Raw genomic sequence first — 56,134 nt, 5'->3', positions numbered from 1 at the left:
TGCTTTCCACGCTCTGACGAGCAGTACTTGCAGCCTCCGACCCGGAAACCAGGCCGAGTAGTCAACGTTCCACCCATGAGCAACCAGCATCAGACGTTCGCTGATGAACTGGCCCCTGGACTGCCGAAGCAGCCTAGAAGTGCTCCTTAGAAAGGAGGTGATCCAGCCGCACCTTCCGGTACGGCTACCTTGTTACGACTTCGTCCCAATCGCCAGTCCCACCTTCGACAGCTCCCTCCCACAAGGGGTTGGGCCACCGGCTTCGGGTGTTACCGACTTTCGTGACGTGACGGGCGGTGTGTACAAGGCCCGGGAACGTATTCACCGCAGCAATGCTGATCTGCGATTACTAGCGACTCCGACTTCATGGGGTCGAGTTGCAGACCCCAATCCGAACTGAGACCGGCTTTTTGAGATTCGCTCCACCTCGCGGTATCGCAGCTCATTGTACCGGCCATTGTAGCACGTGTGCAGCCCAAGACATAAGGGGCATGATGACTTGACGTCGTCCCCACCTTCCTCCGAGTTGACCCCGGCGGTCTCCCGTGAGTCCCCAACACCCCCGAAGGGGCTTGCTGGCAACACGGGACAAGGGTTGCGCTCGTTGCGGGACTTAACCCAACATCTCACGACACGAGCTGACGACAGCCATGCACCACCTGTACACCGACCACAAGGGGGGCACCATCTCTGATGCTTTCCGGTGTATGTCAAGCCTTGGTAAGGTTCTTCGCGTTGCGTCGAATTAAGCCACATGCTCCGCCGCTTGTGCGGGCCCCCGTCAATTCCTTTGAGTTTTAGCCTTGCGGCCGTACTCCCCAGGCGGGGAACTTAATGCGTTAGCTGCGGCACGGACGACGTGGAATGTCGCCCACACCTAGTTCCCACCGTTTACGGCGTGGACTACCAGGGTATCTAATCCTGTTCGCTCCCCACGCTTTCGCTCCTCAGCGTCAGTATCGGCCCAGAGATCCGCCTTCGCCACCGGTGTTCCTCCTGATATCTGCGCATTTCACCGCTACACCAGGAATTCCGATCTCCCCTACCGAACTCTAGCCTGCCCGTATCGACTGCAGACCCGGGGTTAAGCCCCGGGCTTTCACAACCGACGTGACAAGCCGCCTACGAGCTCTTTACGCCCAATAATTCCGGACAACGCTTGCGCCCTACGTATTACCGCGGCTGCTGGCACGTAGTTAGCCGGCGCTTCTTCTGCAGGTACCGTCACTTTCGCTTCTTCCCTGCTGAAAGAGGTTTACAACCCGAAGGCCGTCATCCCTCACGCGGCGTCGCTGCATCAGGCTTTCGCCCATTGTGCAATATTCCCCACTGCTGCCTCCCGTAGGAGTCTGGGCCGTGTCTCAGTCCCAGTGTGGCCGGTCGCCCTCTCAGGCCGGCTACCCGTCGTCGCCTTGGTGAGCTTCTACCTCACCAACTAGCTGATAGGCCGCGGGCTCATCCTTCACCGCCGGAGCTTTCAACCCTCTCCCATGCGAGAGAGAGTGTTATCCGGTATTAGACCCCGTTTCCAGGGCTTGTCCCAGAGTGAAGGGCAGATTGCCCACGTGTTACTCACCCGTTCGCCACTAATCCACCCCGAAGGGCTTCATCGTTCGACTTGCATGTGTTAAGCACGCCGCCAGCGTTCGTCCTGAGCCAGGATCAAACTCTCCGTGAATGTTTTCCCGTTACCGGGATGAACACCACGAGAGCGGAACCAGGGAGAGGAATAATCCCCCCGGTTCACAGCGTCCTCGCTGTGCTGCCTGCACGGTCATGCCGTACAGGACTTTTTCAAAGGAACCTCAACTCACCGAAGTGAGTCGGGGTATCAACATATCTGGCGTTGACTTTTGGCACGCTGTTGAGTTCTCAAGGAACGGACGCTTCCTTTGTACTCACCCTTGCGGGCTTTCCTCCGGGCGCTTCCCTTCGGTATTTCGTGTTTCCAACCCTACCAGATCCGTTTTCCGTTCCGTTCCCGGTTCGGATTTCATTTCCGGTGGCCGTTGGAGGGCCTTTGCCTTTCGGCTGCCTTTCGGCGTGTCCACTACGTTAGCGGATTCCCTCCGTGACTCATAATCGAGGCCGATCGAGTCCGTGAGTTCCACATTCGGCATGCGGAAACGCCGAATAGGCCCTCACTGAGGGAAGTCATAAATAGTGGTTGGCCGCTTCCGGCTGTCGGCAGACTGCCGTCACCGGGTCAAGCGGCTCGGACTACATTACGGAGGCCCCAAGGGTGCGTCAAGTTCGGCGGCGGCGCGGCACATGGGCTCGGTACGGGCTGACCGTCGGGTCGTCGGTCGTCCAGAAGCGGTAGGGATGCACGGCCCCCTCCCCTCCTACTCCGGTCCGCGGGCCCTCGCTGACCTGGGCGGCTTCGACCGGCGTTCCGGTGAGGATCGAGAAGGGGCTGCTCGGGTCGCCGCAGAGGTCGGCGCCGTCGAGGCTCCGGTCCACGTCGAGTGCCGTGGCGAGGCGGGCCGGGCCTTTGGCCAGTTCCTTGTCGTTTCGGGCCGAGAGTCGACGTTTGCGGGCCAGCTCCACGCCTTCGGTGATCTCGCCGGCGCGCAGGAGCACCGCGCTCGCCATGCCCTCCGGGCCGCACACCAGGTTCATGCAGTGCCACATGCCGTACGTGAAGTAGACGTACACATGGCCCGGCGGGCCGAACATCACGCCGTTGCGGGCGGTCTTGCCGCGATACGCGTGGGAGCCGGGGTCCGCCTCTCCCGCGTACGCCTCCACCTCCGTCAGGCGGAGTTCGATCGGCCCGTGCTCCGAGTCGCGCACGAGGACGCGTCCCAGCAGATCGGGGGCGACCTCCAGCACAGGGCGGTCGAAGAAGTCTCGGGTCAAGGGCGTACGGTCAGGCTCCGCGAACATGCCATCCGAGCGTAATGCACTCGGCGCCGTACGCGGATGGCCTTCGGGCCGCCCGGTCGCCGGGGTGAGTGCGCGGAACCACGCGTGGGCTCCCGGCGTATGTACCGATCAAGGAATCAAGTCGAGACGAACCACAGGCGGCGGCCTGGGGGAGGAGAGTCATGGGGTTCAAGAAGCTGCTCGCGAGTCTGGGAGCCGGCGGCGCCTCCGTGGAGACCGTGCTGACCGAGGCCAACGTGGTCCCGGGCGGCGTGGTCCAGGGTGAGGTGCGGATCCAGGGCGGATCCGTCGACCAGCAGATCGAGGGGCTTTCCGTGGGGCTCCAGGCGCGGGTCGAGGTCGAGGGCCAGGACCAGGAGACGAAGCAGGACATCGAGTTCACCAAGCTGCGGCTCGGCGGGGCCTTCACGCTGCAGGCCGGCCAGGTGCACGCCGTGCCGTTCGGCCTGGAGATCCCCTGGGAGACGCCCGTCACCTGCATCGACGGGCAGGAACTGCGCGGCATGAACATCGGTGTGACCACGGAGCTGGAGATCGCGCGGGCCGTGGACTCCTCGGACCTGGACCCGATCAGCGTGCATCCGCTGCCGGCGCAGCAGGCCATCCTCGACGCCTTCATCCAGCTCGGCTTCCGCTTCAAGAGCGCCGACATGGAGCGCGGCCACATCCGCGGCACGCGGCAGAAGCTGCCGTTCTACCAGGAGATCGAGTTCTTCCCGCCGCAGCAGTACCGCGGGCTGAACCAGGTGGAGCTGAGCTTCGTCGCCGACGACCGCGAGATGGACGTCGTCCTGGAGATGGACAAGAAGCCGGGACTGTTCAGCGAGAGCAGTGACTCCTTCCGTTCGTTCAAGGTGGGTCTGAACGACTTCCAGGGCACGGACTGGCCCGCCTACCTGAACGAGTGGCTGTCGCAGGTCGGCTCCAAGCGCAACTGGTTCTAGGCTCGGGGGCACAGCAATCGACCAGGAGGTGCTCACGTGACCGAGCCGAAGAGGCCGCCGCTTCCCCATGACTTCCACCCGCCCGTGCCGTCGTTCACGGTCGTGAGTGAGGACGTCGCACCGGGGGCGGTCCTTAAGGACGCTCAGGTCCACGCGGCGGGCAACACCTCGCCGCACCTGCGGTGGGAGGGCTTCCCGCCCGAGACCAAGAGCTTCGCCGTGACGTGCTTCGACCCGGACGCCCCCACGGGCAGCGGATTCTGGCACTGGACCGTCTTCGACATCCCGGCCTCGGTCACCGAGCTGCCGGCCGGTGCGGGCAGCGGCACGTTCGAAGGGCTGCCCGCTGGTGCGGTGCAGGCGCGCAACGACTACGGGTCGAAGGAGTTCGGGGGCGCGGCGCCGCCTCCCGGCGACCCGGCGCACCGTTACGTGTTCACCGTGTACGCGGTGGACGAGGAGAAGCTGGGTCCCGACGCGGACACCCCGCCCGCGGCGGTCGGCTTCAACCTGCGGTTCCACACGCTCGCGCGTGCGCAGCTCGTCGCCGAGTACGCCGCGCCCGCCGAGGGCTGAGCCACCCGAAGTGAACTGAGCGTTCATCGCCTGTTCGCCCGTCTCCGGTCATGGAAGTGATCGGGGACGGGCATTTTTTATTGCGTTGTCCATCTCGGCGTGCCCGGCCAGAGTTGATCCAAGCCCGCCACGGGGTGGGCCGGTGCATACGGGAGGTGGGCAGGTTGATGCGGGACACGCTGGTGCTGAACGCGAGCTTCGAGCCGCTCTCGACGGTGACGCTCAACCGGGCCGTCGTTCTGGTGCTCCAGGACAAGGCCGTGGTCGAACACGCCCACCCCGGACTGCGCGTGCGCGCGGCGGCGGTCGACATACCGGTGCCGCGGGTGATCAGGCTGTGCAGGTACGTGCGGGTGCCGTTCCGAAGACAGGCTCCGTGGTCGAGGCGGGGCGTCCTGGTCAGGGACCAGCACCGGTGCGCGTACTGCGGCAGGCGCGCGACGACGGTGGACCATGTGCTGCCGCGGTCGCAGGGCGGCGCCGACTCCTGGCTGAACACGGTGGCCTCGTGTGCCATGGACAATCACCGCAAGGCCAACCGGACGCCCGAGGAGGCCGGAATGCCGCTGCTGCGGCAGCCGTTCGAGCCGACTCCCGCGGACGCGATGCTCCTGGCGCTCGGCAGGGACGAGCTGGCTTCGCTGCCGCACTGGCTGGCACAGCCGGCGGCGCAGCCCGTCCCCGCGGCGTAGACCCCTGTCGCCGGGCCCCTTACGGGGCCGTCAGTCGATCGGCGGCTGCTCGCGGCGCTCCTTGCCGGACGGGGCGGACGGGCCGCCGCCCATCGGGCCGAAGTTGCCGAGCGCGCCGCCCAGTCCCTTGAGGGCGTCGCCGATCTCGCTGGGCACGATCCAGAGCTTGTTGGCGTCGCCCTCGGCGATCTTCGGCAGCATCTGGAGGTACTGGTAGGAGAGCAGCTTCTGGTCCGGGTCTCCGGCGTGGATGGACTCGAAGACCGTACGGATCGCCTGGGCCTCGCCCTCGGCGCGCAGGGCGGCGGCCTTGGCCTCACCTTCGGCGCGCAGGATCGCGGACTGCTTCTCGCCCTCGGCGCGCAGGATCTCCGACTGCCGGACACCTTCGGCCTGGAGGATCGCGGCGCGCTTGTCGCGGTCGGCGCGCATCTGCTTCTCCATCGAGTCCTGGATGGAGGTCGGCGGCTCGATCGCCTTGAGCTCGACGCGGTTGACGCGGATGCCCCACTTGCCGGTGGCCTCGTCGAGGACTCCGCGCAGGGCCGCGTTGATCTCCTCGCGGGAGGTGAGGGTCCGCTCCAGGTCCATGCCACCGATGATGTTGCGCAGGGTGGTGACGGTGAGCTGCTCGATCGCCTGGATGTAGCTGGCGACCTCGTAGGTCGCGGCCCGCGCGTCGGTCACCTGGTAGTAGATGACCGTGTCGATGTTGACCACCAGGTTGTCCTGGGTGATCACCGGCTGGGGCGGGAAGGGGACGACCTGTTCACGCAGGTCGATGCGGTTGCGGATCGAGTCGATGAACGGGACGACGATGTTGAGTCCCGCGTTCAGCGTGCGCGTGTAGCGGCCGAAGCGCTCGACGATGGCGGCGCTCGCCTGCGGGATGACCTGGATGGTCTTGATCAGGGCGATGAAGACCAGCACCACCAGAATGATCAGGACGATGATGATGGGTTGCATCGTGGCTCCCCGTACCCTTCATGCCTCGGCGTTCCCGATAAAGATCTTGCGGGTCGAGTCTGTCAGACCTCCGCGCGGCCCGTGCGGGATTCACATGACGACGGCCGTCGCCCCGTCGATCTCGACGACGTCCACCTCCTGGCCCGCCTCGAAGGCGAGGCCGGCGTCGAGCGAGCGGGCCGACCAGATCTCGCCCGCGAGCTTGATGCGGCCGCCGCCGGCGTCGACCCGTTCCAGCACGACGGCCGATCTGCCCTTCAACGCCTCGACCCCGGTGGCCAGTTCGGGCCGCTGGGCCCGGTGCCTGGCCGCGACGGGGCGTACGACGGCGATGAGTGCGACCGAGACCGCGGCGAAGACCAGGACCTGGAGGACCGTGTCGCCGCCGAGGCCCGCGGTCACGGCGGCCGCGACGGCGCCCACGGCGAGCATGCCGAGCTCCGGCATCGCGGTCAGTACGAGCGGGATTCCGAGTGCGGCGGCTCCGATGAGCCACCACACCCATGCGTCGATGTCCACGTGGTCATCGTAGGACCGCTGGTCCCGTTCGGGACAGGGCGCCGATCAGCCGGGTCCCGGCCGTGCGTCAGCCGAGCGGCAGGCCGGTGGCGGTCCAGCGGTCGTCGCGCTGCTCGACGACGAGCGGGAGGCCGAAGCAGAGCGAGAGGTTGCGGGAGGTGAGCTCCAGCTCCAGCGGTCCCGCGGCGAGCACCTTGCCCTGACGGATCATCAGGACGTGGGTGAAGCCGGGGGCGATCTCCTCGACGTGGTGCGTGACCATGATCATCGAGGGGGCGATCGGGTCGCGCGCGAGGCGGCCGAGGCGGCGTACGAGGTCTTCGCGGCCGCCGAGGTCGAGGCCGGCGGCGGGCTCGTCGAGGAGCAGCAGCTCGGGGTCGGTCATCAGGGCGCGGGCGATCAGGGTGCGCTTGCGCTCGCCCTCGGAGAGGGTGCCGAACCTGCGGTCGAGGTAGTCGCTCATGCCGAGGCGGTCGAGGAAGGCGCGGGCGCGCAGCTCGTCCATCTCCTCGTAGTCCTCGTGCCAGCCGGCGGTCATGCCGTAGGCCGCCGTGAGCACCGTCTGGAGGACGGTCTGGCCCTTGGGCAGCTTCTCGGCCATCGCGATGCCGGCGACGCCGATGCGCGGGCGCAGCTCGAAGACGTCGGTGCCCGGCCTGCCGAGGGTCTCGCCGAGGACGGTGGCGCTGCCGGTGCTCGGGAAGAGGTAGCTCGACGCGACGTTCAGCAGGGTGGTCTTGCCCGCGCCGTTCGGGCCGAGGATGACCCAGCGCTCCCCCTCCTTGACCGACCAGGAGACCTGGTCCACCAGAGCCCGGCCCTCGCGGACCACAGATACGTCCTCAAGCTCCAGTACATCGCTCATGAGCGCGCTGTCTCCCATTGCAGTCTCGGTCGTCGCTCGCGCCATTCAACGCGGCCCCCGGATAAAACCTACGCCACCGGCCGGGCGTTCCTGTCGTGAGGCCGGTCCTTAGGCTGTGTGCATGCTCTCGGAACCACGCTCAGGACGCCTGGCCGCATGGGGAAACGCCCTTTTGGCCGGACTTGTTTCCCCGGATGACGCAGTGCTCGCCATGGTCGGCGAGGACGCGGTGCACCGGGTCGAGGGGCTGCCCGGCGAGGCGGCCCCGGTCGGTCTGACGCTCGCCATGGGCCGTCTGCGCGCGCTCGGCGTGACGGGCCTGCGGGTGGCGCTGCCGACGGCCGGCCATCCGCTGGGGCTCAGCGGGCCGCCCGCGTTCAACGCCCGGGCGCTGGAGGCGGAGGAGGCCGTGGTCGGGTTCGGCGCTCCGTACGGCCTCGTGCCCGAGGTGTACGAGGCGGGGCCCGAGGGCGATGTCCACGTGGAGGTCGTCTGGCACTGCCTGCCCGTGCGCGAGGCTCCGCCGGCCGACGTGCCGTCGCTCGGCGAGGCGGAGCGCGAGCTGGCCGAGGCGCTGCGGGAGGCGACGGAGGTGCTCTCGCGGCTCGACGTGGCGGGTTCGGGCCCGGTGGCCGAGGCGGCGCTCGACGCGTACCGGGCGCGGGCGGAGCGGGGCCGCGAGGTGCTGGCTCCCGGGTACCCGCCGCGCGCGGTGCGGGTCCTCGAGCTGGCGCAGCGGGTCGGGCTCCTGGTGTCCCTGGCGTACGAGAACGGGCACGGCGGCGCCGTGAGCGCCTCGGAGATGGCCGCCCGGGGGCAGGCGCTGCGTCCGGTGGAGCGGACGGCCCGGCGGGCCCAGGTGGCCGCGTACAACGCGTACGTCGAGGAACGGGAGCGGGGCGGGGCCTGAAGCCCGGCCCACGGCAGGGGCCGTCGCGCCGCGGGCCCCGCGGACCGGTGTGGTCCGCGGGGCCCGCTTCGGGTGCCGCCTCAGCGGTTCACGGTGGCGTTGCCGAAGGCCGGGTTGAGGACGCCGATGACGTTGACGCTGTTGCCGGTGATGTTGACCGGCACGTGGACCGGGGCCTGGACCAGGTTGCCCGAGCCGACGCCCGGGGAGTTCGTGGCCGCGCCGTCGGCCTCGGCGCCCGAGGCCGCGAAGGCGGATCCGGCCGAGGCGCCCGCGGCGATTCCGGCGGCGGCGACGGCCAGGGCGGCCTTCTTGGCGATGCTGTTCATGGGTGGTGCTCCTCCTGCTGGCATGGGTCGACGCCCGGCTGCGGGGGTCGAAGAGGTGACGGCGCGGGTCCGGGTCAGACGTTGACGCAGGCGTTCCCGAACGCGGGGTTCAGGGCGCCGATGACCGTGACGGTGTTGCCGCAGAGGTTCACCGGGATGTGGACCGGCACCTGGAGCACGTTGCCGCTGCCGACACCCGGGCTGTTCGTGGCGACGCCGTCGGCCTCGGCGCCGCCGGGGGTCGCGGAGGCCATGCCGGCGCCGGCCGCGATCAGGCCGCCCGCCATCATCGTGACGACAGCGGCCTTCTTCAGGTTCTTCACTTCGGGCTCCTCCTGGACGAGGGCTGCGGCCGGCCGCCGCAGCACGCACTGGAGAACGCCCGGCCGGCGTTCGAGTTGCGCCATTTGGGGGACAGCCACACGACGGTATGAATCTCATCCCGCGGTGCAACCACCGACGCCGCCCCGAGTCACCGGCTGCGACCTGCGGACTCAGCCGGCCACACCGTGCCGCACGGCCCACAGGGCGGCCTGGGTGCGGTCGGCGAGGTCCAGCTTCATCAGGATGTTCGACACATGTGTCTTGACGGTCTTCTCGGAGAGGACCAGGGCGCGTGCGATCTCGCGGTTGGAGCGGCCGTCGGCGATCAGGCCGAGGACCTCCCGCTCGCGCTCGGTCAGTGAGCCGCCTCTGCCCTGGCCGCCGTTCGCCTCCTCCTGGGAGAGCAGGGCGCCCGCCACCTCGGGCTGCAGCAGGACGTGTCCGGCGTGCACCGAGCGGATGGCTCCCGCGAGGGCGTCGGGGTCCACGTCCTTGTAGACGTACCCCGCGGCGCCCGCGCGCAGCGCGGGGACCACCGTGCGCTGCTCGGTGAAGCTGGTGACGATGAGCACGCGCGCGGGGTTGGCCAGCTCGCGGAGCCTGCGCAGCGCCTCGACGCCGTCCATGCCGGGCATCTTCACGTCCATCAGGACGACGTCCGGCTTCAGCTCCTCGGCCAGCGCCACGCCCTCGGCGCCGTCCGAGGCCTCCCCCACGACCTCGATGTCGTCCTGGACCTCCAGGAACGTCCGCAGCCCCCGGCGGACCACCTGGTGGTCGTCGACCAGCAGCACCCGGATACCCGTCCTCGCCTCGTCCGCCGCGTCAGCCACCGGGGACCTCCATCTCGATCGTCGTGCCCTTGCCGGGCGCCGAATCCACGGTCAGCCGTCCGCCGACCCCGCTCGCGCGGTCACGCATGGAGACCAGGCCCAGGTGCCGTCCCGCGCGCCGTATGACCTGTGGGTCGAAGCCCTTGCCGTCGTCGGTGACGCGCAGGACGGCTCCCGCGCCCCGCTTGTCCAGGGTCACCGCGACGGACGCGGCCCCCGAGTGGCGCAGGGCGTTGTGCAGGGCCTCCTGGGCGACCCGCAGCATGGCTTCCTCCTGGGCGGCCGGCAGGGCCCGTACGCCGTTGCTGTCGAAGGTGACCCGCGCGGAGTGCGCGCGGTGCAGCACCTGGCTGTGCGTGCGCAGGGTGGCCACCAGGCCGTCCTCGTCGAGGGCGGCGGGGCGCAGCTCCACGACGGCGGCCCGCAGCTCGTCGGCGGCCTCGGCGGCGAGCGCCGCGACCTGCTGGAGCTCGCCCTTGGCGCGGGACGGGTCGCGGTCCACCAGGGCGGCGGCGGCCTGGGCGGTCAGGCGCAGCGAGAAGAGCTTCTGGCTGACGGCGTCGTGCAGCTCGTGCGCCAGGCGCGAGCGCTCCTCGGCGATGGTCAGCTCGCGGCTGCGTTCGTACAGGCGGGCGTTGGTCAGGGCGATCGCGGCGTGCTGCGCGAGGATGCCGAGGAGTTCCTCGTCGTCCGCGGTGAAGCCGCACCGGCCCTCGATCCTGGGGCAGCGCTTGTTGGCGAGGAAGAGCGCGCCGAGCGTCTCGTCGCCGTACCGGATCGGGAGGCCGAGGAAGTCGGACATGTCCGGGTGGGCGTCGGGCCAGCCCTCGAAGCGCGGGTCCTCGCGCACGTCGGCGAGGCGCTCGGGCTCGGCCTTCTGGAGCATGGCGGCGAGGATGCCGTGCTGCCGGGGCAGCGGGCCGATGGCCTTCCACTGCTCGTCGCTGACGCCGTCCACGACGAACTGGGCGAAGCCGCCGTGGTCGTCGGGGACCCCGAGCGCGGCGTACTCGGCGTCGAGCAGCTCGCGGGCGGAGGCGACGATGGTCTTGAGGACGTCGCGCACCTCCAGATGCCTGCTCATGGCGAGCAGCGCGGAGCTCACCGCGTTCAGCCCCGACCTGGGTCCTTGACTCATGGCCACACCGTACCGGCGGGGTGTGACAGCGCGTATCGGCCCTGTGGGGGCCCTCGGCTAGGGCGGACGGCCTAGGTCGCGGGGCCGGGACCAGGACGAATGGCCCTGCTCTGTTGCGTCCCGCGCACGAGGTGCGGGCGTGGTCGGCGTTCCTACGGTGAGGGCATCTGCTGGGCGTCCGGGTTGCCGGGCGCGGACTGTGAGGGGACGGGTGTCATGCCGGTAGCGATCATCACGGGGGCCTCCAAGGGGCTGGGGCGCGCGCTGGGCGCGGGGCTCGCGGGGAACGGCTGGGATCTCGTGCTCGACGCGAGGACCGCCTCGGTGCTCGACGAGGCGGCCGATGAGCTGCGCTCGTACGGCACGCGCGTGGAGGCGCTGCCGGGGGACGTCACCGACGCGGGGCACCGGGCGGAGCTGGTGGCCGCGGCGCGGCGGCTCGGTGGTCTCGGTCTCCTGGTGAACAACGCCAGCGCGCTGGGCGCGGAGCCGCTCGTACGGCTGGACGGGCTGGCGCTCGACGGGCTGCGGGCGGCTCTGGAGACGAACGTGGTGGCGCCCCTGGGGCTGGTCCAGGAGGCCCTGCCGCTGCTGCGGGAGTCGGCGGGAGCGGTGCTGAACGTCAGCTCCGACGCGGCCGTCGAGGCGTACGGGACGTGGGGCGGGTACGGGGCCTCCAAGGCCGCTCTCGACCAGCTCTCCGCAGTCCTCGCGGTGGAGGAGCCCGGCGTCAGGGTGTGGGCGGTGGACCCGGGTGACCTGCGGACGGATCTGTACCGGGCGGCGGCGCCGCTGGACGACGTCTCGGGCAGGCCGCTGCCGCGGAGCGTGGTGCCCGCGTTCCTGCGGCTGATCGCGGAGCGCCCCGCCAGTGGTCGCCTCGTCGCGTCCGAGCTTCTGGCGGGTGTCCGATGAGCGTCGTCGGGGCGTGGCCGCGCGTGCCGGAGGGCCTGCACGCGCGGGTGCCCGCCGAGCAGCGGGGGCCCGGTCTCGGCAGGGACTCCGTGCGGCTGCTCCTGTCGCGTGGCACGGAGGTCTCGCACCACGCGTTCCGGGAGCTGCCCGCGCTGCTGCGGGCCGGGGATCTCCTCGTCGTCAACACCTCGCGGACGCTGCCGGCGGCCGTGGACGGGCGGCTCGGGCACGCACGCGTGGTGGTGCATTTCTCGACGCGGGGTGCGGACGGCCGGTGGGCGGTGGAGCTGCGGGACCCGGACGGGAGGGGCACGACACGCGCGCGTGCCGGTGGTCCCGCGGGGGCGACCGTGCGGTTCCCGGGCAGCGTGTCCCTCGTCTGGGAGGAGCCGCTGGCGGCGGAGAGCCGGCGGTTGTGGTGGGTGCGGGTCGCGGGTGACGTGCCCGCGCTGCTGCGGCGGCACGGGCGGCCCATCCGTTACCGCTACACGGACAGGGACCAGCCGCTCGCCGCCCATCAGACCGTGTTCGCGCTGCCGTCGGCGGACGGGGCGGGGAGCGCGGAGATGCCGAGCGCGGGGCGGCCGTTCACGGCGGCGATGGTGGCGGAGCTGGTGAGCAGGGGCGTGCAGTTCGCGCCGGTCACGCTGCACACCGGGGTGGCCTCGCAGGAGGCGCACGAGCCGCCGTACCCGGAGCCCTTCGAGGTGCCGGGGACCTCCGCCGCGCTGATCAACGCCGCGCGGGCGGGCGGCGGCCGGGTGATCGCGGTCGGCACGACGGCCGTGCGGGCCGTGGAGTCCGCGGCGGGGGCCGACGGCGTCGTGCGGGCGGCGAGCGGGCGGACCGAGCTCGTGGTGACGCCGGAGCGGGGTGTGCGCGTGGTGGACGGGCTGCTCACGGGGCTGCACGAGCCGGAGGCCTCGCACCTGCTGATGCTGGAGGCGGTGGCGGGGCGAGCGGCGATCGAGCGCGGATACGCCGAGGCGGTACGCCGTCTCTACCTCTGGCACGAGTTCGGCGACGTGCACCTCATACTCCGGTCGGAGAACACTGACCGAGAGCATTGCAAGGGCAACGTGCAGTGAGACCGCTACCTGCTTGATGTGAGCCCGCACATAGGGTGCACGTCACGTACGAACGTGGCTAGTTGCGAGCGAAGTGCACCAAATATCCGTTTATGTACGGCAACAAGCCCTTAATGTGCGGGGATGTGCACGCGGAGAGAAGCATCGACGGCCACCGTGATCCACTACCCGGGTTCGTACGTCACACCTTTGCCACGCAATTTTGCCGCCGCTAACAATTGCTCCCGTCGCTCGGCGCCGCGGTCCTCGCACCGCGGCGTTTGTGCCGGAGCAGCAACATGTCCCCGCCGGACCAGAGCGACCTCCGCTATCCGAAGAGGTCCAACTCGCATGTCCCAGCACCATCTCCCCGGCCCCGGTCGAAACGCCGTGACCAAGAACCAGAAGCTCTCGATCGCCGGCGTCGCCGCGATCGGCGCCGCCGCCCTCGCGTTCTCCCTCGTGCCCGGCAACTCCGACGCCGGTGAGGCCCAGGCGGCCGGCGCCGCCCCCGCCTCCTTCGCCGTCTCCACCGACGCGCAGGCCGCGGTCCACGCCAACGTGGCCAAGCAGCTGACGCACGCCGACGAGCAGGCCAAGGCCGCCGCCGCGAAGGCCGCAGCCGACAAGAAGGCGGCCGACGAGAAGAAGGCCGCCGACGAGGCCGCCGCGAAGAAGAAGGCCGAGGACGAGCGCAACGCCGCTGCCGCCGCCAGCCGCTCCGCCGCCCGCAAGCCCGCCTACGCCAACAACCTGGACGGCTGGATCCGCCAGTCCCTGGACATCATGAAGTCCAAGGGCATCCCCGGTTCCTACGAGGGCCTGCACCGCAACATCATCCGCGAGTCCTCCGGCAACCCGCAGGCCGTGAACGGCTGGGACATCAACGCCATCAACGGCACCCCGTCGATCGGCCTGCTCCAGGTCATCAAGCCGACGTTCGACGCCTACCACGTCGAGGGCACGTCCACGAACATCTACGACCCGGTCGCCAACATCACGGCCGCGGCCAACTACGCCGCCGACCGCTACGGCTCGATGGACAACGTGAACGGCGCCTACTGAGCCTTGATCGCCTGATCACTGGACCTCTTCAGCCGAAGATGAGGTTCTCAAGACGCCGAAGGGCGGCACCCCGCGCGGGGTGCCGCCCTTCTCGTGTGCCACCCGCGCGTACGCCACGTTCGCGTACGCCGGGACGCGCTCACTTGCGCATGACCTCCGGCTCGTGGCGGCGCAGCAGGCGCGCGACCGCGAAGCCGCAGATGATGCCCAGCGCGAGCAGGACGGTGAGGTTCACGCCCCACTGCCCGGCCGAGTGCTCCCACAGCGGGTCCAGGTCGGTGGGGTTCTTCGGGTCCCACGGCGGCATCAGGTGCGCGAGGTCGAGCGTGGCGCCGGCGCCCGCGATGGCCCAGCGGGACGGCATCAGCCAGGCGAACTGCTCCAGGCCGGGCGAGCCGTACACCTGGAAGAGGACGCCGGTGAAGACGACCTGGACGATCGCGAACATCACCAGGAGCGGCATGGTCTTCTCGGAGGTCTTCACCAGCGAGGAGATGACCAGGCCGAACATCATCGACGTGAAGCCGAGCGCGATGATCGTCACGCAGATCTCCGCGGCCGGGGGCATGATCAGCCCCTCCTCCGGCAGTTCGCGCGGGGCGAAGCCGATGGCGCAGATGATGACGCCCTGGACGGCCGTGATGACGCCGAGGACGATGACCTTGGACATCAGGTACGCCGAGCGGGACAGGCCGGTGGCCCGCTCCCGTTCGTAGATGACCCGTTCCTTGATCAGCTCTCGTACGGAGTTGGCGGCGCCCGAGAAGCACATGCCGACAGCGAGGATCAGCATGATCGTGCCCGCGTCGCCGTTGAACTTGGCCGGCGGTTTCGGCGGTGCGAGCCCGAAGTCGGCCGGGATGACGACGCTGACGATGCCGAGGACCGCGGGCAGGATCACCATCAGGCCCATGAAGCCCTTGTCGGAGGCGATCACCGAGACATAGCGGCGGATCAGGGTCCACAACTGGGAGCCCCAGCCCTGCGGCTTCGGCGGCTTGACCGCCTGCGGCGGCGGCATCGGCACGGACTGCGCGGCGACGGCGTCGATGTCCGCGGCATACATCTGGTAGTGCTGCGAGCCCTTCCAGCGGCCCGCCCAGTCGTAGTCGCGGTACTCCTCGAAGGCGGAGAAGACGTCGGCCCAGGTCTTGTAGCCGAAGAAGTTCAGCGCTTCCTCCGGCGGGCCGAAGTACGCCACCGAACCGCCCGGCGCCATGACGAGGAGCTTGTCGCAGATCGCCAGTTCGGCGACCGAGTGCGTGACGACGAGGACCGTGCGGCCGTCGTCGGCGAGGCCGCGCAGGAGCTGCATGACGTCGCGGTCCATGCCCGGGTCGAGGCCGGAGGTCGGCTCGTCCAGGAAGATCAGCGACGGCTTGGTGAGCAGCTCCAGGGCGACCGAGACGCGCTTGCGCTGGCCACCGGAGAGGGAGGTGACCTTCTTCTCCTTGTGGATGTCCAGCTTGAGCTCGCGCAGCACCTCGTCGATGCGGGACTCGCGCTCCGCCTCCGTGGTGTCGGCCGGGAAGCGCAGCTTGGCCGCGTACTTGAGGGCCTTCTTGACGGTCAGCTCCTTGTGCAGGATGTCGTCCTGCGGGACCAGACCGATGCGCTGACGCAGCTCGGCGAACTGCTTGTAGAGGTTCCGGTTGTCGTAGAGGACGTCGCCCTGGTTGGCGGGCCGGTAGCCGGTGAGCGCCTTGAGCAGGGTGGACTTGCCGGAACCCGAGGGTCCGATGACCGCGATGAGCGATTTCTCCGGGACGCCGAAGGAGACGTCCTTGAGGATCTGCTTGCCGCCGTCGACCGTGACCGTGAGGTGGCGGGCCGAGAAGGAGACGTCACCGGTGTCGACGAACTCCTCGAGCTGTCCGTCGACGAGGCGGAAGGTCGAGTGGCCGACGCCGACGATGTCGTTCGGGCCGATGAGGACCGTCGAGGACTTCGCGATCGGCTGGCCGTTGACGTACGTGCCGTTGTGCGACCCGAGGTCGTGGAGCTCGAAGCGGCCGTCCGGCGTCGCCGTGAACTCGGCGTGATGGCGCGAGACCTGGAGGTCGGAGACGACCAGTTCGTTCTCCAGGGCACGGCCGATGCGCATCTTGCGGCCGAGCGCGAGCTGGTGGAACGTCGTCGGGCTGCGGTCGCCGTGGACCGGCGGGGCCCCCGCGGCGCCGCCGGTTCCGGGGGTCTTCTGCGCGTACTGCTCCGACGGGCCGCCCTGCTGCTGCGGCACGTGCGGCTGCTGGTGCTGCTGCTGCTGCGCCTGGTGCTGCTGAGGGGGTTGCTGGTGCTGCGGCGGTTGCTGCCAGCCGTGCTGCTGCGGCTGGTGCGGGGCCTGCTGGTGCGGGGCCTGCTGCTGATGCGGGGCCTGCTGCGCCGCCCAGCCCGGGGCCTCCTGCTGTGCCTGCTGCTGCGGCGCGCCGTGCTGCTGCTGCTGCGGTGCGGAGACCGCCGCGGCCTCGGCGCCACCGGACAGATTCAGCCGCGGCCCGTCGTTCGCGTTCCCGAGGTTCACGGCCGAACCAGGGCCGATTTCCATCTGGTGGATCCGCCGGCCCTGTACGAAGGTGCCATTGGTGCTGCCGTGGTCCTCAATGACCCAACTGCGCCCGCTCCAGGTGATCGTGGCGTGACGCCAGGAGACCCTGGCGTCGTCGAGCGAGATGTCCCCCTGCGGATCGCGTCCGAGAGAGTACGACCTGGACGGATCGAGCGTCCAGGTCCTTCCATTCAATTCCAGTACGAGTTCCGGCACTCCATGCCCCACTGAGTTGTCCCCCGAGCTAGCCCCCATGTGGGGAGTCTAGGGATGTCGAACATCGGGAGGAACTATTTCAGGCGGAGGGCTCTGACCGAAAGTCGGGCCTTGTGAAGACTGCGTAGGCGCCTTTCGGGACACCCCGTTGACGGGGCAGAAACCGCCCCGGAGAGTAGTAAGCACCCATCAGCGACCATCAGTCGCAATCAGCGCATACGGATCATGCGCGGGGAGGGTGTTCCGCCCACTCCCCTGAACGCGGCCGACGGTTCACGCACCGCGGTTCGGGGGGTCCTTGATGCAGGCCGGTGAAGACAGGGGTGTCGCCCGGGGCGTGCGGTGGGGCGACGTACTGCTGTCCGCGATCGCCGCGGTGAGCTGGGCGCTGATCGGCATGGCCGGAACCGCCGCGCTCGCGCTGCGCCTGCTCGACGCAGACGAGGTGGGTTCCCTCGGACCGATGACGGCGGCGACGGTGGCCCTGGGAGCGGGCGGTTCGGTCACGCCGTCCGGAGACGTCTCGGCGTTCGGCCTGGAGGGGGCGGAGGCGACCACCGCCATCGACATCGCGCCACTCGGCGTCGGCCTCGCCGGTGCGCTGCTCCTCGCCCACTTCTTCCTGCGCTCGCTGCGGGGCGCCGGGGCGTTCCTGCCGCCGGCCGAACTGGCCGCCCGCGCTGGCGCGGTGCTCGCCCTCTTCGTGGCGATGCTCGGCGGTCTCGCCTACGTGGGGCACGACGTCGTCACGATCGACGGGGAGCGGCTCGGCGTCGGCGGGGGGATCGAGGCAGGGATCGAGAAGGGGCTGGACGAGCTGCCGGACGGCATCGCCGACAAGCTGCCCGGCGGCGTCGGCGGGCTGCTGCCCGATCGGCTCGGGGACCTGGCGGAGGCGAAGGCGTCGGTCGGGTTCACCGTCGACACGGCGGCGACGCTGCTCGGCGGGGCGGGCTGGGTGGCCGCCGTCCTGCTGATCGCCCTGCTCGCCTCGCGCCGTACACCGCTGCCACACGGCCTCGACGCTCTGCACCGGGTGGTGCGGCCCGCGGTGTCCGCGCTGGTCACGGTGGTCCTGATGGCGGTCGTGGCGGGTCTGGCCGCGGCGGCGTACGCCATGATCGGCGACGACCATCCGCAGCGGATCGCCGGCGCCGCGCTGCTGGGGGCGTCGAACGGTGTGTGGGTGGGGGTGCCGGTGGGGCTCTTCGTGCCGTTCGACGGCCATGCCACGGGTGCGCTCACGCGGTTCCTGCCGGATCCGGTGGACGATCTGCTCGGCGGTTCCTCCGACAAGGCGCTCACGCTGGGGCGGCTCGCCGACATCGACGGGCGGGTCTGGCTGCTGGCTGTCGCCGCGGGGCTGATGATGCTGTTCGCGGGGGTGCTCACCGCGGTGCGGACTCCGGTACGCGGCGCGGACGCCCTGGGGTTCGCGGGGCGGTGCGGGGTGCGGCTCGGGGTCGTCACGGCGGCGGCGCTTCCGCTCATGGTGTGGCTGACCGGGGTGTCCGCCGACGCCTCGCTCTCCGTGCTGGGCTTCGACGCGTTCGGGGCCGGGGTGGAGCTGCACGGCCGGATCGGGCCGGCCGCGCTGCTGGGGCCGGCCTGGGGCCTCGGGGCGGGGGTCCTCGGGGCGGTCCTCGCGGTGGCCGCGGGCGCGGCGGGCGGCCGGGCGTCCCCGTTCGCGCTCCCGCCGACGCCGGCGCCACGCGAGAACGCCTCCGCCTCCGCCGCCTCCGCCTCCGCCTCCGCCTCGGCGAGCGCGCCGGGTCCGTACACCCCCCACGCTCCGCATCGCCCCCCGAACCCCGACACGAACCCGTACCTGCGTCCGGCGGCACGGCCGGACGGGCAGCCTCCCTCCCGGGACGTCTACGGCGCGGAAACGGTGGCCGGCCCAGTGGCCCCACCGCCCCGCTCAGCTCCCCGCCCCCGCCCCCGCTCCGGCGACTGGCCCCCGCCACCGCCTCCTCCTCCACCGCCGCCGCCTCCGAAACAGGGCCCACCACCGAGGAGGCCCCGCTGACGAGCCCCGTCAGGGGCACGGGAAACGGCGCGAGGTCGGGCCACCGCACGCGGGCCGAGAAAGACGGACGCCCTGAGCGGACGCGGCCCGGGGTTTGGCTTCCGGGAGCAGTGAGGGGGCCGCACATACGAGCCCCGTCCGGGGCGTGGAGAACGGCGCGAGGACGGGCCACCGCACACGGGCCGAGAAAAGCGGACGCCTCGGGCGGACGCGGCCCGGGGTCCCGCTCCCGGGAGTGGTCAGGAGGCCGCGCTGACGCGCCCCGCCCGGGGCACGCGGAAAGACGCCAGGACGGGCCACCGACCGCGGACCGAGAAAGACGGACACCCCGGGCGCACCCGGCCCGGAGCCCTTCTCACGAGAGCCGTGAGAAGGGCGCGCTGACGCGCCCTGTCCGGCGCACGGGAACGACGCCAGGACGGGCCACCGCATGCAGGTCGAGAAAAACGGACACCCCGGGCGGACGCGGCCCGGGGGCTGGCTCCCGGGAGCAGTAAGGAGACCGCACATACGCGCCCCGTCAGGCCCACACGAAACGCCCCGAGGACGGGCCACCGACCGCAGGCCGAGAAAAATGGACACCCCGGGCGGACCCGGCCCGGGGCCTGGCTCCCGGGAGCGATGAGGAGGCCGCGCTGACGAGCCCAGTCAGGGGCACGGGGAACTGGTACCAGGACGGGCCCCCGCACGCGGGCCGAGAGAAACGGACACCCCGGACGGCCCCGGCCCGGGGTCCCACTCCCAGGAGCGGTCAGGAGGCCACATATACGAGCCCCGTCAGGGGCACGGGGAACGCCCCGAGGACGGGCCACCCACCACGGACCGAGAAGAACGGGCACCCGGCGGACGCGGCCCGGGGCCTGGCTCCCGGGAGCGGTCACGTGTCCGAGGTTCGGACCGGCGGGCGGACCGAAGAGAGCGGCCGCTACCGTAAGCGGCACCATGAGTGCTTCGCAGCCCCCCCAGCCCGCAGACGTCCCGACGCTCCTCGTCAAGATCTTCGGCAAGGACCGTCCCGGTCTCACCGCCGGCCTCTTCGACACCCTCGCCGCCTACTCCGTCGACGTGGTCGACATCGAGCAGGTCGTCACCCGCGGCCGCATAGTGCTGTGCGCGCTCGTGACCCAGCCGCCCACCGGCATGGAGGGGGACCTGCGCGCCACCGTCCACAGCTGGGCGGAGTCCATGAAGATGCAGGCCGAGATCATCTCGGGCATCGGCGACAACCTGCCGCGCGGCCTCGGACGCTCGCACGTCACCGTCCTCGGCCACCCCCTGACCTCGGAGTCGACGGCGTCCATCGCCGCCAGCATCACGGCGACCGGCGGCAACATCGACCGCATCTTCCGGCTCGCCAAGTACCCGGTGACCGCGGTGGAGTTCGCGGTGTCCGGCACGGAGACCGAACCCCTGCGCACCGCCCTGGCCATAGAGGCCGCGAAGCTCGGCGTGGACGTCGCGGTCGTCGCCGCGGGTCTGCACCGCCGTGCGCAGCGCCTGGTCGTGATGGACGTCGACTCGACGCTCATCCAGGACGAGGTCATCGAACTGTTCGCCGCCCACGCCGGGTGCGAGAACGAGGTCGCCGAGGTGACCGCGGCGGCGATGCGCGGCGAGCTGGACTTCGAGCAGTCGCTGCACGCGCGCGTGAAGCTGCTCGCGGGCCTCGACGCGTCGGTCGTCGACAAGGTCCGCTCCGAGGTCAGGCTGACCCCGGGCGCCCGCACCCTCATCCGCACCCTCAAGCGCCTCGGTTACCAAGTGGGGGTCGTCTCCGGCGGCTTCACCCAGGTCACCGACGATCTGCGGGAGCGACTCGGACTCGACTTCGCCCAGGCCAACACCCTGGAGATCGTCGACGGCAGGCTCACCGGCAGGGTGACCGGAGAGATCGTGGACCGCGCGGGCAAGGCACGGCTGCTGCGCCGCTTCGCCGCGGAGGCCGGCGTCCCGCTGGAGCAGACCGTCGCGATCGGGGACGGCGCGAACGACCTCGACATGCTGAACGCGGCCGGCCTCGGCGTCGCCTTCAACGCCAAGCCCGTGGTCCGCGAGGCCGCGCACACCGCGGTGAACGTGCCGTTCCTCGACACCGTCCTCTATCTCCTCGGCATCACCCGCGAAGAGGTCGAGGCGGCGGAGACGCACACGGACACGGACTGACCCCGGCCCCCGCAAGCCCACGGTCCCGCGCCACTGCGGCGCGGGGCCCTGTCGCGTACGGGACGCGGGCGTGCGGGACGTGGACGTGCGGACGGGGCGTGCGGGACGGGGGCCGGGAGCGGCGGGCTACTCGGAGGGCGCCCAGTAGTCGACGAGCGTGGCGACGCCCGGCTCCAGGGCTTTCCAGGAACCGGAGTAGGTCAGGACGGCGAAGGTCGCGGTCGGGAAGCCCCGGCGGTCGAGCCGCTGCCGCACATCGCCCTCGGTGTCCCCGGCGAGGACGTCGGTCAGCCCCTGCACTCCGGGGTTGTGACCGACGAGGACGAGGTTCCGCACGTCGTCGGGGGTTTCGTTGAGCACGGCGATCAGCTCGCCGGGAGAGGCCTCGTACAGCCGGTCCTCGTAGACGGTCTTCGGCCGCTGCGGCAGCTCCTGGACGGCGAGCTTCCAGGTCTCGCGGGTCCGGGCCGCGGTGGAACAGAGGGCCAGGTCGAAGGCGATGCCGCTGTCGGCCAGCTTGCGTCCGGCGACGGGGGCGTCCCTGCGGCCTCGATCAGCGAGCGGCCGCTCGTGATCGGCCACCTGGGGCCAGTCGGCCTTCGCATGCCGGAAGAGGACAATCCTGCGGGGTTCTGCGACGCTCATGCGTCCCAGCTTCGCATGAAACGCGCCACGGGGCGCGGGTAGTTGGCGGGGTGCCGCGGTGTGGCTGACCCGGGCGGACGGACCCGGGTCACAGGGCCATGCGCTGCACCGTCTCCTGGACGCGCTCCAGGAGATGGGTGACGACGGGCTCGCTGCCGGCGGCGTGCGCGTCCACCGGGTTCAATATCAGCAGCAGGAGGGCCGCGAAGGCCACGGCGGGCAGGGCGATGGCCCACCAGGGGAGCTGGATCTCGACGCCGGACGACTCCGCCGGGTCGCGCCGGGTGTGCGAACGGGCCGACATGCCGCCTCCGTGGTCCTCGGGTCCGCGTGCCGCGTCGTCGCGGCCACACCTCGAAACTAGGCGATCGGCGGCCCTGAACCCATCAGGTGTCCCACCCACTTGACCCTGACACTGGCCCCCTAGGGGATGGGGGTGCTAGCCCCACCATGCCCCGCCGGAGCGCCGCGTCCGCGGCCGGCTCACGGCGAGGCGATGGAGGCGACGATGCCGATGATCACGGTGATGGCCAGCATCGCGCCGAGCACGACGAGCAGCTTCTTCTGGCCGTTCTGGGGGTTCGGGTCAAGGACGGGCATACGGCCAGTCTCGCACCCTTTGCCCCGGGGCCGCCGTCGGGGTCAGGCCTTCGCCGCCTTGGCGGCCACCTCTTCCTCGACCGTGCGGTTGCGGCCCGCGAGCGTGCCGACGACGATCTGCGGCACCATCAGGCCCGCCATCAGCGCGATGGGCAGGCCCCAGCCGCCGCTGTGCTGGTAGAGGACGCCGACGAGGAGCGGTCCCGGGATCGAGATCAGATAGCCGGTGCTCTGCGCGAAGGCGGACAGCTTGGCCACGCCCACGCTGCTCTTGGCCCGCATGCCCACCATGGTGAGGGCGAGCGGGAAGGCGCAGTTGGAGATGCCGAGCAGCAGTGCCCAGGCCCACGCGCCGCCCGCGGGGGCGAGGTAGAGGCCCGCGTATCCGGTGAGGCCGCAGGCGCCGAGGACCATCACGACGGGACCCTGGTTGGGGAGCCGGATGGCCACGCGCGGGATGACGAACGCCAGCGGCACGCCCATCGCCATGGTGACGGCGAGCAGGACGCCGGCCTCGCCCGCGGGGACGCCCGCGTCACGGAAGATCTGCGGCATCCAGCCCATCGTGATGTACGCGGCCGTGGCCTGGAGCCCGAAGAAGACGGCGAGCGCCCAGGCGGTGCGGCTGTGGGTGATGCGCAGTCCGGCGTCCTCCTGGCGGACGGTGGCGCTGACGTGCTCGGGGGCGGCGGAGGCCGTGCCCCGGTCGCGGACCAGCGGTATCCACGGCACGACGGCGACGACGGCGAGCACCGCCCAGACGGCGAGCCCGGTCTGCCAGCGCCCGCCGAGGGCGTCGGTCACCGGGACCGTCAGGGCCGCGGCGAGGGAGGTGCCGAGCGCGAGCGCCATCGAGTACAGGCCGGTCATCGAGCCGACCCGGTCGGGGAACCAGCGCTTGACGATCACCGGCATCAGGACGTTGCTCACGGCGATGCCCATGAGGGCGAGCGCGGTGGCGGCCAGGAAGCCGGCCGTGCCGCCGACGAAGGGGCGTATGACCAGGCCCGCGGCGATGGCGACCATGCCCACGCAGACGACCGCGCTGGGCCCGAAGCGCCGGGCGAAGCGGGGCGCCATCACGCCGAAGACCGCGAAGCAGAGCGGCGGCACGGAGGTGAGCAGTCCGGCGAGGGTGCCGCTCATGCCGAGTCCGTCGCGCACCTCTTCGAGGAGTGCGCCGAGGCTGGTGATGGCCGGGCGGAGGTTGAGGGCCGCGAGGACGATGCCGACGGTGATCAGCCGCGTCGCCCACGCGCGCGTGGGGGCCTGTTTCTCCTGACCCGCCGCCGTGTCGGTGCGCTTCACTGTCGCTGCCTTTGTCATCGTGCCGGTTTCCTCGGTAGCCATGGGGCCATCATAGAATCATGGGATGATTGGCTGTCCAATCCGATCGCGTCACACTGAGTCCCCGATCCCCGGCCCGGCGCCCCGCGGCCCGGCTCCGGCAACCCGCCCCCCTACGAAGGACCGTCATGCCGCTGACCACTCCTCGCCGCTCGGCTCTCTCCGAACAGGTCATCGCCGAGCTGCGCAAGCAGATCTCCTCGGGCGAGTGGCCGGTCGGCTCCCGCATTCCCACCGAGTCCGAGCTGGTGGAGCAGCTGGGCGTGGCGAGGAACACGGTCAGGGAGGCGGTGCGCGCCCTCGCGCACAACGGCATGCTCGACATCCGGCAGGGCTCGGGCACCTTCGTCGTGGCGGCGAGTGAGCTGGCGGGGGTGATGCACCGCAGGTTCGCCGACGCCGATCCCCGGCACGTCGCCGAGCTGCGGATCGCGCTGGAGTCGAGCGCCGCCGAGCTCGCCGCGCGGCGCCGCACCGACCGCGACCTCCAGCAGCTGGACGCCGCCCTGGTGCGGCGCGAGGACGCCTGGGCCTCGGGGGACGCGGAGGCGTTCGTGTCGGCCGACGCGGCGTTCCACACGGCCGTGGTGGCCGCGTCGCACAACGACGTCATGACGGTTCTCTACGCGGACCTGGGCGAGGTCATGCGGGACTGGCTGCGGGACGACATCGGCAAGGAGCTCCGCCCGAAGTCGCACATGGACCACACCCGTCTCGTCGACGCGATCCGGGCCGGTGACGCGGAGGCCGCGGGCAGGGAGGCGGCGAGCTACCCCTTCATGTGCCGCCCCGACCGGCTCTCCGAGGCGGGCGACACGGTCTGACCTGCTCACCGGGGGTGGGCGGCAGCCGCTGACCGGCTCACCGCCGGGCGGGCGGCAGCCGCTGACCGGCGCGGCGTCACTTCGCGTGGCTGACCCAGGCCGAGCGGACCTCTTTCCAGCACCGCCCGGTCAGCCGCACCGTCTCGGCGGGGCCCGCCGCGACCGGGGCGCCGTCGACGTCGATGTCCCACCACCGGTCGCACTCCACGTGCAGGCGCACGTGGTCGGTCTCGGGGTAGGGGTTGTGGCAGTACGCGACGACGTTGGAGCCGCTGATCCCGGTGCGGCACTCCGAGCCGAAGGGCCGCGGCTTCTGCACGCGCGCGTGGGCGGCGTCCCGGCCGGTCCCGTGGCCGCCCGCGGCGAGGGACGCGGCGCCCGAGGGCACGGCGACCAGCAGGGCGAGAGCGGCGAGCACCGCACCGGGAAGACGCACACTCCACCATGCGCGGCGCCGCCCCGCCGCCGCCCGGCCGGTGGTCCGAACGGGTGAGGCCCCGCCCCGGCGCCGAGCGCGGGACGGGGCCTCGCCACGTACGGAAGAGGGCTGGTCAGGCACCCATCATGTGGACGCCGCCGTCGACGTGGATGATCTCGCCGGTGGTCTTCGGGAAGAAGTCCGAGAGCAGGGCGACGACGCCGCGGCCCGCGGGCTCCGGGTCGGCCATGTCCCAGTTCAGCGGGGAACGGCTGTTCCAGACGTCCGCGAGCTCACCGAAGCCCGGGATGGACTTGGCCGCCATGGAGCCGAGCGGGCCGGCGGAGATCAGGTTGCAGCGGATGTTCTCCTTGCCCAGGTCGCGGGCGAGGTAGCGGCTGGTGGCCTCCAGGGCGGCCTTGGCCGGGCCCATCCAGTCGTACTTCGGCCAGGCGTACTGCGCGTCGAAGGTGAGGCCGACGACCGAGGCGCCGTCCTCGAAGAGCGGGCGGCACGCCATGGTGAGCGACTTCAGGGAGAACGCGGAGACGTGCATGGCCGTCGAGACGTCCTCGAAGGTGGCCTCCAGGAAGTTGAAGGCACCCTGCGGCGCGAAGCCGATGGAGTGGACGATGCCGTCGAGGCCGCCCAGCTCCTCCTTCACGACGCCCGCGAGGCGGTCGAGGTGCTCCTGATTGGTCACGTCGAGCTCGATGACCTTGGCGGGCTTGGGCAGCTTCTTGGCGATGCGCTCGGTCAGCGTGGGCCGCGGGAAGGCGGTCAGGATGACCTCGGCGCCCTGCTCCTGGGCGACCTTGGCCGCGTGGAAGGCGATGGACGCCTCCGTCAGCACGCCGGTGACGAGGATGCGCTTGCCGTCGAGAATTCCGCTCATGGTGATCAGTGACCCATGCCCAATCCGCCGTCAACGGGGATGACGGCTCCAGTGATGTACGAGGCGTCGTCGGACGCGAGGAACGTCACCGCGGCGGCGATCTCCTCGGGCTGCGCGTAACGGCCGAGCGGCACCTGGGCGACGATGCCCTTGCGCTGCTCCTCCGTGAGCACCTTGGTCATGTCGGTGTCGACAAAACCGGGTGCGACGACGTTGAAGGTGAGGTTGCGCGATCCGAGCTCGCGGGCGAGCGAACGCGCGAAGCCGACCAGACCGGCCTTGGAGGCGGCGTAGTTGGCCTGTCCCGGGCCGCCCATCAGGCCCACCACGGAGGAGATCAGGACGACGCGGCCCTTCCTGGCCCGCAGCATGCCGCGGTTGGCGCGCTTGACGACGCGGAAGGTGCCGGTGAGGTTGGTGTCGAGAACGGACGTGAAGTCCTCCTCGGTCATGCGCATCAGGAGCTGGTCCTTGGTGATGCCCGCGTTGGCGACCAGGACCTCGACGTTCCCGTGCTTGTCCTCGATCTCCTTGTAGGCCTGCTCCACCTGTTCGGCGTCGGTGATGTCGCACCTGACGGCGAGGACCCCCGCGTCGGTGAGTTCCTTCGGCGGCTCACCCGAGCGGAAGGTGATCGCGACCTTGTCGCCGGCGTCGGCGAAAGCGCGGGCGATGGCGAGGCCGATGCCCCGGTTTCCTCCGGTGACGAGAACCGAGCGGCTCAACGGATCACCCTTTCGATAGCGGTCTGGTACCTCGGAAACCTATCGGTACCTCCCGCGATACAGAGAATCGGCGACCGACAGTGGCTCAGAGGACTCCCTGTGGGGTCCCTACAGAAAAGTGTGGCCGTGGGGCCGTCCCGCACGCCATCATCAGATCCGACCGGAGCCGACAGCAGGGAGACCTCCGTGCCTCATTCCATCGACGAAGCCTTCACGGCGCTACCGCTGCGGGCTCTCGCCGACGCCGCGCTCGCCCGCGCGCGTGCGCTCGGCGCGGACCACGCGGACTTCCGCCTGGAGCGGGTCCGCGGCGCCTCCTGGCGGCTGCGCGACGCCAAGCCGTCCGGCACCTCGGACACCACGGACCTGGGGTACGCGGTGCGGGTGGTGCACGGCGGGACCTGGGGTTTCGCCTCCGGCGTCGACCTCACGATGGACGCGGCGGCCAGAGTCGCCTCGCAGGCCGTGGCGATGGCGAAGCTGAGCGCCCAGGTGATCAGGGCCGCCGGTTCGAAGGAGCGCGTGGAGCTCGCCGACGAGCCCGTGCACGCCGACAAGACGTGGGTCTCCTCGTACGAGATCGATCCCTTCTCGGTGCCGGACGAGGAGAAGGCGGGGCTGCTCGCCGACTGGAGCGCGCGGCTGCTCGCCGCCGCCGGGGTCGCGCACGTCGACGCCTCGCTGCTCACCGTGCACGAGAACAAGTTCTACGCGGACACGGCGGGCACCGTGACCACGCAGCAGCGCGTCAGGCTGCACCCGCAGCTCACCGCGGTCGCCGTCGACGAGTCGAGCGGCGAGTTCGATTCCATGCGCACCCTGGCGCCGCCGGTCGGGCGGGGCTGGGAGTACCTGACCGGGACCGGCTGGGACTGGCAGGGCGAGCTGGAGCGCATCCCGGAGCAATTGGCGGAAAAAATGCGGGCGCCCAGCGTCCGGGCGGGCGCCTACGACCTCGTCGTGGACCCGTCCAACCTCTGGCTGACGATCCACGAGTCCATCGGCCACGCCACCGAACTCGACCGCGCCCTCGGCTACGAGGCGGCGTACGCGGGCACCTCCTTCGCCACCTTCGACCAGCTCGGCACGCTCGCCTACGGCTCGTCGCTGATGAACGTGACGGGCGACCGGACCGCCGAGCACGGCCTCGCGACCATCGGATACGACGACGAGGGCGTCGCCGGGCAGTCCTGGGACCTGGTCAAGGACGGCACCCTGGTCGGCTACCAGCTCGACCGGCGCATCGCGCGGCTCACCGGCTTCGAGCGGTCCAACGGCTGCGCGTACGCCGACTCCCCCGGCCACGTGCCGGTGCAGCGCATGGCGAACGTCTCGCTCCGGCCCGATCCCGGCGGGCTCTCCACCGAGGACCTGATCGCGGGCGTCGACCGCGGGATCTACGTGGTCGGCGACCGGTCGTGGTCGATCGACATGCAGCGTCACAACTTCCAGTTCACCGGCCAGCGCTTCTACAAGATCGAGAACGGGCGGCTCGCCGGACAGCTCCGCGACGTGGCCTACCAGGCGACGACCACCGACTTCTGGGGCTCCATGGCCGCGGTCGGCGGCCCCCGGACGTACGTCCTCGGCGGCGCCTTCAACTGCGGGAAGGCCCAGCCGGGGCAGGTCGCCGCGGTCTCGCACGGCTGCCCCTCCGCCCTGTTCCGGGGCGTCAACATTCTGAACACCACGCAGGAGGCAGGTCGATGAGCCGCAGTGCCACCAAGCCGCACGAGATCGTCGAGCGGGCCCTGGACCTGTCCACCGCCGACGGCTGCGTCGTGATCGCCGACGAGGAGTCGACGGCGAACCTGCGCTGGGCGGGCAACGCCCTCACCACCAACGGCGTCACCCGCGGCCGCACCCTCACCGTCATCGCCACCGTGGACGGCAAGGAGGGCACCGCCTCCGGAGTCGTCTCGCGCTCGGCGGTCACCGCGGACGACCTGGAGCCGCTGGTCCGCGCGGCCGAGGAGGCCGCCCGCGGAGCCGGCCCCGCCGAGGACGCGCAGCCGCTGGTGACCGGCGTCGCGCCCTCCCCCGACTTCACCGACGCCCCGGCCGAGACCTCGTCCGCGGTCTTCGCCGACTTCGCCCCGGCGCTCGGCGAGGCCTTCGCGAGGGCGCGCGCGGGCGGGCGGAAGCTGTACGGCTTCGCGAACCACGAGTACGTGTCGAGCTACCTCGGCACTTCCACGGGCCTGCGCCTGCGGCACGACCAGCCCAACGGCACCCTCGAACTCAACGCCAAGTCGCCCGACCGCACGAAGTCGGCGTGGGCGGGGCGGGCCACGCGTGACTTCACCGACGTCGACCCCGCCGCCCTCGACGCGGAGCTGGCGCGGCGCCTGGCCTGGGCGCGGCGCCGCGTCGACCTGCCGGCCGGGCGGTACGAGACGCTGCTGCCTCCGACCGCGGTGGCCGACCTGCTGATCTACCAGTTCTGGTCGTCGTCGGCGCGGGACGCCGCGGAGGGCCGCACGGTCTTCTCCAAGCCCGGGGGCGCCACGCGCCTGGGCGAGCGCGTCGCCGGGCTGCCGCTGACGCTGCGCAGCGACCCGCGCGAGCCGGGCCTGGAGTCGGCTCCCTTCGTGCTCGCGCACTCCTCGGGCGACGACTCCTCCGTGTTCGACAACGGGCTGCCGCTCGGCCCCACCGAGTGGGTCCGCGGCGGTGACCTCGCGCACCTGGTCACCAGCAGGCACAGCGCGGCCCTGACCGGTCTGCCGGTGACGCCGGCGGTCGACAACCTCGTCCTCGACGGGGGCGGGGACCGCTCCCTGGAGGAGATGGTCGCGGCCACCGGCCGCGGGCTGCTGCTCACCTGCCTCTGGTACATCCGCGAGGTGGACCCCGCCACGCTGCTCCTGACGGGCCTGACCCGCGACGGCGTCTACCTCGTCGAGAACGGCGAGGTCGTGGGCGAGGTGAACAACTTCCGCTTCAACGAGTCGCCGGTCGACGTGCTCGGCAGGGCGTCGGAGGCGGGCCGTACGGAGAGGACGCTGCCGCGCGAGTGGGGCGACTACTTCACCCGGGCCGCGATGCCCGCGCTCCGCGTCCCGGATTTCAATATGAGTTCGGTCAGCCAGGGCGTATAACCTCGGAGGCTGCACCTCCGTGCAGCCCATCAGTACATGGACCAGTACAGCCAAGGAGACACGAGACCCGTGACGGACATCGTCGACGAGCTGAAGTGGCGGGGGCTTTTCTCCCTGTCCACCGATGAGGACGCACTGCGCAAGGCGCTCGCGGACGGTCCCGTCACGTTCTATTGCGGCTTCGACCCGACCGCGGCGAGCCTGCACGTCGGACACCTCGTGCAGGTCCTCACCGTCCGCAGGCTCCAGCAGGCGGGCCACCGCCCGCTGGCCCTGGTCGGCGGCGCCACGGGGCAGATCGGCGACCCGCGGCCGACCGCCGAGCGCACCCTGAACGACCCGGAGACGGTCGCGAACTGGGTGGCCAGGCTGCGGACGCAGATCGAGCCGTTCCTCTCCTTCGAGGGCGAGAACGCCGCGGTCATGGTCAACAACCTCGACTGGACCGCGGGCCTGTCCGCGATCGAGTTCCTGCGGGACATCGGCAAGCACTTCCGCGTCAACAAGATGCTCACCAAGGACTCCGTCGCCCGGCGCCTGGAGTCGCAGGAGGGCATCTCGTACACCGAGTTCAGCTACCAGCTCCTCCAGGGCATGGACTTCCTGGAGCTCTACCGGCGCTACGGCTGCACCCTCCAGCAGGGCGGCAGCGACCAGTGGGGCAACCTCACGGCGGGCATCGACCTGATCCACCGCCTGGAGCCGGACGCCACCGTGCACGCGATGGCCACGCCGCTGATGGTGAAGGCGGACGGCACCAAGTTCGGCAAGTCCGAGAGCGGCGCCGTCTGGCTCGACCCGGCGATGACGACGCCGTACGCGTTCTACCAGTTCTGGCTGAACGTGGACGACCGGGACATCTCCACCTACATGCGCATCCTCTCCTTCAAGAGCCGCGAGGAGCTGGAGGAGATCGAGAAGCAGACCGAGGAGCGTCCGCAGGCGCGCGCCGCCCAGCGCGCGCTCGCCGAGGAGCTGACGACGCTGGTGCACGGCGCCGACCAGTGCGCCGCGGTCATCGCCGCGTCCAAGGCCCTCTTCGGCCAGGGCGAGCTCACCGGTCTCGACGAGGCGACGCTGGCCGCGGCCCTCTCCGAGCTGCCGCGCGTCGAGGTCGCCGAGCTGGGCCCGGTCGTGGACCTGCTCGCCGAGGTCGGCCTGGTGGCGAGCAAGTCCGCCGCCCGGCGCACGGTCAAGGAAGGCGGCGCCTACGTGAACAACGTCAAGGTCGCCGCCGAGGACGCCGTGCCGGCCGCCGACGACCTGCTGCACGGGCGCTGGCTCGTGCTGCGCCGCGGCAAGAAGAACCTGGCCGCGGTCGAGGTGACGGGCTGATCCGCCGCTGATCCCGCACGCGCCGAAGGCCCGGTTCCCCGTACGGGGGCCCGGGCCTTCGGCATGAGAGGCGCGGTCAAGCGGTTCGTCTGTTGCCCCGGATCGACTTGTAGATCGCGTCGCCGATGCCGACGACGACGAGTGCCGCGACAAGTTGCAGCGCGTGGCGGCCCCAGTCGATGCCCTTGGTCTCGTTGATGCCGAACTGGGTGGCGAGCCAGTTGCCCAGGACGGCTCCGATGATGCCGAACACCGTGGTGAGCCAGATCGGACTGTGCTGCTTGCCGGGCAGGATCGCCTTGGCAATCAACCCCAGCACGAATCCCACGATGATCGCCCACAACCAGCCCATAGCTGCCTCCTTGTACGGCTCTACGTGAGCATTACGGCCAGTGTCGGCCCGTACCCCGTACGGCGCATGTCGGGCGGCTCCATACGTGGCACGGCGCAGCGTTCGCACGGGCCGGGGCCGCCCCGGTCTCGTGGGTCGCGCGGCCCAGGCGTAACGTGGAGTGGGCCGGACCGGGGCAGATACCGGGGAGAGTCCGGCACAGCGGACAGGGTGGTGGAACGTGATGCGGAAGCAGAGCGGTGGCCAGGTCTTCCGGATCACGGGGGCCCGGCAGGGCCTCGCGGAGGACGTGCGGGGCCGGCAGCGCCGGTATGTGATCTCGATGTCGGTACGGACCGTGTCCGTCGTCGCCGCGGCCGCGCTCTGGAACGTCGAGCGCCATGTGGCCGTCGTCGCGCTGGTCCTCGGCGTTCTGCTGCCGTACATCTCCGTGGTCATCGCCAACGCGGGGCGGGAGAGCAACCCCGCGCTCCCGTCGACGTTCGTACCCGCTCCTTCTCGGCCAATGCTGGCGTCGCCCGCCGCCGCCGGGGCCGCGGAATCCGTCCCGGAAGATCCCGTGGGGCCCGCGTACGACCAGCGGCGGGGCGCGGAGCGCGAGAAAGCCTGACCGTCGACGTTGCGCCAAGCTCAGGAAAAGCTCAGATCAATCATGCAGTTCCGGTGCCAGTCACCGGCTCCCCCGTGACATACTTCGTACGCGCTCCGCATCCCCCGTCGGAGCGACAGACCGACGCCGGGCAGCTCCCCCCGTGGCTGCTCGGCGTCGCCTTGTTCTGGACCCTTGGACGCGACTGTGAGTGACGAGAAGCCGATCTGTTCCGCCAAGGGCTGCCGCTCCGACGCGGTCTGGGTCCTCGCGTGGAACAACCCGAAGATCCATACGCCGGACCGGCGCAAGACGTGGCTCGCGTGCGACGACCACCGCGAGCACCTCTCCCAGTTCCTCGGTGTACGCGGCATGCTCAAGGACGTCGTGCTCCTGACGGAGTGGGAAGCCCGGCAGGACTAGCCGCCGATGGCCGACATCGGGCGGTCCGGCTGGAGGAACGAGGGGTCGTCCAGGCCCGAACCCGCCTTCTTGCCCCACATCGCGCGCTTCCAGATGCGGGCGATCTCCTCGTCGGAGCCGTCCGCGCTGTCCTCGGGGGCGGCGCGCAGGGCTCCGCGCAGGTCGGTCTCCTCGGTGGCGAAGAGGCAGGTGCGCACCTGTCCGTCGGCCGTGAGCCGGGTGCGGTCGCAGGCCGAGCAGAAGGGGCGGGTCACCGAGGCGATGACGCCGACGCGGTGCGGTCCGCCGTCCACGATCCAGCGCTCGGCGGGCGCGGAGCCGCGCTCCCCCGAGCCCTCTTCCGTCAGCTCGAAGCGGGTGCGCAGGGACTGCAGGATGTCCCCGGCGGTGATCATGCCGTCGCGCTTCCAGCCGTGCTGGGCGTCCAGGGGCATCTGCTCGATGAACCGCAGTTCGTAGTCGTTCTCCACGGCCCAGGCGAGGAGGTCGGGGGCCTCGTCCTCGTTCAGCCCCGGCATCAGGACGGTGTTGACCTTGACCGGGGTGAGGCCGGCGTCGCGGGCCGCCCGGAGTCCTTCGAGGACGTCCTTGTGGCGGTCACGGCGGGTGAGGGTCTTGAAGACGTCGGGGCGGAGCGTGTCGAGCGAGACGTTGACCCGGTCGAGGCCCGCCGCCTTCAGGGCCGCCGCGGTGCGCTTGAGGCCGATGCCGTTCGTCGTGAGGGACATGCGGGGGCGGGGTTCGAGCCGGGCGCAGCGCTCGACGATGCCGACGAGGCCGGGGCGCAGGAGCGGCTCGCCGCCGGTGAAGCGGACCTCGGTGACGCCGAGCCGGGTGACGGCGACGCGCACGAGGCGGACGATCTCGTCGTCCGTGAGCAGGTCGGGCTTGGCGAGCCACTGCAGGCCCTCTTCCGGCATGCAGTACGTACAACGCAGATTGCAGCGGTCCGTCAGTGATACGCGCAGGTCAGTGGCTACACGGCCATAGGTGTCGATCAGCACTTCGGCCCCCTCCCCGGCGGTTGGATGCTGTTGGGTCCACTGGTTCCGACCTTACGCGACACCTCTGACAACACCATGGGCCATTTGCCACGAGGAACGGTGCGGCCGCGTCGTAGGACTCTACGACGCGGCCGTGACGACCGTGTGAACGAAACCCGGTCGGCGGGGCCGTCCGAGGAATGCCGTCAGTGTGCTCCGACGCCGGTGAGGGACTTGACCTCCAGCTCGGCGTACTTGCCCTCGTCGGGCTTCTCCTTGGTGAGGATCGAGCCGAGCCAGCCGAGGAGGAAGCCGAGCGGGATGGAGATCAGGCCCGGGTTCTCCAGCGGGAAGAAGTCGAAGTTCGCGTCGGGGAACATCGAACTCGGCTTGCCCGAGACGACCGGCGAGAACAGCACGAGGCCGACGGCCGCGATCAGGCCGCCGTAGATGGACCAGAGCGCCCCCTGGGTGGTGAACCGCTTCCAGAAGAGGCTGTACAGGATCGTCGGCAGGTTCGCGGAGGCGGCGACCGCGAAGGCGAGGGCGACGAGGCCCGCGACGTTCAGGTCGCGGGCGAGCGCGCCGAGCGCGATGGAGACGACACCGATGAAGACGGTCGACCAGCGTGCCGCCTTCATCTCCTCCTTCTCGGTGGCCTTGCCCTTGCGGATGACGTTCGCGTAGATGTCGTGGGCGAAGGACGAGGAGGAGGCCAGCGTCAGGCCCGCGACGACCGCGAGGATCGTGGCGAAGGCGACCGCGGAGATCACCGCGAGCAGGATCGCGCCGCCGGTGGAGTCTCCGCCGCCGCCGATCTCCAGGGCGGCGAGCGGCGCCGCCGTGTTGCCCGCCTTGTTGGACGCGGTGATGTCGTCGGGCTTGAGCAGGGCCGCGGCGCCGAAGCCGAGCACGATGGTCATCAGGTAGAAGGCGCCGATGATGCCGATCGCCCAGTTCACGGACTTACGGGCGGCCTTGGCCGTGGGCACGGTGTAGAAGCGGATCAGGATGTGCGGGAGGCCCGCGGTGCCGAGGACCAGGGCGATGCCGAGCGAGAGGAAGTCGAGCTTGGAGGTGGCCGTCACGCCGTACTTGAGGCCGGGCTCCAGGAACGCCGAGCCCTTGCCGCTGTTGGAGGCGGCGGTGCCGAGCAGGTCGGAGACGTTGAAGTTGAACTTCAGCAGGATCAGGAAGGTGATGAGGATCGTGCCCGCGATGAGCAGCACGGCCTTGACCATCTGCACCCAGGTGGTGCCCTTCATGCCGCCGATGGTGACGTAGACGATCATCAGGACGCCGACGAGGGCGACGATGAGGATCTTGCCCGCGTCGGAGGTGATGCCGAGCAGCAGCGAGACCAGGACGCCCGCGCCCGCCATCTGCGCGAGCAGGTAGAAGATCGACACGACGATGGTGGAGGTGCCGGCGGCCGTGCGGACCGGGCGCTGGCGCATGCGGTACGCGAGGACGTCGCCCATCGTGTAGCGCCCGGAGTTGCGCAGCGGCTCGGCGACCAGGAGCAGCGCGACCAGCCAGGCGACCAGGAAGCCGATGGAGTACAGGAAGCCGTCGTAGCCGAAGAGGGCGATGGCGCCCGCGATGCCGAGGAAGGACGCGGCGGACATGTAGTCGCCGGAGATGGCCAGGCCGTTCTGGAAGCCGGTGAACTGGCGTCCGCCCGCGTAGAAGTCGGCGGCGTTCTTGGTCTGCCGGCCCGCCCAGACGGTGATGAACAGCGTCGCGACGACGAAGGCCGCGAAGAGGCTGATGATCAGTGTCCGGTGCTCGGAGGCGTCGGACGCCGCCGCGAGTTCGATGGCGGCGGTGTGCGCGGGGCTCATGCGTCGCCCTCCGTGCGGGTCTCCATGCGGTTCTCCATGCGGGACTTGATCGCCTCGGCCTTGGGGTCGAGCTTCGCCGCGGCGTGCCGCGAGTAGAACCAGGCGATGAGGAAGGTGGTCAGGAACTGCCCGAGGCCGAGCACCAGGGCGACGTTGATGTTGCCGAAGAGCTTGGTGCCCATGAAGTCGCCCGCGTAGTTGGAGAGCAGGACGTACACGAGGTACCAGGCGATGAAGGCGATGGTGAGCGGGAAGGCGAACGAGCGGTGCGAGCGGCGCAGTTCACCGAACTCCGCGCTCTCCTGCACCTGGACGAACTCCTCCGTGGAGGGCGCGTGGGGAGCGGGATCGTTTCCTGCGCCACCCTTCGAAGGGGGCGGTGCGTCGGTGGCCACGGAGTCTCCTCGTGGTGCGGGTGCGGTGGGGACGGTCATTTCTTCCATCGGCTTGTGGGCGTCTCACATTTCGGCGTGACGCGGGTCACGTGAGCCACGGTTGGCGATGCTAAGGCCATGGGACGTGATCCGACAGGGGGTTGATGTTGCTTCTGTTGTCTGCTCAACGTCTTCACACCGTGGGCGACGTGGTCGAACTCGCCGGTTTCTTCAACAGGGCATTGCTGGCCTGGGAGTTTCGGGGTTAGCTTCACCCTGAACGACCCGTCATGTACCTGCCCGAGCGCCATCTGTGTTCGGGCAGTTTCCGTATGCGATTCCGCGTGCGGACCCTCTCCGGATGATGTGGAGACCCCATGGCTCATCTGCGTTCCAGACGTCGCGCGGCGCTGATCGTGCCCCTCGGCGCCGCACTCGTCGCCTCGGTGGGCTTCGTGCCCGCCGCCGCCTCGGCGGCCCCGGACGACGTCCCGGCCGCCGTGTCGGCGAAGCCCGCGAAGGACGCCCCCGTCTTCGCGTACGTCGTCAACACGCGCACGGACCGCAAGACCATCGCGTACGTGAAGCGCGCGATAGCCAGGGCCGGCGGTTCCGTCGTCGTCACGCACGAGAAGATCGGCGTCATCGTCGCGCACTCCTCCGACTCCTCTTTCGGCGAGCGGATACGCGAGGTGCGCGGCGTCCGATCGGCCGGCGCCACGCACACGGCGCCGCTGCGGGCGGCGGGCACCACCGACGACGGCAAGGCGCGGCCTCTCTCCGAGGCCGACGCCAAGGCCTTGGCGCGGAGCGCCGCCCCGGGCGCCGAGCCGATGGAGGCCGACCAGTGGGACCTGCGGGCGATCGGCGCCGACAAGGCGGCGAAGATCAACCCGGGCAGCAGGAAGGTGACCGTCGCCGTGATCGACACCGGCGTCGACGACACCCACCCCGACCTCGCCCCGAACTTCTCCGCCTCGCAGTCCGCGAGTTGCGTCGGCGGCAAGGCGGACACCTCCGCCGGGGCCTGGCGCCCGGCGAACAAGGACCACTACCACGGCACCCACGTGGCCGGTGAGATCGGCGCCGCGCGCAACGGCGTCGGCGTGGCGGGCGTGGCGCCCGGCGTGAAGATCGCGGGCATCAAGGTGGCCGACCCGGTCGACGAGCTGTTCTACCCCGAGAACGTGGTCTGCGCCTTCGTGTTCGCCGCCGAGCACGGCGTCGAGATCACCAACAACAGCTACTACGTGGACCCGTGGCTGTACAACTGCAAGGACGACCCGGACCAGAAGGCGATCCTCGACGCGGTCAACCGCGCCCAGCTGTACGCCCAGCGGAAGGGCACCCTCAACGTCGCCTCCGCGGGCAACTCCAACCACGACCTCGCCTCCGACGCGATCGTGGACGACTCGAGCCCCGACGACTCCACCCCGGTGACCCGCACGATCGACCCGAGCGAGTGTCTCGACGTGCCCACCCAGCTCCCGGGCGTCGTCACCACCAGCGCGACGGGCGTGCGGAACCTGAAGTCGTCGTACTCCAGTTACGGCAAGGGCGTCGTCGACGTGACGGCCCCCGGCGGTGACAAGTACCAGTTGCCGACCGACACCCCGTTGAAGAACGGCAACATCCTCTCCACGATGCCGGGCGGCGGGTACGGCTGGCTGCGCGGCACGTCGATGGCCGCCCCGCACGCCTCGGGCGTCGCCGCGCTGCTGAAGTCCACGCATCCCAAGGCGGGCCCCGCCGAGCTGCAGCGGCTGCTCAAGTCCCAGGCCGACCGCCTGGAGTGCCCGGACACGCCCTACGACCCGGACGGTGACGGCGACGCCGACGCGGTCTGCGAGAGCGGCGGCAAGGACAAGAACGGCTTCTACGGCGCCGGCCTGGTCGACGCGCTCGACGCCGTGAAGAAGAAGTGACGGGGGAAGAGAACGTGAACGAGTCCCACGGCAAGACCGCCGCCCTGCCGCGCTCGCGCAAGGCGATCGCCCTGCCCCTCGGCCTGGCGGTGGCCTCCGCCGTCGCCTTCCTGCCGGGCACCGCCTCCGCGCGGCCCGCCGCGCTGCCGGACGCCCCGGCCTCGGCGGCCACGGCCTCCGCCGAGGCGGAGTCGATGAGCTACGTGGTCAACGTCCGTCCCGGCAAGGGATCCGCCACGTTCGCCGGGCGGGCCATCGCCAAGGCGGGCGGCAAGGTCGTCATCGCGTACGACAGGATCGGCGTCATCGTCGCGCACTCGGCGAACCCGGACTTCGCGAAGACGATCCGCGAGGCGCGCGGCGTGACGTCGGCGGGCGCGACCCGCACCGCCCCGCTCTTCGCGCAGGCCGACAACGCCCTGGAGTCCGAGCGTCCGCTGACGGCCGCGGAGGCCAAGGCCGCCGCGGGCAAGGCGTCGGCGGGCCAGGACGAGATGGAACCGCTCCAGTGGGACCTGCCCGCCATGAAGGCGGACAAGGCGCACAAGATCTCGCTGGGCAGCCGCCACGTCACGGTCGGCGTGCTCGACTCCGGGGTCGACGACACGCACCCCGACATCGCGCCCAACTTCGACCGCCGGGCGTCGGCGAGCTGCCTGGGCGGCGTGCCCGTCCAGAAGGGCGACGCCTGGCGTCCGGTGGCCGGGGAGAGCGACCACGGCATGCACGTGGCGGGTACCATCGCCGCCGCGAAGAACGGCACCGGCATCACGGGCGTGGCGCCCGGCGTGAAGGTGGCGAGCCTGAAGGTGGCCGAGCCCGCGACCGGCATGTACTACACGGAGGCCGTCGTGTGCGGCTTCATGTGGGCGGCCGACCACGGCGTCGACGTCACCAACAGCAGCTACTACACCGACCCGTGGCTGTTCAACTGCACAACGGACCCCGACCAGAAGGCACTGGTCGACGCCGTGGGCAGGGCCACCAGGTACGCGGAGCGCAAGGGCGCCGTGAACGTCGCGGCGGCCGGCAACGCCAGGACCGACCTCGCCCAGGAGGAGATCCTGGACGACTCCAGCCCGGACGACACCACTCCGGTGCCGCGGACCATCAAGACCGAGGACTGCTTCGACCTGCCGTCGCAGCTCCCCGGCGTCGTGACGGTCTCGGCCACCGGCGCCAAGGGCATCAAGGCGTCGTACTCCAACTACGGCCAGGGCGTCATCGACGTCACGGCCCCCGGCGGCGACTCCACGAAGTACCAGGCGCCGAACCCGCCGGCCGTGGACGGCAGGATCCTGTCGACCCTGCCGGGCGGCAGGTACGGCTACAAGGGTGGCACGTCGATGGCCTCCCCGCACGCCGCGGGCGTCGTGGCCCTGCTGAAGTCGACGCACCCGCACGCCTCGCCGGCCCGCATCAAGGCGCTGCTGAGCCGCCAGGCCGACGCGATCGCGTGCACCGACCCGTACGACATCGACGCCGACGGCAAGGTCGACGCGGTCTGCGAGGGCGGCAAGAACAGGAACGGCTTCTACGGCGTGGGGATGACCGACGCGCTGGACGCCGTGCGCAGGTAGTCGCACCCGTGTGACGAGGGGGCCGGGCGGCGCGACCGCCCGGCCCCCTCTGCTGTCGTCACCGCCTCGCGGGCCGCCGCCACCGCCGCGCGGGGCCGAGCGCGGGCGCCCGATCGGAACGGTATTGCACCGCTTGTACCCCAGGACTTGCCCGCCGGTGTCCGCCTGGTGAAGATCTTGTGGTGAGCCCGACAGAACCGACCGCCGAGCCCGGGGGCGAGGCCACCGCCACTGGCATACCGGCCGTCCACGTCCCCCTCCCGCACCGCGCGCCGCGCCGCCGGCCGCCCGTGGGGCGCGCCGTCGCCGTGCTCGTCCTGGTGGCCCTCGCCGCGCTGATCCCGCTGCTCGGCCCGTCGGCCGCGCTGCGGGGCACGGGCGAGGCGCAGGCGCCGGGCACGGGCGTGATCACGTTCCTGCGGACGGTCCTCTTCGCCGCGCTGTGCGTGCAGACGGGTGAGGTGTTCGCGGGACGGCTCGCCCGGCGTGTCCCGGGGGCGCCGCAGGACGGGCTGCCGCGCGCGTGGGCCCCGTACGCGGCGTGGGCCGGGTGCGTCGCTGCGCTGGGGCTCGCCGCCATCGTGGCGAACGGCAACCTCGTCCCGCAGGAGCCGGCCGACCTGGACATCGGGCGTCTCTACGACACCCGGGACGGCAGGCTCGCCCTGGTGGAGGTCAACGCCTTCATCGCGGCGGCCCTGTGCGCCCTCACCCGACGCCCGTGGACGGCCGCGCTCCCGCTGGCCGCGATCGTCGCCGCCGAGGCGCTGCGGGCCCACCCGCCGGTGGAGGACTCCCCGCTGGTCGGCAGCGGGCTCACGCTGGTGCACCTGACGTGCGGGGCGCTGTGGGCCGGCGGTCTGCTCGCCGTCCTGCGGCTCCTGCGGCGCTGGCGGGTGACCCATCCGGAGGCGGGCGTCGCCGTACTCGGCCTCTACGCGCGCGTGGCCGCCGTCCTGTTCGCCGCGATCACGGTGACCGGGACGCTCAGCACGCTGCGCAGGATGCCGCCGAGCACGGTCGCCGACCAGCTCACCGAGACGGCCTACGGCAGGGCGCTGCTCGCCAAGGTGCTCCTGGTGGCCGTCGTCGCCGTGCTCGCGGTCCTCGCCCGGCACCGGCTGCGCCGCTCGGATGACCGGGCGTCGGCCTATGCGCCCGCGCGGGGCGAGGTGATCGCGCTCGGCGTCGTCGTGGCGCTGTCCGCGCTGCTCACGGCGGTGCCGGTGCCGATCCGCTGGTGAGCCGCGAGGACGCCCCGGGCCAGCAGCGCCTGCGCCGCGAGATAGGTGAGCATGATCGCGAAGTCGGGGCGCGGCAGCTGCGGCCACGCGGCGACGCCGGTCGCGATCAGCGTGTCCGACAGCAGGAACAGCGCACCGCCGGCCGCCGCCACCGGGCCCAGCGTGGTGGCGCCGAGGGCCATGGCGGTGAGCAGCAGGCTGTAGCCCGCGACGGGGCCCCGCATGTCGGCGGGCAGGTCGGGCCAGAGCAGCGCCACGGTGACGACGAGCGCGAGGGCGTACGCGGCGACGATGACGGCCCCACGCGCGCGTGAGGCGCCGTTCGCGCTGCCGTGCCTCCTGAAGAGGGCGAGGTAGCAGACGTGCCCGACGGCGAAGGACCCCATCCCGGCGAGGAAGGTGGCGTCGGTGTCGAGGAGCAGCAGGGTGTCGCCGCTCCAGCCGAAGAGCAGCGCGGCGAGCAGCAGCCGCGGTCCGCGCCGCGTCAGCACGTACGCGGCGAGGAGCGGCATGAGCAGGGGCTTGAAGACGGCGTGGGCGGTCTCGGAGCCCGCGAGGAGCGCGCATAGGTCGCCGAGCGCGGCGAGTCCGAAGGCGCCCGCGAGCAACCGCGGCGAGGGCCGCCGGCGTCCCGTCACGCCGCCCGCTCCGGCATGGGGGCCTCGGTGGCCGGGGCGGCAGCGGCGGGGGCCGGGTCCGGCGGTGTCTCCGGGGCCCGGGATGCCTTCGGGGGCTCAGGCGTCTTCGGGGGCTCAGGCGTCTTCGGGGGCTCGGGCTGCCAGCCGGGGCCGCGGAAGACCCGTCCGGCGCGCTCGCGCCAACTGGCGGCGGCCCGCAGGTCCCTGGCGATGGCGGCGTACTCGTGGGTGGCGACACGCAGCGGGTTGTACGTCTCGATGTTCTTCGTCAGGCCGTACACGGGCCGTTCGGTCTCGGCGACCCAGGAGCCGAACACGCGGTCCCAGACGATCAGGATGCCGCCGAAGTTGCGGTCCAGGTAGCCGCCCTGCGAGGCGTGGTGCACGCGGTGGTGGGAGGGCGTGTTGAAGACGTACTCGACGGGGCGCGGCAGCTTGCCGACGCGCTCGGTGTGGATCCAGAACTGGTAGACGAGGTTGACCGACGAGCAGAAGGCCAGCGCCGCCGGGTGGACGCCGCAGGCGACGAGCGGCAGGTAGAACGGCCACACGGTGAGACTGGTCCAGGGCTGGCGCAGCGCGGTGGTGAGGTTGAACTTGCGGCTGGAGTGGTGCACCACGTGGCAGGCCCACAGGACGCGGATCACGTGGTGGCCCCGGTGCGACCAGTAGTAGAAGAAGTCCTGGGCGAGCAGCATCAGCGGGACCGTCCACCACAGCACGGGCACGCGCAGCGGCGTCAGCGCGTACACCCCGGAGTAGACGGCGACGATCGGGATCTTCCACAGGAAGTCGAAGGCGAGGCTGCCGAGCCCCATGGTGACGCTGGTGGCGGCGTCCTTGGTCTCGTACCCCGCGGCGTCCTCGTCGGGATGGATCCGGTGGCTCACGATCTCGACGACGGTGAGCAGCACGAAGGCCGGGATGGACCACAGCACGACATCGGGCAGGTTCGGGGACATGCGTGCACCGTAGAACGGCCGGTGGCCCGCGACTAGGGGTTGTTACCGACAAGTATTACCGCCGGTACGGGAGCGGATGTTGGCGATCTCCGCCAAAGGTCCCGCCTCAAACGCTCTTCCTTCGTCAACAGCGCCCGACCGGTGTCACGGAGATGACTTCCGCTGCCGGTATCCGCAGCCGTCCCGGACCCCTCCCCGAGTCCTTTTTCCCCGGGCCCTTGCTCCGCTCGATGGTCACTCCGCCGCCGTCACCCACCACGAGCCGCCCGCAGTGCGTACCCTTCTGCGTCGTCACGAGCACGCGCGGCACGCCCGGGGCGGGCTCGTCGGCCTTCTTGCCCTCGTCGGCGCCGACCGGCACGACCCAGCTCACGGCGAGCGCGGCGACGATCGCGCAGAGTCCCGTCACGGAGCGCCGCCGGGCCGATGCCAGCGCGTCCTGCGTGCGTTCGACCTCGTCGAGGACCGCCGCGAAGAGCCGATCGCCGCTGAGCCAGGTGTGCTCGCCGACCTGCCCGTGCGCGGCGCGAACGGCCTTCAGCGCGCCGGAGAGGAGCAGCAGGAAGGCGGCGGCCAGGAGTGCCGCCGTGGTCCACCGCCAGACGTCGGGCATACCCGCGACGCTCTCCCGGCCCTTCAGCACGAAAACGGCTCCGACCAGGCCGGTCAGGCCGGCGAGACCGTTGCGCCAGCCCTCGGCCTGCCGTCGTACGGCGCCCAACTGGTCGGCCTGGAGCTGCTGACCGAGCTGCGCGGCCCGCTTCTTGGCGAGGTCGGTCACGGGGCGCCACCCGGTGGCGTGGCCGGCGGCACGGGCACGTCCCAGAAGGCCCCGCACCCGGCGTCCGGCGACTCCGGCGGGCGCTCGGGGTGCGGATAGCCGCACTGGCAGTAGACCGGGATGGCCCCGGTGAGCGGCTCCGGCTCGGCGTCCCGCCTGCGCCAACGGCCCTTGAGCGGACCGAGCACGCCGTGGGCGACCCGGAAGACGGTCCGGCCGTGGCAGGCGGGGCAGTCACCGGTGACGGTGTACCAGCGGCCGTCGTCGGAGCGGTGCACGGTGAAGGGGGCGGTGGGGTGGACTTCGGTTTCCTGGAACGTGGTCGGGTCGTGTGCGGGCATGGGTGCGCAGTTCTCCGTGAAGGGGTCAGCCGGCTTCCGGGCGGTACGGGTGTGCGTGCGGCGTCGGGGCGGGCTCGGCCGGGCAGTCGGGCGGGAGCGTCAGGCCGAACAGCGGGGCGTACAGGGCGTACCGGTCCCGCACCCAGCGGGTGGGCTTCTCCACTTCGCGTGCCGCGACGGCGATGCGGTCGGCCGTCACCTGCCCGGTGAGAGCGGGGGCGCGGCCGGTGTACCGCTCGGTGAGCAGGATGAGGTCCTGCCAGACGGGCACGGCGTCCGACCGCGGCCGGTCCACGGTCACCCGCACCCCGAGGGGGCGGTACAGGGCGACGTGGTCCCAGGACCGGTCCAGGGGCCGGCCGAAGCGCCCGGCGACGCGGAGGAGGTCGAGGGCGGTGACGGGGCGACCGCCGAGCAGGTCGGGTTCGAACATCGCCGTGTCGTGGGCGGTGGGCCGGTGGTCGCGCCAGCCCGAACTGCCGTCGGTGATCTCGGTCCACGGGGCGCCGAGGGGGGCGTAACGGGCCAGAGCGGCCAGGCTTTCGCCCAGGGTGTTGGCCTCGTCGCGCGCGTGCTGAATGAGGACGGTGATCCAGGGGGCCGGATGCCAGACCGCTCCCTCCTTCCCCATCACGCAGCAGGCGTGCACATCGGCTTCGGTGGGCCGCACGTCGGCGAGGTCCGCCGCGAGCGGCAGCGGCAACGACACCTCGTGTCCCGTCACGGGCCCCAGGGCGGTGAGCCGCTCGAAGGCCGTCCCCAGCGACACACCCGCCGAGGCCGCGGCGAGCAGACCGTAGGGGGCGTCGAACCCGACCTGCGCGCTGAAGAACCGGCTCTCGTCGTCGAGGGCGAGCATGCGCCGCCCCCCGAATCCGTCGTCGGGCAGCAGGGCGAGGTCGATCGGGGTCAGGCGCCGCCATTCGTCGACGAAGGCAGGAGCCGACTCCTGTACGAGCCCTCGGGCCGCCAGCCACTCAAGTGTCCGCTTCACCTGTTCGGTGTCGGCCTGTACGGCCTGCACAGCACGCGCGGTGTCGAGCAGGGGCGCCGGATCCACCAGCGCCTCCCGCATGAGCGCCACACGGTCGGGGGTGCGCAGCAGCTCTCGTTCGAGCCGGCTGGAGACGTGGTCCGCCAGTTCTCCGAGGGCGGGCGCGCGCACGCGGCGCTCCGCGAGGACGGGAGCGAAGCGCTCCAGCACGTCGGCGAAGGTGAGGGACAGCTTCTCGGAAGCGATCGCGAGCTCCCCGAGGGGCAGGTACGAGTCGTACTGCACCAGTGAGTCGAAGGTGCTGTTGAACTCGGCCCGAAGCTCCTCGCCCACCGCCGGGACGTCCTCCCGTTGTTCCGCTCCGGCCGGTTCGGGCAGCGGTGGCACGTGCGGCAGACCCAGCCAGGCGTAGTGGCCGAGCATCGCCGCGTAAGCGGTGTCGGAGGGACGCTCTCCCCATCCGGGCCGCCCCTCTCCACTCGCGAAGTGCGGATGCCAGGACAGCACCCGCAGATCCTCCGCCCCGGCCACCAGATCCGCCGGAATCTCGCTGACGGCCTCGGGCACCCGCAGGCGCAGCCCATTGGCCGCGAGCCTGCGCGCGCGGGCCAGCGCCTCGCCCACCGGGAGCCCGGTCCGCTGCGAGAAGACGCTCAGCACCACGAGCGGGCCGAGCCAGTTCTCCGTACCGGGCGCCCAGTAGGTGAGCAGGCCGCCATGGTCATCGTCACCCAGCAGCAACCGGCGGTCGAGGGCGTCGAGTTCCGTCGCGGCGGCCGTGTCCGGGTCGGGGACCTCGGGCACTTCGACGCCTGAGATGGCATGGCGCCTGACCATCCCGAGGAGCCGCCCGACGGTACGGCTCTCCTCCTGGGCGAAGAGCGCGGCCCGCAGCACAAAGGCCGTGCCCCTCGCCCGGGGATCGATCCGCGCTTCCCACGCCTGCGGGGCGGGGTAGCCCTCCGTCGTGTCCGGGAGAGGCAGTTCCGTGCTGCCGTCCCGGAGTTTGAGCGAGACGGAACGCAGGACGGCCGACCGCCAGGCGCTGAACGCCGTGTCCCTCTGGTAGCCGCCCCTTCTCCAGCCGTGTCGCTCCGACACGAGTTCCGGGTCCCCGGGGAAGTACCCGACGCGGCGGAAGGGGATGGCCGCGGTCCGCTCCCACGTCAGCCCGCTCGTGAGCCGCGCGTCCCTCGCCAGCAGCCGTTCGGTCAGCAGGGCGGCTCCGTCCGGCAGCCATGAACCGAAGTCCCAGAGCCACTCCAGGGTGAGCCACTCGGGCGGTTCGAAAGTGGCGCAGGCGGTCACGATCTGCCGGGCCACCCAGGCCTGGTCGTAGGAGAACACCTTGGTCCTGCTGGTGCTGATCTCCGGAGCGCGGGTTCCCCGCAGGTCCATCACGCAGCCGAACGGAAAGCCCTTCGGATGGTCGGCGAAGCGCTTCTCGGGGAGACCCGCCGTCCACATCGGAAGCTGAGATTCCGCGTCCTCCCCTCCATACCGCCACGGCTTCTCCGGCCGCTCCCCCACCAGCACTCCGTCCGCCAGCAGCCGCCCCGCCCCCGGCACCCACCACACGTCCCGACCGGCCCGCACCGCCCGCGAGGCGTCCCCCTGGTAGTAGAGCGTGTCCTTCTTCCAGGACCGGACGGCCTTCCCGTCCCGCTCGACCCGCATCGAGAAGTCGGACCGCCACACCAGGGCGCCCAGCTCCTTCGCCACGTCGACCGCGTGGTCGTCCTGAAGGTAGAGCCGGACGCAGGTCCCGCCCGAGGGCTGTGCCTCGTCGCGGTCACCGATGCGGAAGAGACTGCCGCTCGACGCGATGTCGACCCGCAGGCCGCGGCCCGACTCCGCGCGGCCGTACTGGTCCGTCACCCGCGTGGAGATGCTGATCTCGTCGGCCAGCATGAAGTAGCTGAAGACGCCGACACCGAAGCGGCTGTTCGGGAAGATCCGCAGGTTCTCGTCGGCCCGGCGCCAGCGCGCCTGTTCCCTGCGGTACTCGCGGGACTGCTCGAAGCGCCGCCCCGCGCGCGAGAACGTGCCCCGCAGCGTGTCGCGCCCCATGCCGACGCCGTTGTCCTCGCACTCCACGTACGGGCGTCCGTCGGCGTCCCTGCCCTGGCGGAAGACGATCTCCCCCTGCCAGGTGTACGCGATGCCCTTGGCCGCCTCGCCGTAGCGCAGGCGGGCCTCGCGGTAGCGGCAGGCGTCCAGGGCGTTCTGGTACAGCTCGCGCAGGGCGAGGTTCTTGTCGCCGTAGAGCTGGGTGCCCATCAGGAGTTCGCGCATCTCGTCCTCGGCGAGGCCGAAGCGCATGAGGGGCACTCCATAGGTGTCGCCCTTGGTGCGGGGGTCGTACTGGGGGCGCAGCCTGCGGCACGTGACGCGCTCCGGCAGGTGGGCGAGGAGGCCGTCAGGGGCGGCGGGGCCCACGTGCTCCCTGATGCGCAGCACCGCGTCGTCCGTCCAGCCGGTGAGCGCCTCGAGGCCCGCGTGGACGGCGGGGTGCGGGCACTGGAGGTCGAGGTCGACGGCCCTGGTGAAGCGGTCCCGGACCCAGCGCAGCTCGGCGACGCTCTCGACGGCCTGGCGGGGCCGCAGCCCGTCGGTGACACCGATGTTGTCGACGAGGACCCCCGGCAGGTCCCTGAGATCACCGCCGAGCAGTCCGGAGACGGCGGTCAGCCAGGACAGCTCCCTCGGGCGCCAGCTCTCGGTGACCTCACCGGTCCCATCCGGCCCCGGGCAGACGAGTTCGCTGAGCCGGAAGGGGGCCTCGCGCTCTTCGTCGTAGGACCGGGCGGGCACGACTCCGGTCTGACGGCAGACGCGGACCAGTTCGTCGGTGAGCTCGCCGACGCGCCGGGCGGGCGCCGCGTCCCCGATGAGGGCCGTGGCGAGGGGGGTGAGGAGCTGCGCGGCATACGCCTCGTCCCACAACTCCTCCCTGCCGCGGACGTGCCGGTGCATCAGCCAGGCGGCCACGGCCCGCGCCTCCTCGGTGCGTCCGCGGCCCGCCAGTTCGCGTCCCTTGCGCCAGATGAGCGCGTGGGCGGCGAAGGTGTGCTCCAGGTCCACGCGGTCCGTCTGCGTCTCGACGTCGTCCACCGCGGGATCGAGCCGGAAGGCATCGGCGCCGATGGCCGCCTTGACGCCGAGGGCGTGCAGCGCCTCCCGCACGAAGGGGGCCGCCGCGAGGACGGCGAACTCGCCCGCGTCGATGAGCGGCCCGCCCTGGGTCTGCGAGGGGGCGAGCAGCGGTCTGAGGCCCCTGGTCAGGACCCGTACGGGATAGTCGTCGTCCGCCCAGGGGTCCTGGACCCCTGCCGACGCGGAGCCGTACCACCGCGCGCACTCCTCGGTGAGCGCGACCAGCGCCTCCTGGACACAGGCCCTGCGGGCCGCGTCGCAGCGGACGGCGGCCCACAGCTCGGGGTCGCGGACCGCTGCCTTCCACGCCTCCTGGCGCGTGCGCCCCGAGCAGAGCGTTGCCGAGGCGATGGCGGCGGGGCCGCTCGGCGCGTAGTGCGGGGTGGGGGTCTGCCGGTGTCTCGCGGCGCGGGCCAGCTCCGTCGTGCGCGCCGTCGTGTACTCGATGACTTCGGCCACGGTCCGCGGTGAGGTGTCGGCGTCCAGGGCCTCGGCGAGCGCGCGCGTGAAGTGGCTGCCCGCCTCGTCGTCGGACCCGCAGGTCTGGCCCGGTCCGCAGCCGAAGAGCACGGCCACGCGGTCGTGTCCCGCGGGGAAGCTCGTCGCCCGGCCGCCGTGCGAGCCGCCGTCCGGGTCGGCGGGGTCGCGGCAGGCGTCGACGGTGAGCAGCACCGTCCCGGCCCTGCACCCCTGGAGCAGCGACGCGAGGTCGAGGTCGATGAGGCTGTCGAGCGCGACCTCGGGCGGGTCGGTGGCCCAGCTCAACTGGGCGTCCGCCGGCACCAGGTGGTCGGCGCCGCCGACCGAGAGGCCGTGTCCGGTGAAGTGGACGAGGACGGTGCCGTCCTCGGGAGCGGTGCAGCAGATCCGGCTGATCGCGCTGCGGATCCGGGAGCGCTGCGCGGGTCTGTCGGATGTGAGCCCGAGGACCTCGACGCTGTACCCGGAGGAGCGCAGCGCGGCGCCGATGAGCTCCGCGTCCCGGTCGACCGCGGCCGTCAAGTCGGCGAACTCTTCCTCCAGTTCATACCTCGGCACGGCGATGACCAGCGCCTGCTTGCTCTCCCCCATGGCCCGTGTCTCCCCTTCCGAGCGTGACACGGGCCAGGATCCCATAGGGCGCCGACAGTGGTCCCGGGCACCGGACGGCTACCGGTTCACCGGACCCGCACCGCCCCGCCCGCCGCGAAGACCGGGCTCGTCGCGTCGGCCGGGGGCTCCTTCAGGGGTTCGTCCAGTTCGCTCACCGCGGGGCCCCGCGCGCGGCGATCGTTTCGAGCCGCTCCAGGTCGAAGCCGTAGACGCGGGCCGCGTTGCCGCCGACCATGGCGGCGATCTCGTCCCTGGGCAGGCCCGCGTAGGCGGTGCGCAGCCCCTCGCGGGAGTACGGGTGGGTGCCCTCGTCGTGCGGGTAGTCGCCGCCCCACATGATCTTGTCCAGGCCGATGCGGTCACGCAGGGCCGCCTCGTGCGGGCGCATGAAGCTGGCGCCCACGAAGCAGTTGTCCCGCCACACCTCGGAGGGGCCCTTGCCCATGGCCTCGGCGAGGCCCGCGCCGAACTTCGACTCCGCCGTCTCCGCGGTTCCCCCGCTCCTGGCCGCCGCCACCAGCCGCGCGTGGCAGTAGTCCAGCATGTCGAGCACCCCCGGTATCCATCCGGAGCCCTGCTCGGTGAGGACGAGCCGCAGCCCCGGGTGGCGCTCGAAGACGCCCGACCAGAGCAGGAACGACAGGGGCCGCCCGGGCCACCACGTCACTTCGGATACGTAGATCCCGAGGTGGTCGCCGTACTCGTGGCGGGGCACGGCCCCCGAGTGCGTGAGGACGGGCATCGCGCACTCGGCCGCCGCCGCCCATACCGGGTCATAGCGCCGGTCGTGGTAGGGCGCCTTGTCGACCCACATGGCGGGGATCATCAGCGCCCCGAGCCCCGACTCCTTGGCGCGGTGGATCTCGGCGACGACCCGGTCGGCCTCGCCGGTGACCGGCAACAGCGCGACGTAGCAGTGCCGTTCGGGGTGCTCGGACACGAAGTCGGCGAGCCAGCGGTCGTGCGCCCGCGCGCCCGCCATGCCGAGTTCGGGGTCCTGGTCGCCGGAGAGGCTGAGGCCCACGCCGAAGGGCGCGGCCGTCCGGCTGTCCACGGCGTCCGCGTCGGGGAAGACGACCTCGGCGGCCACCCCGTCGCCGTCCAGCTCCTTCTGGTCGAGCGCAACCGTGAACGCGCCCCCGTCCAACGCCCCGCGGAGGAGGAGCCGTGGACGGCGGAGGCGGCGGAGCGGGACGGCGCGCTCGCCCGCGCCCTCGCCGCACCGCTCGATCCGGAGGCGCTGTTCACCGCCTCCGTCACGGCTCTGGTGGCCGGGCTCCTCGGACCGGGGAGCTGACTGTCAGTCGCGGCCCGTATCCTCATGGACCATGCTCGAAGACCGCACGACCGCAGCGTCCGCCGCCCCCTGGCCGGCCGCGTATCCAACGGGGTACGCGGTCGTCGACGTCGAGACCACCGGCCTGGCCCGCGACGACCGCATAGTGTCGGCCGCCGTCTACCGCGTGGACGCCCGGGGCGAGATCGAGGACCACTGGTACACCCTGGTGAACCCCCAGCGTGACCCGGGCCCCGTCTGGATCCACGGTCTCACCACCGAGGTGCTCGCGGACGCGCCGCTGTTCACGGACATCGCCGAGGAGTTCGCGAGCCGCCTCGACGGCCGCGTCCTGGTCGCGCACAACGCCGTCTTCGACTGGTCGATGATCGCCAGAGAGTACGCGCGCGCGGAGCGCACCGCCCCGGTGCGGCAGCGGCTGTGCACCATCGCGCTCTCCAAGGAGCTCGCGCTCCCGCTGCCCAACCACAAGCTGGAGTCGCTGGCCGCGCACTTCGGCGTCGAGCAGCGCCACGCGCACAACGCGCTCGACGACGCCCGCGTCCTCGCCGAGGCGTTCCGTCCGAGCCTGCTCGCGGCCGCCGGCGGCAATGTCCGGCTGCCGCTCCTGGAGTGCCGTCCGCTCACCGAGTGGTCCGACGGCCCGCCCCGTGTCGTGCGCCAGTCGACGGGGTCCGCGCCCGCCGCCGCGTACCGGCCCACGAGTTGGCGCCCCTCGCGCAAGCGCCCGCCGTGCCCGTACCCGAACCCGGGGCGTTACGAACCGGGCAAACCACTCAAGCAGGGCATGCGGATCGCCTTCTCCGGGGACACCTCCATCGAGCGCGATCTCCTTGAGGACCGGGCCGTCGAGGCGGGCCTGCACATCGCCACGAGCGTGTCGCGCCTCACCAGCCTGCTCGTCACGAACGATCCGGACTCGGGCACCTCCAAGACCGTCAAGGCGCGCGCGTTCGGCACCCCGGTGATCGACGAGGCCGCCTTCGGCCAGCTCCTCCCGGACGTGGCGCCCGCCTCGGACGGGTGACGGGCGGGCCGGTGGCGCGGCGACCGTCAGACGGGTGATTGGCGGGCGACTCGCCCGCCGACGGCTCGCCCCGCACCGCCGTCGCGTCCCACGCTGTGGCGCATGGCACGTTGCGAGGTCTGCGGAAACGACTACGGCATGTCCTTTGAAGTGCACGCGCAGGGCGCGGTGCACGTCTTCGACTGCTTCTCCTGCGCCATCCACCGCATGGCGCCCATCTGCGAGCACTGCCGGTGCCGGATCATCGGCCAGGGCGTCGAGGTCGACGGGCACTGGTACTGCGGCGCCCACTGCTCACGCGCGGAGGGCCGGGTGGGCATCATCGACAAGGTCTGACCCGGGCCCATCCGCGCGGCGCTCCGGCTCCACCCCGCCCCACCGGCTCCCTCCCCGTCCCATCCCGACCCCACTTCCGGACACCCCATGACCGAGTTGTACGGTCGTGGGGTGTACCGCTTCCTGTTGTCCCGGCAGTGGGTGATCCTCACCCTCATCGCCCTCGTTCTCATCCCCGTGATGGTCGAGCTGGGCTTCTGGCAGTTGCACCGGCACGAGCACCGCGTCGCGCAGAACCAGCGGGTCTCCAAGGCGCTGAGCGCCGACCCGGTCCAGGCCGAGAAGATCACTTCCCCCGGGCACGAGGTGCCCAAGGCGGATCTGTACCGCAGGGTGAGCGCCGAGGGCAGGTTCGACACGGAGCACGAGGTCGTCGTGCGGCGCCGCACGAACTCCGACGACAAGGTCGGCTTCCACGTCCTGACCCCCTTCGTCCTCGACGACGGCAAGGTGCTGCTCGTCAACCGCGGCTGGATCCCCGCCGACGGCCCGCAGACCGCCTTCCCGAAGATCCCCGCGCCGCCCAGGGGCAGGACCGTCGTCACCGGCCGCTTGATGGCCGACGAGACGTCCGCGGAGAGCGGCATCAAGGACGTCCGCGGCCTGCCGGACCGTCAGATCATGCTGATCAGCAGCGGCCAGCAGGCCCACAGCCTCGGCAAGGAGGTCCTCGGCGGATACGTCGAGCAGACCTCGCCCGAGCCCGCGGGCGACACCCCCGAGCTGATCGACGAGCCCGACCACGGCAGCATCGGCCCGCACATGGCGTACGCGGTCCAGTGGTGGCTGTTCGCCGCCGGTGTCCCGGTGGGCTGGGTCGTCCTGGTCCGCAGGGAGCGCCGCGACCGCGCCGCCGCAGCGGCGGCCCCCGAGCAGGAGCCGACGCCCGCGGCCGTCTGAGCCCACGGCGCGGGGAAGCGGCCCACGCCACCAGAAGCCCGCTCTCCGGGGACCCGAGAGCCGCAGGTCGGAGCCGATTGTCCCGGCCCGCCGATTGGCGGAGCCGACTCACGGGAACGCGTTCTGCGTGCCTCGCCCCATCGAAGACCTCGCGCTCATCGGCGACCTCCAGACCGCCGCCCTCATCGGCAGTGACGGCTCGCTGGACTGGCTGTGTCTGCCCCGATTCGACTCCGCCGCCTGCTTCGCCGCCCTGCTCGGCGACGAGGAGAACGGCCACTGGCGCATCGCCCCGAAGGACGCGAACGCCTGCACCCGCCGCGCCTACCGGCCCGACTCCCTCGTCCTCGACTCCGAGTGGGACACCGAGGACGGCTCCGTCCGCGTGACGGACTTCATGCCGCAGCGTGACCGCGCCCCCGACGTCGTCCGCATCGTCGAGGGACTCAGCGGCCGCGTCACCGTCCGCAGCACGCTCCGGCTCCGCTTCGACTACGGATCGGTCGTGCCCTGGATGCGCCAGGTGGACGGCCACCGCGTCGCCGTCGCGGGCCCCGACTCGATCTGGCTGCGCAGCGAGCCCGCCGTGCACACCTGGGGCCACGCCTACGGCACCCACTCCGAGTTCACCGTCGAGGAGGGCGAGAAGGTGGCGTTCGTCCTCACCTGGCACCCCTCCCACGAGCCGCGCCCCGCGCTGGTCGACCCCTACGAAGCGCTGGAGCACAGCCTCGTGGACTGGCGCGCCTGGACCGCCCGCTGCCACTACGAGGGACCGCACCGCGACACCGTCATCCGCTCCCTCATCACCCTCAAGGCCCTCACCTACGCGCCCACCGGCGGCATCGTCGCCGCCCCCACGACGTCCCTGCCCGAGGAGATCGGCGGCGTACGGAACTGGGACTACCGCTACTGCTGGCTGCGCGACTCCACCCTCACGCTGAACGCCCTGGTCGCGGCCGGCTTCCTGGAGGAGGCCGAGGCCTGGCGCGACTGGCTGCTCCGCGCCGTCGCGGGCAACGCCGACGACCTGCAGATCGTGTACGGCCTCGCCGGTGAGCGCCGGCTGCCCGAGTACGAGGTCGACTGGCTGCCGGGCTACGAGGGCTCCCGCCCGGTGCACGTCGGCAACGGGGCCGTGGACCAGCTCCAGCTCGACGTGTACGGCGAGGTCGCCGACTCCCTGTACCTCGCGCGGAAGGCGGGCCTGCACAGCCGTCCGCACGCGTGGAACCTCCAGCTCAGCCTCCTGCAGTTCCTGCGCGAGAACTGGCGTGCGCCGGACAAGGGCCTGTGGGAGATGCGGGGCCCCGACCGCCACTTCGTGCACTCCAAGGTGATGGCGTGGGTCGCCGCCGACCGCGCGGTGCGCACCCTGGAGGAGCAGCCGGACCTGCGCGGCGACATCGAGTGCTGGCGCGAGCTGCGCGACGAGATCCACCGCGAGGTCTGCGAGCGCGGCTACGACGCCGAGCGCAACACCTTCACCCAGTACTACGGCTCCACCGAACTGGACGCCTCGCTGCTGCTCATCCCGCGTACGGGTTTCCTGCCCCCCGACGACCCGCGCGTCATCGGCACCGTCGACGCGGTCCGCGCCGAGCTCGACCACCACGGCCTGATGCTGCGCTACACCTCGGCCGGGAACACGGTCGACGGCCTGCCCGGCGAGGAGGGCACCTTCCTCGTCTGCTCCTTCTGGCTGGCGGACGCCCTGCACATGACGGGACGCACGAAGGAGGCGCGCGAACTGTTCGAACGCCTGGTGGGGCTCTGCAACGACGTGGGGCTGCTCGCCGAGGAGTACGACCCGGTGAGCGACCGCCAGCTCGGCAACTACCCGCAGGCGTTCAGCCACATCGGCCTGGTGAACACCGCCCTCGCGCTCTACGGGGCGGACGCGCGAGACTAGGCGCATGGATCTTGGACTGGAAAACCGTGTCTACGTCGTCACCGGCGCCACCCGCGGCCTCGGCAACGCCACCGCGCGCCGGCTCGTCGCGGACGGCGCGAAGGTCGTCATCACCGGGCGCGAGGAGAAGACCGTCGCGGAGGCCGCCGCCGAACTGGGCGCGAACGCGGTGGGCGTCGCCGCCGACAACGCCGATCCGGCCGCCCCGGGCCGCCTGATCGCGGCGGCGCGCGAGCACTTCGGCGGCTTCGACGGCGTGCTGATCAGCGTCGGCGGGCCCGCGCCCGGCTTCGTCGCCGACAACACCGACGAGCAGTGGCAGACCGCCTTCGAGGCGGTCTTCCTCGGCGCCGTGCGGCTCGCCCGCGCCGCCGCCGCCGAGCTGGGCGAGGGCGGCGTCATCGGCTTCGTCCTCTCGGGGTCGGTCTACGAGCCGATCGCGGGCCTGACGATCTCCAACGGCCTGCGTCCCGGCCTCGCCGGGTTCGCCAAGTCCCTCGCGGACGAGCTCGGCCCGCGCGGCATCCGCGTCGTCGGCGTGCTCCCCGGCCGCATCGCCACCGACCGCATGCGCCAGCTCGACGGTCTCTCGCCGGACCCGGAGGCGACCCGCGCCGCCAACGAGGCGGGCATCCCGCTGCGCCGCTACGGCACCCCGGAGGAGTTCGGCCGCACGGCCGCCTTCCTGCTCTCCCCCGCGGCCTCGTACCTGACCGGGATCATGGTGCCGGTGGACGGCGGGGCCCGCAGCGGCTTCTAGCGTCGCGGCCCCGCGCGCCCCGTCCGTCAGCTCACACGCCGGGCGCGGTGCTTGACGCCGCGCAGCCGGACCGTGGCGGGCAGGCTCGCGAGGCCCGCCGACTCACGGGCGTGGGCGAGGGCTTCGGCGCCGAAGCGGTGCAGCGCGTCGGCGGGCGCGGCGCGGGGTTCCAGGGCGAGCTCCGCGCGCGCCCTCGGCGTACCGCGCCGCCCGGTCAGCGCGACCCGGGCCCGCTCGACGCCGTCCTGCGCCTCGGCCTCGCCGGCCATGACGCTCTCCAGGGCGCGCCCGCGCACCACAGCGCCCTCGCCGTCGCCGGTCTCCACCAGGACCTCCGCGAGGCGGCGCCTGCGGAGCTGGGCCGAGAGCCACCACAGCGTGAGCAGCACGAGCAGCGCCAGGACGGCGATGACCACCGGCCAGAACCATCCGGCGTCCCGCCATCGGGTCCGGTCGCCGTCGCTGAGCAGCACGTCGTGCCGGCCGTCGTGGATCCACCAGGAGGGCGGCGGCGCGCCGAGCCCCACGGCGAGCACCGAGCCGCCGAGGACGAGCAGGACGAGCCCCGCCAGGGCCAGGAGCACGCGGTTGACCGTGCGCGGCATGGTGTTCACCCCTTCCTGCCGGGCCGGGTGACGCGCACGAGGACGCCGGGCGGGCGGGCCAGCCCGAGGTCGTCGACGCCGCCGGCCAGTGCGGTGTCCAGGTCGTCGCGTACGTCGTCGGGGTCGCGGAAGTGCGAGACGGCCCGCACGCGCACCTTGGAGCGCCGCACGCGGACCCGTACCGACTGCACGCCCGGCACGTCCATCGCGCGGTCGCGCAGCATCATGGCGGCGGCGGTCCGCTCCAGCCCCGCGCGCACGTCGGAGTCGGTGCGCCGCATCGGCAGGAGCTTGCGCTGCCCCGGGGTCGCGGCGAGCACGAGCAGCCAGAGGCCGAGAGCCGCGGCCACGCCCGCCCCGACCAGGACCGCGGTGTCGTCGAGGGGACGCTCCCCCAGCTCCCTGGCCAGCTCGCGCCGCCAGTGCATCGCGGAGTGGTCGGCCCGTACGGCGACGACGTCGTACAGGAGCAGTCCCGTGCCGGCGAGGACCAGTACGGCGAGCAGGGCGGCGGGCACCCGGCGGCGGGACCAGAACCGTCCGGCCCCGCGGCCGTCCTCGGCGAACGTGGGCGGCGGCCCGTGGCCGGCGGCGGAATCGGCCCGGTCCGGCTCTCCCCGGGGTCGAGTCCCCTCGGGCCCGGTCTGATCGGGCGCTGTCTCCTCGGGCCCCGTCCCTTCGGAGCGGGCCTCTTCGGCGGGCGGCAGCGGCCGGGCGCCGTCGCCCCCCTCGGCCTCCCTCATCGTGTCCTCCCCTGTGCCGTGGCGCGGACCCGCGCCGAGTGCAGCCGTTCCACCTGGACCGCCACTTCGGGCACGTCCATGCCCGCCAGCGCCTTCACGCGCTCGGCGACGTGGCGGCGCACCTCGCCGCAGCGTCCGCCGATGTCGCAGGGGTAGTCCAGTTCGAGGCTGACGCGGACGCGGGCGGTGTCCTGGTGCACGGCGACCGTGGCGTGCGGCGGTGAGCCGCCGTCCGGCACCTCGTCCACGGCCTCACGCGCCGCCTGCGCGGCGATCTTCGCGACGACCCGGTCGGCGATCCGGGTGGCGCCGCGCTCCCCCGGAGCGACCTGTGCCGCCACCGCTCACCGCCGCCGGTCGCCGCGGCCGCGGAAGAAGTCGCCGGGTTCCAGGTCCCCCTC

The 56,134-nt window shown here is 71.6% G+C and carries 53 protein-coding genes and 1 rRNA gene (1 of these 54 cut by a window edge); 23 read left to right on the top strand and 31 right to left on the bottom strand.

What is annotated here, in order from left to right; translation table 11 throughout:
- Positions 1-150: 150 nt before the first annotated feature.
- Together DCW30_RS34160 and DCW30_RS34150 are read right to left on the bottom strand one after the other, a co-directional pair.
- A 16S ribosomal RNA gene (locus tag DCW30_RS34160) occupies positions 151-1,678 on the bottom strand.
- A 569-nt stretch (positions 1,679-2,247) separates the two neighbouring features.
- On the bottom strand, positions 2,248-2,889 hold the full coding sequence (locus DCW30_RS34150; protein ID WP_076686923.1) for a DNA-3-methyladenine glycosylase: 642 nt from the start codon (positions 2,887-2,889) through the stop codon (positions 2,248-2,250).
- Between the two features lie 161 nt (positions 2,890-3,050).
- Here DCW30_RS34150 and DCW30_RS34145 point away from each other — a divergent pair, with 161 nt between their 5' ends.
- The 3 genes from DCW30_RS34145 (at position 3,051) to DCW30_RS34135 (ending at position 5,101) form a co-directional block, all read left to right on the top strand.
- A complete protein-coding gene (locus DCW30_RS34145) occupies positions 3,051-3,833 on the top strand; it encodes a sporulation protein (protein ID WP_076686922.1) in 783 nt (260 codons plus the stop codon).
- A gap of 36 nt (positions 3,834-3,869) precedes the next feature.
- Positions 3,870-4,409 (top strand): YbhB/YbcL family Raf kinase inhibitor-like protein, encoded by a 540-nt coding sequence (locus tag DCW30_RS34140; RefSeq protein WP_062783834.1) that lies wholly within the window; start codon positions 3,870-3,872, stop codon positions 4,407-4,409.
- A gap of 167 nt (positions 4,410-4,576) precedes the next feature.
- The gene (locus DCW30_RS34135) at positions 4,577-5,101 is read left to right on the top strand and encodes an HNH endonuclease (RefSeq protein ID WP_062783837.1); all 525 of its coding nucleotides are present in this window, start codon (positions 4,577-4,579) and stop codon (positions 5,099-5,101) included.
- 30 nt (positions 5,102-5,131) lie between these two features.
- On the opposite strand, the gene DCW30_RS34130 is transcribed toward DCW30_RS34135, so the two are convergent.
- From DCW30_RS34130 to DCW30_RS34120, 3 genes are all read right to left on the bottom strand, one after another.
- Entirely contained in the window at positions 5,132-6,067 is a 936-nt protein-coding gene (locus DCW30_RS34130; protein WP_062783841.1) for an SPFH domain-containing protein, read from the bottom strand.
- Positions 6,068-6,157: 90 nt separating this feature from the next.
- Positions 6,158-6,586 (bottom strand): NfeD family protein, encoded by a 429-nt coding sequence (locus tag DCW30_RS34125; protein WP_062783844.1) that lies wholly within the window; start codon positions 6,584-6,586, stop codon positions 6,158-6,160.
- Between the two features lie 67 nt (positions 6,587-6,653).
- Entirely contained in the window at positions 6,654-7,451 is a 798-nt protein-coding gene (locus tag DCW30_RS34120) for an ABC transporter ATP-binding protein (protein WP_076689474.1), read from the bottom strand.
- 121 nt (positions 7,452-7,572) lie between these two features.
- On the opposite strand from DCW30_RS34120, the gene DCW30_RS34115 reads away from it, so the two are divergent.
- Positions 7,573-8,361, top strand: a complete 789-nt coding sequence (locus tag DCW30_RS34115) for a hypothetical protein (protein ID WP_076686921.1) — start codon at positions 7,573-7,575, stop codon at positions 8,359-8,361.
- A gap of 80 nt (positions 8,362-8,441) precedes the next feature.
- Here the strand turns inward: DCW30_RS34115 and DCW30_RS34110 are convergent, their stop codons facing one another.
- The 4 genes from DCW30_RS34110 to DCW30_RS34095 form a co-directional block, all read right to left on the bottom strand.
- Positions 8,442-8,690, bottom strand: coding sequence for a chaplin (locus tag DCW30_RS34110; RefSeq protein WP_062783850.1), 249 nt, complete (start codon positions 8,688-8,690; stop codon positions 8,442-8,444).
- Positions 8,691-8,764: 74 nt separating this feature from the next.
- Positions 8,765-9,013, bottom strand: a complete 249-nt coding sequence (locus DCW30_RS34105; protein ID WP_062783871.1) for a chaplin — start codon at positions 9,011-9,013, stop codon at positions 8,765-8,767.
- 171 nt (positions 9,014-9,184) lie between these two features.
- Positions 9,185-9,847, bottom strand: coding sequence for a response regulator (locus DCW30_RS34100; RefSeq protein ID WP_269466692.1), 663 nt, complete (start codon positions 9,845-9,847; stop codon positions 9,185-9,187).
- Entirely contained in the window at positions 9,840-10,985 is a 1,146-nt protein-coding gene (locus DCW30_RS34095; RefSeq protein ID WP_062783853.1) for a GAF domain-containing sensor histidine kinase, read from the bottom strand. The genes DCW30_RS34100 and DCW30_RS34095 overlap by 8 nt, the downstream gene beginning before the upstream one ends.
- A 216-nt stretch (positions 10,986-11,201) precedes the next feature.
- Between DCW30_RS34095 and DCW30_RS34090 the strand changes: the two genes are divergently transcribed.
- The 3 genes from DCW30_RS34090 (at position 11,202) to DCW30_RS34080 (ending at position 14,032) form a co-directional block, all read left to right on the top strand.
- Positions 11,202-11,900: an SDR family NAD(P)-dependent oxidoreductase gene (locus DCW30_RS34090; protein ID WP_076686920.1), complete on the top strand. Its 699-nt coding sequence runs from the start codon at positions 11,202-11,204 to the stop codon at positions 11,898-11,900.
- A complete protein-coding gene (locus tag DCW30_RS34085; protein ID WP_076686919.1) occupies positions 11,897-12,988 on the top strand; it encodes an S-adenosylmethionine:tRNA ribosyltransferase-isomerase in 1,092 nt (363 codons plus the stop codon). Before DCW30_RS34090 ends, DCW30_RS34085 begins: the two co-directional genes overlap by 4 nt.
- Before the next feature lie 330 nt (positions 12,989-13,318).
- Positions 13,319-14,032, top strand: a complete 714-nt coding sequence (locus DCW30_RS34080; RefSeq protein ID WP_076686918.1) for a transglycosylase SLT domain-containing protein — start codon at positions 13,319-13,321, stop codon at positions 14,030-14,032.
- Positions 14,033-14,171: 139 nt separating this feature from the next.
- Here the strand turns inward: DCW30_RS34080 and DCW30_RS34075 are convergent, their stop codons facing one another.
- On the bottom strand, positions 14,172-16,793 hold the full coding sequence (locus DCW30_RS34075) for an ABC transporter ATP-binding protein/permease (protein ID WP_076686917.1): 2,622 nt from the start codon (positions 16,791-16,793) through the stop codon (positions 14,172-14,174).
- A 301-nt stretch (positions 16,794-17,094) separates the two neighbouring features.
- On the opposite strand from DCW30_RS34075, the gene DCW30_RS34070 reads away from it, so the two are divergent.
- Entirely contained in the window at positions 17,095-18,822 is a 1,728-nt protein-coding gene (locus tag DCW30_RS34070; protein ID WP_076686916.1) for a streptophobe family protein, read from the top strand.
- A 942-nt stretch (positions 18,823-19,764) separates the two neighbouring features.
- A complete protein-coding gene (gene serB, locus DCW30_RS34065) occupies positions 19,765-20,985 on the top strand; it encodes a phosphoserine phosphatase SerB (protein WP_062772015.1) in 1,221 nt (406 codons plus the stop codon).
- 126 nt (positions 20,986-21,111) lie between these two features.
- Here serB and DCW30_RS34060 read toward each other — a convergent pair whose 3' ends face one another.
- From DCW30_RS34060 to DCW30_RS34045, 4 genes are all read right to left on the bottom strand, one after another.
- Entirely contained in the window at positions 21,112-21,630 is a 519-nt protein-coding gene (locus DCW30_RS34060) for a SixA phosphatase family protein (RefSeq protein ID WP_076686915.1), read from the bottom strand.
- Between the two features lie 88 nt (positions 21,631-21,718).
- Positions 21,719-21,934 carry a hypothetical protein gene (locus tag DCW30_RS34055; RefSeq protein WP_076686914.1) on the bottom strand — a complete coding sequence of 72 codons (216 nt, stop codon included), beginning with the start codon at positions 21,932-21,934 and terminating at the stop codon, positions 21,719-21,721.
- Positions 21,935-22,113: 179 nt separating this feature from the next.
- A complete protein-coding gene (locus DCW30_RS37995; RefSeq protein ID WP_103557516.1) occupies positions 22,114-22,230 on the bottom strand; it encodes an SGM_5486 family transporter-associated protein in 117 nt (38 codons plus the stop codon).
- A 42-nt stretch (positions 22,231-22,272) separates the two neighbouring features.
- A complete protein-coding gene (locus DCW30_RS34045) occupies positions 22,273-23,580 on the bottom strand; it encodes a CynX/NimT family MFS transporter (protein ID WP_076686913.1) in 1,308 nt (435 codons plus the stop codon).
- Positions 23,581-23,705: 125 nt separating this feature from the next.
- On the opposite strand from DCW30_RS34045, the gene DCW30_RS34040 reads away from it, so the two are divergent.
- Entirely contained in the window at positions 23,706-24,401 is a 696-nt protein-coding gene (locus DCW30_RS34040) for a FadR/GntR family transcriptional regulator (protein ID WP_076686912.1), read from the top strand.
- A 76-nt stretch (positions 24,402-24,477) separates the two neighbouring features.
- Here the strand turns inward: DCW30_RS34040 and DCW30_RS34035 are convergent, their stop codons facing one another.
- The 3 genes from DCW30_RS34035 to fabG all read right to left on the bottom strand — a co-directional run bounded on the left by DCW30_RS34035 (position 24,478) and on the right by fabG (position 26,439).
- On the bottom strand, positions 24,478-24,837 hold the full coding sequence (locus tag DCW30_RS34035) for a hypothetical protein (RefSeq protein WP_076686911.1): 360 nt from the start codon (positions 24,835-24,837) through the stop codon (positions 24,478-24,480).
- A 115-nt stretch (positions 24,838-24,952) separates the two neighbouring features.
- Positions 24,953-25,714 (bottom strand): enoyl-ACP reductase FabI, encoded by a 762-nt coding sequence (gene fabI, locus DCW30_RS34030; RefSeq protein WP_062771992.1) that lies wholly within the window; start codon positions 25,712-25,714, stop codon positions 24,953-24,955.
- 5 nt (positions 25,715-25,719) lie between these two features.
- Positions 25,720-26,439, bottom strand: a complete 720-nt coding sequence (fabG, locus tag DCW30_RS34025) for a 3-oxoacyl-[acyl-carrier-protein] reductase (protein WP_062771989.1) — start codon at positions 26,437-26,439, stop codon at positions 25,720-25,722.
- Between the two features lie 186 nt (positions 26,440-26,625).
- On the opposite strand from fabG, the gene DCW30_RS34020 reads away from it, so the two are divergent.
- The 3 genes from DCW30_RS34020 (at position 26,626) to tyrS (ending at position 30,875) form a co-directional block, all read left to right on the top strand.
- Complete coding sequence (locus tag DCW30_RS34020) at positions 26,626-28,149, top strand: TldD/PmbA family protein (protein WP_076686910.1); 1,524 nt, start codon at positions 26,626-26,628, stop codon at positions 28,147-28,149.
- The gene (locus DCW30_RS34015) at positions 28,146-29,540 is read left to right on the top strand and encodes a metallopeptidase TldD-related protein (RefSeq protein WP_076686909.1); all 1,395 of its coding nucleotides are present in this window, start codon (positions 28,146-28,148) and stop codon (positions 29,538-29,540) included. The genes DCW30_RS34020 and DCW30_RS34015 overlap by 4 nt, the downstream gene beginning before the upstream one ends.
- A 69-nt stretch (positions 29,541-29,609) precedes the next feature.
- The gene (gene tyrS / locus DCW30_RS34010) at positions 29,610-30,875 is read left to right on the top strand and encodes a tyrosine--tRNA ligase (protein ID WP_076686908.1); all 1,266 of its coding nucleotides are present in this window, start codon (positions 29,610-29,612) and stop codon (positions 30,873-30,875) included.
- Positions 30,876-30,951: 76 nt separating this feature from the next.
- On the opposite strand, the gene DCW30_RS34005 is transcribed toward tyrS, so the two are convergent.
- Positions 30,952-31,227, bottom strand: coding sequence for a GlsB/YeaQ/YmgE family stress response membrane protein (locus tag DCW30_RS34005; RefSeq protein ID WP_062771977.1), 276 nt, complete (start codon positions 31,225-31,227; stop codon positions 30,952-30,954).
- A 223-nt stretch (positions 31,228-31,450) separates the two neighbouring features.
- On the opposite strand from DCW30_RS34005, the gene DCW30_RS34000 reads away from it, so the two are divergent.
- Complete coding sequence (locus DCW30_RS34000; RefSeq protein ID WP_076686907.1) at positions 31,451-31,837, top strand: DUF3099 domain-containing protein; 387 nt, start codon at positions 31,451-31,453, stop codon at positions 31,835-31,837.
- Between the two features lie 186 nt (positions 31,838-32,023).
- Positions 32,024-32,239: a hypothetical protein gene (locus DCW30_RS33995; RefSeq protein WP_062771971.1), complete on the top strand. Its 216-nt coding sequence runs from the start codon at positions 32,024-32,026 to the stop codon at positions 32,237-32,239.
- Here DCW30_RS33995 and moaA read toward each other — a convergent pair.
- The 3 genes from moaA to DCW30_RS33980 all read right to left on the bottom strand — a co-directional run bounded on the left by moaA (position 32,236) and on the right by DCW30_RS33980 (position 35,461).
- Positions 32,236-33,243 (bottom strand): GTP 3',8-cyclase MoaA, encoded by a 1,008-nt coding sequence (gene moaA, locus DCW30_RS33990; RefSeq protein WP_076686906.1) that lies wholly within the window; start codon positions 33,241-33,243, stop codon positions 32,236-32,238. The genes DCW30_RS33995 and moaA overlap by 4 nt on opposite strands.
- Positions 33,244-33,428: 185 nt before the next feature.
- Entirely contained in the window at positions 33,429-35,066 is a 1,638-nt protein-coding gene (locus DCW30_RS33985) for a solute symporter family protein (protein ID WP_076686905.1), read from the bottom strand.
- Positions 35,063-35,461, bottom strand: coding sequence for a DUF485 domain-containing protein (locus DCW30_RS33980; RefSeq protein WP_062771962.1), 399 nt, complete (start codon positions 35,459-35,461; stop codon positions 35,063-35,065). Before DCW30_RS33980 ends, DCW30_RS33985 begins: the two co-directional genes overlap by 4 nt.
- Positions 35,462-35,817: 356 nt before the next feature.
- Here DCW30_RS33980 and DCW30_RS33975 point away from each other — a divergent pair, with 356 nt between their 5' ends.
- From DCW30_RS33975 to DCW30_RS33965, 3 genes are all read left to right on the top strand, one after another.
- Positions 35,818-37,365, top strand: a complete 1,548-nt coding sequence (locus DCW30_RS33975; protein ID WP_076686904.1) for a S8 family peptidase — start codon at positions 35,818-35,820, stop codon at positions 37,363-37,365.
- A gap of 14 nt (positions 37,366-37,379) precedes the next feature.
- On the top strand, positions 37,380-38,945 hold the full coding sequence (locus tag DCW30_RS33970; RefSeq protein ID WP_076689470.1) for a S8 family peptidase: 1,566 nt from the start codon (positions 37,380-37,382) through the stop codon (positions 38,943-38,945).
- A 236-nt stretch (positions 38,946-39,181) separates the two neighbouring features.
- The gene (locus tag DCW30_RS33965; RefSeq protein ID WP_076689468.1) at positions 39,182-40,189 is read left to right on the top strand and encodes a CopD family protein; all 1,008 of its coding nucleotides are present in this window, start codon (positions 39,182-39,184) and stop codon (positions 40,187-40,189) included.
- On the opposite strand, the gene DCW30_RS33960 is transcribed toward DCW30_RS33965, so the two are convergent.
- The 6 genes from DCW30_RS33960 to DCW30_RS33935 all read right to left on the bottom strand — a co-directional run bounded on the left by DCW30_RS33960 (position 40,096) and on the right by DCW30_RS33935 (position 49,300).
- Positions 40,096-40,827, bottom strand: coding sequence for a lysoplasmalogenase (locus tag DCW30_RS33960; RefSeq protein ID WP_076686903.1), 732 nt, complete (start codon positions 40,825-40,827; stop codon positions 40,096-40,098). The two genes, DCW30_RS33965 and DCW30_RS33960, sit on opposite strands and share 94 nt — an antisense overlap.
- On the bottom strand, positions 40,824-41,789 hold the full coding sequence (locus DCW30_RS33955; RefSeq protein ID WP_076686902.1) for a sterol desaturase family protein: 966 nt from the start codon (positions 41,787-41,789) through the stop codon (positions 40,824-40,826). The genes DCW30_RS33960 and DCW30_RS33955 overlap by 4 nt, the downstream gene beginning before the upstream one ends.
- A gap of 124 nt (positions 41,790-41,913) precedes the next feature.
- Positions 41,914-42,570 carry a hypothetical protein gene (locus DCW30_RS33950; RefSeq protein ID WP_076686901.1) on the bottom strand — a complete coding sequence of 219 codons (657 nt, stop codon included), beginning with the start codon at positions 42,568-42,570 and terminating at the stop codon, positions 41,914-41,916.
- Positions 42,567-42,911, bottom strand: a complete 345-nt coding sequence (locus DCW30_RS33945; RefSeq protein ID WP_076686900.1) for a hypothetical protein — start codon at positions 42,909-42,911, stop codon at positions 42,567-42,569. The genes DCW30_RS33950 and DCW30_RS33945 overlap by 4 nt, the downstream gene beginning before the upstream one ends.
- A 25-nt stretch (positions 42,912-42,936) precedes the next feature.
- Positions 42,937-48,132, bottom strand: a complete 5,196-nt coding sequence (locus tag DCW30_RS33940; protein ID WP_076686899.1) for an HD domain-containing protein — start codon at positions 48,130-48,132, stop codon at positions 42,937-42,939.
- Between the two features lie 172 nt (positions 48,133-48,304).
- The gene (locus tag DCW30_RS33935) at positions 48,305-49,300 is read right to left on the bottom strand and encodes an amidohydrolase family protein (RefSeq protein WP_076686898.1); all 996 of its coding nucleotides are present in this window, start codon (positions 49,298-49,300) and stop codon (positions 48,305-48,307) included.
- Between the two features lie 181 nt (positions 49,301-49,481).
- Here DCW30_RS33935 and DCW30_RS33930 point away from each other — a divergent pair, with 181 nt between their 5' ends.
- The 5 genes from DCW30_RS33930 (at position 49,482) to DCW30_RS33910 (ending at position 54,385) form a co-directional block, all read left to right on the top strand.
- Entirely contained in the window at positions 49,482-50,477 is a 996-nt protein-coding gene (locus tag DCW30_RS33930) for a DEDDh family exonuclease (RefSeq protein ID WP_076686897.1), read from the top strand.
- A gap of 102 nt (positions 50,478-50,579) precedes the next feature.
- Complete coding sequence (locus DCW30_RS33925; protein ID WP_076686896.1) at positions 50,580-50,813, top strand: hypothetical protein; 234 nt, start codon at positions 50,580-50,582, stop codon at positions 50,811-50,813.
- A gap of 111 nt (positions 50,814-50,924) precedes the next feature.
- Entirely contained in the window at positions 50,925-51,713 is a 789-nt protein-coding gene (locus DCW30_RS33920) for an SURF1 family cytochrome oxidase biogenesis protein (RefSeq protein WP_062771933.1), read from the top strand.
- A 127-nt stretch (positions 51,714-51,840) separates the two neighbouring features.
- On the top strand, positions 51,841-53,625 hold the full coding sequence (locus DCW30_RS33915; RefSeq protein ID WP_076686895.1) for a glycoside hydrolase family 15 protein: 1,785 nt from the start codon (positions 51,841-51,843) through the stop codon (positions 53,623-53,625).
- 4 nt (positions 53,626-53,629) lie between these two features.
- Complete coding sequence (locus tag DCW30_RS33910) at positions 53,630-54,385, top strand: SDR family oxidoreductase (RefSeq protein WP_062771927.1); 756 nt, start codon at positions 53,630-53,632, stop codon at positions 54,383-54,385.
- 26 nt (positions 54,386-54,411) lie between these two features.
- On the opposite strand, the gene amaP is transcribed toward DCW30_RS33910, so the two are convergent.
- The 4 genes in view from amaP to DCW30_RS33890 are tightly spaced (at most 5 nt apart) and all read right to left on the bottom strand, a layout consistent with a single transcriptional unit that may run on beyond the window.
- Positions 54,412-54,990 carry an alkaline shock response membrane anchor protein AmaP gene (gene amaP / locus DCW30_RS33905; protein WP_076689466.1) on the bottom strand — a complete coding sequence of 193 codons (579 nt, stop codon included), beginning with the start codon at positions 54,988-54,990 and terminating at the stop codon, positions 54,412-54,414.
- A 5-nt stretch (positions 54,991-54,995) separates the two neighbouring features.
- Entirely contained in the window at positions 54,996-55,733 is a 738-nt protein-coding gene (locus DCW30_RS33900; protein ID WP_076686894.1) for a DUF6286 domain-containing protein, read from the bottom strand.
- Positions 55,730-56,074, bottom strand: coding sequence for an Asp23/Gls24 family envelope stress response protein (locus DCW30_RS33895; protein ID WP_062771917.1), 345 nt, complete (start codon positions 56,072-56,074; stop codon positions 55,730-55,732). Before DCW30_RS33895 ends, DCW30_RS33900 begins: the two co-directional genes overlap by 4 nt.
- Before the next feature lie 3 nt (positions 56,075-56,077).
- Positions 56,078-56,134, bottom strand: partial view of a hypothetical protein gene (locus DCW30_RS33890; RefSeq protein ID WP_062771914.1) — the final stretch only. 129 nt of this gene lie beyond the right edge of the window; 57 of the gene's 186 nt are visible here — the last part of the coding sequence; the start codon falls outside the window, past its right edge — the gene reads right to left on this strand; it ends in the stop codon at positions 56,078-56,080.

The organism is Streptomyces alfalfae (assembly GCF_004127445.1).
In the GTDB taxonomy this organism is placed as follows: domain Bacteria; phylum Actinomycetota; class Actinomycetes; order Streptomycetales; family Streptomycetaceae; genus Streptomyces; species Streptomyces alfalfae.
The sequence above is the reverse complement of the archived record's forward strand: the minus strand, read 5'-3'. Positions and strand labels throughout refer to the sequence as shown.

What these genes read in the sequence shown, in the direction of transcription:
- DCW30_RS34150 (WP_076686923.1), bottom strand. Translation starts at nt 2,889, where the DNA reads ATGTTCGCGGAGCCTGACCGTACGCCCTTGACCCGAGACTTCTTCGAC.
- DCW30_RS34145 (WP_076686922.1), top strand. Translation starts at nt 3,051, where the DNA reads ATGGGGTTCAAGAAGCTGCTCGCGAGTCTGGGAGCCGGCGGCGCCTCC.
- DCW30_RS34135 (WP_062783837.1), top strand. Translation starts at nt 4,577, where the DNA reads ATGCGGGACACGCTGGTGCTGAACGCGAGCTTCGAGCCGCTCTCGACG.
- DCW30_RS34130 (WP_062783841.1), bottom strand. Translation starts at nt 6,067, where the DNA reads ATGCAACCCATCATCATCGTCCTGATCATTCTGGTGGTGCTGGTCTTC.
- DCW30_RS34120 (WP_076689474.1), bottom strand. Translation starts at nt 7,451, where the DNA reads ATGAGCGATGTACTGGAGCTTGAGGACGTATCTGTGGTCCGCGAGGGC.
- DCW30_RS34115 (WP_076686921.1), top strand. Translation starts at nt 7,573, where the DNA reads ATGCTCTCGGAACCACGCTCAGGACGCCTGGCCGCATGGGGAAACGCC.
- DCW30_RS34110 (WP_062783850.1), bottom strand. Translation starts at nt 8,690, where the DNA reads ATGAACAGCATCGCCAAGAAGGCCGCCCTGGCCGTCGCCGCCGCCGGA.
- DCW30_RS34095 (WP_062783853.1), bottom strand. Translation starts at nt 10,985, where the DNA reads ATGAGTCAAGGACCCAGGTCGGGGCTGAACGCGGTGAGCTCCGCGCTG.
- DCW30_RS34090 (WP_076686920.1), top strand. Translation starts at nt 11,202, where the DNA reads ATGCCGGTAGCGATCATCACGGGGGCCTCCAAGGGGCTGGGGCGCGCG.
- DCW30_RS34085 (WP_076686919.1), top strand. Translation starts at nt 11,897, where the DNA reads ATGAGCGTCGTCGGGGCGTGGCCGCGCGTGCCGGAGGGCCTGCACGCG.
- DCW30_RS34080 (WP_076686918.1), top strand. Translation starts at nt 13,319, where the DNA reads ATGTCCCAGCACCATCTCCCCGGCCCCGGTCGAAACGCCGTGACCAAG.
- DCW30_RS34070 (WP_076686916.1), top strand. Translation starts at nt 17,095, where the DNA reads ATGCAGGCCGGTGAAGACAGGGGTGTCGCCCGGGGCGTGCGGTGGGGC.
- serB (WP_062772015.1), top strand. Translation starts at nt 19,765, where the DNA reads ATGAGTGCTTCGCAGCCCCCCCAGCCCGCAGACGTCCCGACGCTCCTC.
- DCW30_RS34060 (WP_076686915.1), bottom strand. Translation starts at nt 21,630, where the DNA reads ATGAGCGTCGCAGAACCCCGCAGGATTGTCCTCTTCCGGCATGCGAAG.
- DCW30_RS34055 (WP_076686914.1), bottom strand. Translation starts at nt 21,934, where the DNA reads ATGTCGGCCCGTTCGCACACCCGGCGCGACCCGGCGGAGTCGTCCGGC.
- DCW30_RS37995 (WP_103557516.1), bottom strand. Translation starts at nt 22,230, where the DNA reads ATGCCCGTCCTTGACCCGAACCCCCAGAACGGCCAGAAGAAGCTGCTC.
- DCW30_RS34045 (WP_076686913.1), bottom strand. Translation starts at nt 23,580, where the DNA reads ATGGCTACCGAGGAAACCGGCACGATGACAAAGGCAGCGACAGTGAAG.
- DCW30_RS34040 (WP_076686912.1), top strand. Translation starts at nt 23,706, where the DNA reads ATGCCGCTGACCACTCCTCGCCGCTCGGCTCTCTCCGAACAGGTCATC.
- fabI (WP_062771992.1), bottom strand. Translation starts at nt 25,714, where the DNA reads ATGAGCGGAATTCTCGACGGCAAGCGCATCCTCGTCACCGGCGTGCTG.
- DCW30_RS34015 (WP_076686909.1), top strand. Translation starts at nt 28,146, where the DNA reads ATGAGCCGCAGTGCCACCAAGCCGCACGAGATCGTCGAGCGGGCCCTG.
- DCW30_RS34005 (WP_062771977.1), bottom strand. Translation starts at nt 31,227, where the DNA reads ATGGGCTGGTTGTGGGCGATCATCGTGGGATTCGTGCTGGGGTTGATT.
- DCW30_RS34000 (WP_076686907.1), top strand. Translation starts at nt 31,451, where the DNA reads ATGCGGAAGCAGAGCGGTGGCCAGGTCTTCCGGATCACGGGGGCCCGG.
- DCW30_RS33985 (WP_076686905.1), bottom strand. Translation starts at nt 35,066, where the DNA reads ATGAGCCCCGCGCACACCGCCGCCATCGAACTCGCGGCGGCGTCCGAC.
- DCW30_RS33975 (WP_076686904.1), top strand. Translation starts at nt 35,818, where the DNA reads ATGGCTCATCTGCGTTCCAGACGTCGCGCGGCGCTGATCGTGCCCCTC.
- DCW30_RS33955 (WP_076686902.1), bottom strand. Translation starts at nt 41,789, where the DNA reads ATGTCCCCGAACCTGCCCGATGTCGTGCTGTGGTCCATCCCGGCCTTC.
- DCW30_RS33945 (WP_076686900.1), bottom strand. Translation starts at nt 42,911, where the DNA reads ATGCCCGCACACGACCCGACCACGTTCCAGGAAACCGAAGTCCACCCC.
- DCW30_RS33940 (WP_076686899.1), bottom strand. Translation starts at nt 48,132, where the DNA reads ATGGGGGAGAGCAAGCAGGCGCTGGTCATCGCCGTGCCGAGGTATGAA.
- DCW30_RS33930 (WP_076686897.1), top strand. Translation starts at nt 49,482, where the DNA reads ATGCTCGAAGACCGCACGACCGCAGCGTCCGCCGCCCCCTGGCCGGCC.
- DCW30_RS33925 (WP_076686896.1), top strand. Translation starts at nt 50,580, where the DNA reads ATGGCACGTTGCGAGGTCTGCGGAAACGACTACGGCATGTCCTTTGAA.
- DCW30_RS33910 (WP_062771927.1), top strand. Translation starts at nt 53,630, where the DNA reads ATGGATCTTGGACTGGAAAACCGTGTCTACGTCGTCACCGGCGCCACC.
- amaP (WP_076689466.1), bottom strand. Translation starts at nt 54,990, where the DNA reads ATGCCGCGCACGGTCAACCGCGTGCTCCTGGCCCTGGCGGGGCTCGTC.
- DCW30_RS33900 (WP_076686894.1), bottom strand. Translation starts at nt 55,733, where the DNA reads ATGAGGGAGGCCGAGGGGGGCGACGGCGCCCGGCCGCTGCCGCCCGCC.